Source organism: Bacillus sp. z33, assembly GCF_058313615.1.
In genome coordinates this window covers 346,029-403,699 of record NZ_JBZFQN010000001.1, presented here as the reverse complement: position 1 = coordinate 403,699, position 57,671 = coordinate 346,029, and the positions used below count along the sequence as shown (strand labels likewise).

Annotated in this window: 43 protein-coding genes and 1 pseudogene (2 of these 44 cut by a window edge); 40 read left to right on the top strand and 4 right to left on the bottom strand. The window is 33.6% G+C overall.

What is annotated here, in order from left to right:
- The 6 genes from chvE (AC4G3L_RS01855) to AC4G3L_RS01830 all read left to right on the top strand — a co-directional run.
- A protein-coding gene (chvE, locus tag AC4G3L_RS01855) for a multiple monosaccharide ABC transporter substrate-binding protein (RefSeq protein WP_491075274.1) crosses the window boundary here: on the top strand, positions 1-1,067 show its 3' portion. The gene continues 13 nt to the left of window position 1, outside the view; the window shows 1,067 of its 1,080 coding nt (coding positions 14-1,080); its start codon lies beyond the left edge, outside the window; the stop codon is at positions 1,065-1,067.
- Between the two features lie 106 nt (positions 1,068-1,173).
- Entirely contained in the window at positions 1,174-2,253 is a 1,080-nt protein-coding gene (gene chvE / locus AC4G3L_RS01850; RefSeq protein WP_491075273.1) for a multiple monosaccharide ABC transporter substrate-binding protein, read from the top strand.
- A gap of 80 nt (positions 2,254-2,333) precedes the next feature.
- Positions 2,334-3,869 (top strand): multiple monosaccharide ABC transporter ATP-binding protein, encoded by a 1,536-nt coding sequence (gene mmsA / locus AC4G3L_RS01845; protein ID WP_491075272.1) that lies wholly within the window; start codon positions 2,334-2,336, stop codon positions 3,867-3,869.
- Positions 3,866-5,029: a multiple monosaccharide ABC transporter permease gene (mmsB, locus tag AC4G3L_RS01840; RefSeq protein WP_491075271.1), complete on the top strand. Its 1,164-nt coding sequence runs from the start codon at positions 3,866-3,868 to the stop codon at positions 5,027-5,029. The genes mmsA and mmsB overlap by 4 nt, the downstream gene beginning before the upstream one ends.
- Positions 5,030-5,058: 29 nt before the next feature.
- Positions 5,059-6,042: an aldo/keto reductase gene (locus AC4G3L_RS01835; protein WP_491075270.1), complete on the top strand. Its 984-nt coding sequence runs from the start codon at positions 5,059-5,061 to the stop codon at positions 6,040-6,042.
- Between the two features lie 373 nt (positions 6,043-6,415).
- A complete protein-coding gene (locus tag AC4G3L_RS01830) occupies positions 6,416-7,456 on the top strand; it encodes an aldose epimerase family protein (RefSeq protein ID WP_491075269.1) in 1,041 nt (346 codons plus the stop codon).
- Between the two features lie 405 nt (positions 7,457-7,861).
- On the opposite strand, the gene AC4G3L_RS01825 is transcribed toward AC4G3L_RS01830, so the two are convergent.
- Positions 7,862-8,785: an NAD(P)/FAD-dependent oxidoreductase gene (locus tag AC4G3L_RS01825; RefSeq protein ID WP_491075268.1), complete on the bottom strand. Its 924-nt coding sequence runs from the start codon at positions 8,783-8,785 to the stop codon at positions 7,862-7,864.
- A gap of 150 nt (positions 8,786-8,935) precedes the next feature.
- Between AC4G3L_RS01825 and AC4G3L_RS01820 the strand changes: the two genes are divergently transcribed.
- Positions 8,936-9,724, top strand: a complete 789-nt coding sequence (locus AC4G3L_RS01820) for an SDR family oxidoreductase (protein WP_491075267.1) — start codon at positions 8,936-8,938, stop codon at positions 9,722-9,724.
- A gap of 100 nt (positions 9,725-9,824) precedes the next feature.
- Here AC4G3L_RS01820 and AC4G3L_RS01815 read toward each other — a convergent pair whose 3' ends face one another.
- The gene (locus tag AC4G3L_RS01815; protein WP_491075266.1) at positions 9,825-10,694 is read right to left on the bottom strand and encodes a phosphatase PAP2 family protein; all 870 of its coding nucleotides are present in this window, start codon (positions 10,692-10,694) and stop codon (positions 9,825-9,827) included.
- 259 nt (positions 10,695-10,953) lie between these two features.
- On the opposite strand from AC4G3L_RS01815, the gene AC4G3L_RS01810 reads away from it, so the two are divergent.
- The 17 genes from AC4G3L_RS01810 (at position 10,954) to AC4G3L_RS01730 (ending at position 32,440) form a co-directional block, all read left to right on the top strand.
- The gene (locus AC4G3L_RS01810) at positions 10,954-11,397 is read left to right on the top strand and encodes a hypothetical protein (RefSeq protein WP_491075265.1); all 444 of its coding nucleotides are present in this window, start codon (positions 10,954-10,956) and stop codon (positions 11,395-11,397) included.
- Positions 11,385-11,675 (top strand): YxcD family protein, encoded by a 291-nt coding sequence (locus AC4G3L_RS01805; RefSeq protein ID WP_491075264.1) that lies wholly within the window; start codon positions 11,385-11,387, stop codon positions 11,673-11,675. Before AC4G3L_RS01810 ends, AC4G3L_RS01805 begins: the two co-directional genes overlap by 13 nt.
- Positions 11,676-11,901: 226 nt before the next feature.
- A complete protein-coding gene (locus AC4G3L_RS01800; RefSeq protein ID WP_491075263.1) occupies positions 11,902-13,044 on the top strand; it encodes an acyl-CoA dehydrogenase family protein in 1,143 nt (380 codons plus the stop codon).
- 87 nt (positions 13,045-13,131) lie between these two features.
- A complete protein-coding gene (locus AC4G3L_RS01795) occupies positions 13,132-14,748 on the top strand; it encodes a long-chain fatty acid--CoA ligase (RefSeq protein ID WP_491075262.1) in 1,617 nt (538 codons plus the stop codon).
- Positions 14,749-14,909: 161 nt separating this feature from the next.
- A complete protein-coding gene (locus AC4G3L_RS01790; RefSeq protein WP_491075261.1) occupies positions 14,910-15,164 on the top strand; it encodes a sigma-G-dependent sporulation-specific acid-soluble spore protein CsgA in 255 nt (84 codons plus the stop codon).
- 460 nt (positions 15,165-15,624) lie between these two features.
- Positions 15,625-16,380 (top strand): hypothetical protein, encoded by a 756-nt coding sequence (locus AC4G3L_RS01785; RefSeq protein WP_491075260.1) that lies wholly within the window; start codon positions 15,625-15,627, stop codon positions 16,378-16,380.
- 622 nt (positions 16,381-17,002) lie between these two features.
- Positions 17,003-18,931, top strand: a complete 1,929-nt coding sequence (gene fbp, locus AC4G3L_RS01780; protein WP_491075259.1) for a fructose-1,6-bisphosphatase — start codon at positions 17,003-17,005, stop codon at positions 18,929-18,931.
- Positions 18,932-19,343: 412 nt separating this feature from the next.
- Positions 19,344-20,732 carry a transporter permease gene (locus AC4G3L_RS01775; protein WP_491075258.1) on the top strand — a complete coding sequence of 463 codons (1,389 nt, stop codon included), beginning with the start codon at positions 19,344-19,346 and terminating at the stop codon, positions 20,730-20,732.
- Positions 20,733-21,057: 325 nt separating this feature from the next.
- Positions 21,058-22,344, top strand: a complete 1,287-nt coding sequence (locus tag AC4G3L_RS01770) for an extracellular solute-binding protein (RefSeq protein WP_491075257.1) — start codon at positions 21,058-21,060, stop codon at positions 22,342-22,344.
- 67 nt (positions 22,345-22,411) lie between these two features.
- A complete protein-coding gene (locus AC4G3L_RS01765; RefSeq protein ID WP_491075256.1) occupies positions 22,412-23,287 on the top strand; it encodes a carbohydrate ABC transporter permease in 876 nt (291 codons plus the stop codon).
- Positions 23,288-23,299: 12 nt separating this feature from the next.
- Positions 23,300-24,148, top strand: a complete 849-nt coding sequence (locus tag AC4G3L_RS01760; protein WP_491075255.1) for a carbohydrate ABC transporter permease — start codon at positions 23,300-23,302, stop codon at positions 24,146-24,148.
- A 6-nt stretch (positions 24,149-24,154) separates the two neighbouring features.
- Positions 24,155-25,879 (top strand): cache domain-containing sensor histidine kinase, encoded by a 1,725-nt coding sequence (locus tag AC4G3L_RS01755; RefSeq protein WP_491075254.1) that lies wholly within the window; start codon positions 24,155-24,157, stop codon positions 25,877-25,879.
- Positions 25,876-27,462, top strand: coding sequence for a response regulator (locus AC4G3L_RS01750; RefSeq protein WP_491075253.1), 1,587 nt, complete (start codon positions 25,876-25,878; stop codon positions 27,460-27,462). Before AC4G3L_RS01755 ends, AC4G3L_RS01750 begins: the two co-directional genes overlap by 4 nt.
- Positions 27,455-28,894: a glycoside hydrolase family 1 protein gene (locus AC4G3L_RS01745; protein ID WP_491075252.1), complete on the top strand. Its 1,440-nt coding sequence runs from the start codon at positions 27,455-27,457 to the stop codon at positions 28,892-28,894. The genes AC4G3L_RS01750 and AC4G3L_RS01745 overlap by 8 nt, the downstream gene beginning before the upstream one ends.
- Positions 28,895-28,992: 98 nt before the next feature.
- Positions 28,993-29,895 carry an ROK family protein gene (locus tag AC4G3L_RS01740; RefSeq protein ID WP_491075251.1) on the top strand — a complete coding sequence of 301 codons (903 nt, stop codon included), beginning with the start codon at positions 28,993-28,995 and terminating at the stop codon, positions 29,893-29,895.
- A gap of 818 nt (positions 29,896-30,713) precedes the next feature.
- Positions 30,714-31,787, top strand: coding sequence for a hypothetical protein (locus tag AC4G3L_RS01735; RefSeq protein ID WP_491075250.1), 1,074 nt, complete (start codon positions 30,714-30,716; stop codon positions 31,785-31,787).
- A 35-nt stretch (positions 31,788-31,822) separates the two neighbouring features.
- Entirely contained in the window at positions 31,823-32,440 is a 618-nt protein-coding gene (locus AC4G3L_RS01730) for a hypothetical protein (RefSeq protein WP_491075249.1), read from the top strand.
- A gap of 241 nt (positions 32,441-32,681) precedes the next feature.
- On the opposite strand, the pseudogene AC4G3L_RS01725 reads toward AC4G3L_RS01730, so the two are convergent.
- Positions 32,682-33,016 (bottom strand): annotated as a pseudogene (locus AC4G3L_RS01725) (transposase); the annotation flags it as partial.
- 537 nt (positions 33,017-33,553) lie between these two features.
- Between AC4G3L_RS01725 and AC4G3L_RS01720 the strand changes: the two are divergent.
- The 15 genes from AC4G3L_RS01720 to AC4G3L_RS01650 all read left to right on the top strand — a co-directional run bounded on the left by AC4G3L_RS01720 (position 33,554) and on the right by AC4G3L_RS01650 (position 55,678).
- Positions 33,554-34,885, top strand: a complete 1,332-nt coding sequence (locus tag AC4G3L_RS01720; protein WP_491075248.1) for an AAA family ATPase — start codon at positions 33,554-33,556, stop codon at positions 34,883-34,885.
- Between the two features lie 7 nt (positions 34,886-34,892).
- Positions 34,893-35,942, top strand: a complete 1,050-nt coding sequence (locus AC4G3L_RS01715) for an HNH endonuclease family protein (RefSeq protein ID WP_491075247.1) — start codon at positions 34,893-34,895, stop codon at positions 35,940-35,942.
- A 270-nt stretch (positions 35,943-36,212) separates the two neighbouring features.
- The gene (locus AC4G3L_RS01710; RefSeq protein ID WP_491075246.1) at positions 36,213-37,832 is read left to right on the top strand and encodes a hypothetical protein; all 1,620 of its coding nucleotides are present in this window, start codon (positions 36,213-36,215) and stop codon (positions 37,830-37,832) included.
- On the top strand, positions 37,816-38,346 hold the full coding sequence (locus AC4G3L_RS01705; RefSeq protein WP_491075245.1) for a hypothetical protein: 531 nt from the start codon (positions 37,816-37,818) through the stop codon (positions 38,344-38,346). Before AC4G3L_RS01710 ends, AC4G3L_RS01705 begins: the two co-directional genes overlap by 17 nt.
- The gene (locus tag AC4G3L_RS01700) at positions 38,347-40,794 is read left to right on the top strand and encodes an AAA family ATPase (RefSeq protein WP_491075244.1); all 2,448 of its coding nucleotides are present in this window, start codon (positions 38,347-38,349) and stop codon (positions 40,792-40,794) included.
- A gap of 761 nt (positions 40,795-41,555) precedes the next feature.
- Positions 41,556-42,851, top strand: coding sequence for a putative phage abortive infection protein (locus AC4G3L_RS01695; protein ID WP_491075243.1), 1,296 nt, complete (start codon positions 41,556-41,558; stop codon positions 42,849-42,851).
- A 247-nt stretch (positions 42,852-43,098) separates the two neighbouring features.
- Positions 43,099-43,356: a tyrosine-type recombinase/integrase gene (locus tag AC4G3L_RS01690; RefSeq protein ID WP_491076218.1), complete on the top strand. Its 258-nt coding sequence runs from the start codon at positions 43,099-43,101 to the stop codon at positions 43,354-43,356.
- A gap of 357 nt (positions 43,357-43,713) precedes the next feature.
- A complete protein-coding gene (locus AC4G3L_RS01685; RefSeq protein ID WP_491075242.1) occupies positions 43,714-47,073 on the top strand; it encodes a hypothetical protein in 3,360 nt (1,119 codons plus the stop codon).
- Between the two features lie 713 nt (positions 47,074-47,786).
- Positions 47,787-47,975, top strand: coding sequence for a hypothetical protein (locus tag AC4G3L_RS01680; RefSeq protein ID WP_491075241.1), 189 nt, complete (start codon positions 47,787-47,789; stop codon positions 47,973-47,975).
- Between the two features lie 757 nt (positions 47,976-48,732).
- Entirely contained in the window at positions 48,733-48,897 is a 165-nt protein-coding gene (locus tag AC4G3L_RS01675; RefSeq protein ID WP_491075240.1) for a hypothetical protein, read from the top strand.
- 389 nt (positions 48,898-49,286) lie between these two features.
- Positions 49,287-49,874 (top strand): hypothetical protein, encoded by a 588-nt coding sequence (locus AC4G3L_RS01670; RefSeq protein ID WP_491075239.1) that lies wholly within the window; start codon positions 49,287-49,289, stop codon positions 49,872-49,874.
- 784 nt (positions 49,875-50,658) lie between these two features.
- Positions 50,659-52,512 carry a CHC2 zinc finger domain-containing protein gene (locus tag AC4G3L_RS01665; protein WP_491075238.1) on the top strand — a complete coding sequence of 618 codons (1,854 nt, stop codon included), beginning with the start codon at positions 50,659-50,661 and terminating at the stop codon, positions 52,510-52,512.
- A 292-nt stretch (positions 52,513-52,804) separates the two neighbouring features.
- The gene (locus tag AC4G3L_RS01660; RefSeq protein WP_491075237.1) at positions 52,805-53,227 is read left to right on the top strand and encodes a hypothetical protein; all 423 of its coding nucleotides are present in this window, start codon (positions 52,805-52,807) and stop codon (positions 53,225-53,227) included.
- A gap of 163 nt (positions 53,228-53,390) precedes the next feature.
- Positions 53,391-53,621, top strand: coding sequence for a hypothetical protein (locus AC4G3L_RS01655; protein ID WP_491075236.1), 231 nt, complete (start codon positions 53,391-53,393; stop codon positions 53,619-53,621).
- Between the two features lie 617 nt (positions 53,622-54,238).
- The gene (locus AC4G3L_RS01650; protein ID WP_491075235.1) at positions 54,239-55,678 is read left to right on the top strand and encodes a hypothetical protein; all 1,440 of its coding nucleotides are present in this window, start codon (positions 54,239-54,241) and stop codon (positions 55,676-55,678) included.
- Positions 55,679-55,902: 224 nt separating this feature from the next.
- Here the strand turns inward: AC4G3L_RS01650 and AC4G3L_RS01645 are convergent, their stop codons facing one another.
- Positions 55,903-57,078, bottom strand: a complete 1,176-nt coding sequence (locus AC4G3L_RS01645) for a hypothetical protein (protein ID WP_491075234.1) — start codon at positions 57,076-57,078, stop codon at positions 55,903-55,905.
- A gap of 145 nt (positions 57,079-57,223) precedes the next feature.
- On the opposite strand from AC4G3L_RS01645, the gene AC4G3L_RS01640 reads away from it, so the two are divergent.
- Positions 57,224-57,671: the 5' portion of an HNH endonuclease gene (locus AC4G3L_RS01640; protein WP_491075233.1), read on the top strand. It continues 191 nt past the right edge of the window; only the first 448 of its 639 coding nucleotides appear in the window; it begins with the start codon at positions 57,224-57,226; the stop codon falls past the right edge of the window.

Below are 57,671 nucleotides of genomic sequence, written 5' to 3'. Positions count from 1 at the left end.
TTGCTGCATTAATGATGTTTGCGTTGATATTTACATTAGCGGCTTGTGGTGGCGATGAAAAATCAAGCGGTGATGAAAAGGGTTACGTTGGAATAGCTATGCCAACAAAGTCATCGGAGCGTTGGGTATTTGATGGAGAAAATATGGTTAAAGAGTTTGAAAAGTTAGGATATAAAACGGATCTTCAATATGGCGAAGACGTCATTGAAAATCAAATCGCCCAAATTGAAAATATGATTACTAAAGGAGTAGATATTTTAGTAATCGCCTCCATCGATGGTGAATCATTGACAGAAGTACTACAAAAAGCGGCAGACCAGGATATTAAAGTTATATCTTATGACCGCTTAATTAAAGGGACAGATAATGTGAGCTATTACGCCACATTTGACAACTTTAAAGTTGGTGTTTTACAAGCCTCATACATTGAAGACAAACTTGGCCTTAAAGATGGAAAAGGACCATTTAATATTGAATTGTTTGGCGGATCACCAGACGATAACAACGCATACTTTTTCTATGATGGGGCAATGTCAGTCTTAAAACCATACATAGATTCAGGTAAATTAGTTGTTAAAAGTAACCAAACAGATATGAAGCAAATTGCTACTTTACGCTGGGATGGGGCAACAGCACAATCCCGTATGGACAACTTACTTAGTTCAAAATATTCATCAGATCGTGTAGATGCGGTTCTATCACCGTTTGATGGAATCAGTATAGGTATTATATCTTCCTTAAAAGGGGTTGGTTATGGAACAGAAAGTAAACCATTACCAATTATTACTGGTCAGGATGCGGAGTTGGCATCAGTGAAGTCGATTATTGCAGGTGAACAAACATCAACCATATTTAAAGATACGAGAGCATTAGCTAAAAAAGCAGTTGAAATGGCCGATGCAGTCCTAAAAGGTAAGGAAGCGGAAGTAAATGATACTGAAACCTATGATAATGGAAAAAAGGTTGTTCCATCTTATCTATTGGAGCCAGTTTCAGTTGATAAAGAGAATTATAAAGAGATTTTAATAGATAGTGGATATTATACAGAAGAAGAATTAAGCAAATAAAAAAATAATAGTCTATGCATTTTTTGAAAGGTTTCTATATTCAACTCATTATGGGGCTAAATTGAATTAGGAACCTTATTTTTTAAAAAAGGGAGAGGATAATAAAATGAGAAAGTTTATTACTGCCATAATGATGTTTGTGTTGGTATTTACCTTGGCGGCATGTGGAGGCGAAGAAAAATCCAGCAGTGATGAAAAAGGCTTTGTTGGAATAGCCATGCCAACAAAGTCATCGGAGCGTTGGGTATTTGATGGAGAGAATATGGTCAAAGAATTTGAAAAATTAGGGTACAAAACAGATCTTCAATACGGCGAAGATGTCATTGAAAATCAAATTGCCCAAATTGAAAATATGATTACTAAAGGAGTAGATATTTTAGTAATCGCCTCCATCGATGGTGAATCTTTAACAGAGGTTTTACAAAAAGCAGCAGACCAGGATATTAAAGTTATATCTTATGACCGCTTAATTAAAGGGACGGATAATGTGAGCTATTACGCCACATTTGACAACTTCAAAGTGGGTGTTTTACAAGGCTCCTATATTGAAGAAAAACTTGGTCTTAAAGATGGAAAAGGACCATTTAATATTGAATTATTTGGCGGGTCTCCAGACGATAACAACGCATACTTTTTCTATGATGGGGCAATGTCAGTCTTAAAACCATACATAGATTCAGGGAAATTGATTGTTAGAAGTAAACAAACAGATATGAAGAAAATCGCTACTTTACGCTGGGATGGGGCAACAGCGCAAACTCGTATGGATAACTTGCTAAGCTCACAATATTCATCTGAGCGTGTAGATGCGGTTTTATCCCCGAATGATGCACTCGCTATCGGTATCATATCTTCTTTAAAAGGGGTTGGTTATGGAACAGAAAGTAAACCATTACCAATTATTACTGGACAGGATGCTGATTTAGCATCAGTAAAATCGATCATTGCCGGTGAACAAACATCTTCCATATTTAAAGATACGAGAGCATTAGCTAAAAAAGCAGTTGAAATGACAGATGCAGTCCTAAAAGGCAAGGAAGCAGAAGTAAACGACACTAAAACATACGACAATGGAAGCAAAGTCGTACCATCTTATCTTTTAGAACCAGTTATAGTAGATAAAGAAAATTATAAAGAAATATTAGTAGATAGTGGATATTACACAGAAGAAGAATTAAGTAAGTAACAAAATGATAGGTGGATGCTGTTTGATTGTAATGTAATTAATCAAACGGCATCCCAATTTATACAATTGAGGTGAATGGCGTGTCATCAATTTTATTGGAAATGAAAAATATCACGAAGACATTCCCTGGGGTAAAAGCTCTTGATCAAGTGAATTTGAAAATCAAAGAAGGAGAAATTCATGCCCTTTGCGGAGAAAATGGAGCAGGAAAATCCACATTAATGAAAGTATTAAGTGGAGTATACCCACATGGCACTTATTCAGGAGATATCTTATTTAATGGAGAAGTATGTGAATTTAAAAATATTAAGCAAAGTGAAAATTTGGGGATTGTTATCATCCATCAAGAGTTAGCTTTAATTCCATATCTATCAATCTCTGAAAATATATTTATTGGGAATGAGCAAACAAAAAACGGAATCATTAATTTTAATGAAACAATCGTGAAAACGCTAGACTTACTGAAAATTGTTGGGTTAAATGAATCGCCAGATACACCTGTTAATCAGTTAGGTGTGGGGAAACAACAATTGGTTGAAATTGCAAAAGCTTTATCCAAAAAGGTGAAATTACTAATTTTAGATGAACCAACTGCTGCTTTAAATGAGGATGATAGTGAAAATCTTTTGGAATTAATGCTTGAATTCAAGAGACAAGGAATGACTTCCATCATTATCTCACATAAATTAAATGAGATCGCTAAAGTGGCAGATTCCATAACCATCCTGCGTGATGGCAAGACAATTGAAACCCTCGATATGAAAAAAGGGGTTACAGAGGATCGAATTATTAAAGGCATGGTCGGGCGCGACCTGACGAACCGGTATCCAGATCACACATCAAATATTGGAGAAACTATTTTGGAAGTGAAAAATTGGACGGTTCAAGATGAAAATAATCCGGACAGAAACATTGTTGATGATGTCAGTTTTCACATAAATAGAGGTGAGATCATAGGGATAGCCGGCTTAATGGGGGCTGGGAGAACTGAGCTGGCGATGAGTATTTTTGGTAAAGCATACGGCAAAAAAGTTTCTGGTCAACTTTTTAAAAATGGAAAAGAATTGAAGTTAAAAAATATTACGCAAGCCATTAAAAATGGAATTGCTTACGTAACTGAGGACCGTAAATCATTTGGCCTTGTTTTAGAAGAAGATATTAAAACAAATATAACATTAGCAAATCTAAATAAAATATCGAAGAATACAGTCGTGAACGAAAACCAGGAAATTATAGAAGCAGAAAAATATCGTAAAAAAATGAATATCAAAAGTCCGAGCATCCTGCAAAAAGCGATGAATTTGAGCGGCGGAAATCAGCAAAAAGTTGTGTTAAGTAAATGGATTTTTACTGAACCGGAAATCTTTATATTAGATGAACCTACGCGCGGGATTGACGTGGGTGCTAAGTATGAAATCTATTCTATTATAAATGAATTGGCAGACAAAGGAATAGGAGTCTTGGTTATATCATCAGAACTGCCTGAGATATTAGGAATATGTGACAGAATTTATGTCATGCGTGAGGGTACATTTACGGCAGAGTTTAACCGCCATGATGCTTCACAAGAAAAAATTATGAAATACATGACCAGGACAGGAGTGGAACAGCTGTGAAAACACTTACTAGCTTAGTAAAAAATAATATAAGACAGTATGGAATGATACTGGCTCTGATTTTTATTATGGTATTGTTTCAAGTATTAACAGATGGAATCTTACTAAAACCTCTTAATATTACAAATCTAATTATGCAAAATAGCTATATTCTTGTTTTGGCTATTGGTATGCTTTTGGTCATTATTTTGGGGCATATCGACCTTTCTGTTGGATCGATTGTAGCGTTTGTTGGCGCTATGTCAGCCATATTTATGATTGAAATGAATTTGCCGATTTGGTTATCTGTAGTGCTTTGTCTTATCATTGGAGCATTAATAGGAGCTTGGCATGGGTTCTGGGTAGCATTCCTTAGGGTTCCTGCCTTTATTGTTACACTCGCGGGGATGCTGATTTTCCGGGGACTTACAATGCTTGTTCTTAACGGGCAATCTATTGCACCATTTCCTGATTCTTTCCGAAAAATCAGCACAGGGTTCATACCGGGATTGAATAAAACGGGAGAATTAGATTTATTGACTATGATTGTCGGAGTTTTAATCTCTCTCCTGCTAATATGGGGTGAATTAAGTAAACGTAAAAAACAACAGTCTTACAATTTTGAAGTACTTCCTATGTGGCTATTTACTTTAAAGCTGGTATTTATAGTAGCAGTTATGAATATATTTGCTTATTTCCTAGCTTCATATGAAGGTATCCCTAATATTTTGGTTATTTTAGTCGTATTAATTGTCGCTTACTCATTCTTTACGAATAAAACAGTTCCTGGCCGACATTTATATGCACTGGGAGGCAATGAAAAAGCAGCGAAATTATCGGGTATTAAAACCAAATGGCTAACCTTCTGGGTATTTGTGAATATGGGTGTATTATCTGCTTTATCAGGGTTATTATTTGCAGCTCGGTTAAATGCGGCGACTCCAAAAGCGGGGAACTCTTTTGAGTTGGATGCGATTGCTGCGGTCTTTATTGGCGGAGCTTCCGCATATGGCGGTATAGGTACAGTTATTGGAGCAGTAGTGGGCGGATTGGTAATGGGTGTCTTAAACAATGGGATGTCTTTAATCGGTTTAGGTGTAGATTATCAACAAACAATTAAAGGCTTAGTGCTGTTGTTGGCTGTAGGTTTTGATGTTTATAACAAAAATAAATCTTCATAATCAATTTTACTTAAAGGAGTAACCTAAAAATGAAATATCGTAAACTTGGAAATACAGATTTATCTGTCAGTGAAATTAGTTTTGGTACATGGGGTATTGGCGGTGATTGGGGAGAGTCTGATACCCAGGATGCTCTTCTTGGTTTAAATCGTGCTATGGAGAATGGAGTTAATTTCTTTGATACTGCGGATGTATATGGGAGTGGCAGAAGTGAAGAGTTGCTGAGGCAAGCAACGAAAGGAAAAGAGGATACCATCTATATTGCATCTAAATTTTGTCGAGCCGGTGATATCCACGATCCAAATACGTATTCAGAAGAGACCATACGAGCATATTGCGAGGCCAGTTTAAAGCGACTTGGCCGTGAAAGAATAGATTTATATCAGATTCATTGTCCTCCCTTGCATATATTACAGAATACGGATGTATTTACTGTATTGGATAAACTTCAGCAGGAGGGCAAAATACGCCATTTTGGCGTGAGTGTAGAGACTGTTGAAGAAGGACTGTACTGCCTGACTATACCTGGTGTCAGGGCGTTGCAGGTTATTTTCAATTTATTTCGTCAAAAGCCACTTGAAGAGCTTTTCCCTGCTGCTAAAAAACAAGGGGTTGGTATATTGGCCCGTGTGCCACTAGCAAGTGGATTATTAACAGGGAAGTTCAATTCACAAACAAAATTTGATGAGAATGATCACCGCCGCTTCAATGCAAACGGAGAGAAGTTTAATGTAGGGGAAACATTCGCTGGTCTTGAGTTCTCAAAAGGAGTGGAATTGGCTGATAAGCTTTCCTGGATTGCGGAAGGCAGAGAATCCTTAGCAAATTCGGCCTTACGATGGATACTTGATCATGACGAAATCACTTGTGCAATACCTGGATTTAAAAATGTGGCACAGGTTAATCAAAATCTGAAAGCGATTCATACAAATTCCTTTACAGAAGAGGAGTTAGAAAAACTTCATACCTTTTATGTAAAGGAAGTACGTGATTATATTCGCGGACCGTATTAATGTCCTTGAGACACAGAAATTGAATATCAATCAATATCTTAGGGCAATTAGATTAGTTTGAAGACATGCCTACTGCAGTAAAAATAATAAATGGGCAGGCATTAGAGACTTATATTTTCTCTAATTCCTGTTTATTTTTTATGATTAAAAGGTAGATATATAGTTGAATACTAAATATCTCAAGAAATCATTAAAACACTCTTTCATAACAAATGAATCAAATAAAAAAAGGTTATGGAAATATCATGCGCTGCCATATAAATAACCAACTAATGGAATGATTAACAATCATCTCGAATATTTGATGGAACTTAGTATTTCTAAAAATAGTTATTGAGAACAGTACTACTAATAGGATAAGGAGAAATAGTACATGAAAATCGAACAAAAGGTATTTGGAAAGATTGAGGATCAAGAAGTTATACAGTTTTCCATTACAAATAAATCAGGATTTACAGTTCGCTTTATTAATTATGGTTGTGTGATCACTGATATTATAGCACCAGACGGCGAGGGGAATTTGGAGAATATCGTATTGGGTTTTGATCGTATAGAAGATTATATGGATTATTCCCCGTACTTTGGAGCAATCGTTGGCAGAATAGCTGGTAGAATCGCGAATGGACAGTTTACCCTTAACGGAAAGTCCTATCAGTTAATTCAAAATGAGGGTGATAACCATTTACATGGAGGCGTTAAGGGATTCAGCCATGTCCTATGGGATTATAAAGTAATAGAGGAAAACGATGCTGTTCGGGTTGAATTCAGCTATACAAGTAAAGCGGGAGAAGAAGGCTTTCCTGGTCAGGTAGACATTACAACAACGTACGCAGTGAATGAAAATAATCAATTAGATATTTACTATAAAGCAACCACTGATGAAGATACTATCATTAATCTAACAAACCATACATATTTTAATTTGAGTGGAGACTTGAACAAAACAATTGATAATCATGAATTACAAATGAAGAGCAGTCGATTTATAGAACTTCGGGATGATTCTATTCCGACTGGTCAATTGATTCCAGTTGAAGGAACACCATTTGATTTCCTGGATAGCAAGCCGATTTCGCAAGGTGTTGATAGCGGCTATAAACAAAACGAATTGGTAGGAAATGGCTTTGACCATCCTTTCGCATTGGACTCCAATTTTAATAGAGAGATACAATTATATGATCCTGAAAGCGGTCGTACATTATTGGTAGAAACAGATCAACCTGCTGTCGTTGTTTATACATGTAATCAATATGAAGGTGATTATGCAATCAGAGGAGTCCGTCCGCATCATCATATGGCTGTATGCCTGGAAACGCAAGGTTTCCCCGATGCCATTAACCAACCGGACTTCCCTCCGGTAACGTTGAAAAAAGAGGATGTATACCAAGCGCACACCAGATATATACTTAAATAAACAGAAAAAAGAGGATGGGACATAAGTATTTCAGTCAATGATAAATCCGAACTATTAGGTGATATTTTTATAAATATTTCGCCTAATAATTCGGATTTTTATTTATTTTCAATAGATTGGTTACTACTGTATACCATTATTAAACTTAGTGGAATGGAGCGGAAGCCACCGACTCCTGCGGGAAGTAGAGGAAAGGCTGAGACCCCGCAGGCGTAGCCGAGGAGGCTCAGCTTCCTCCCCGCGGAAAGCGAGTGGCTGCAGCGCAATGGAACGAACTTTTCTTCCAACTTAACTCTTGAATAAGTAACAAAGCCGATAAATTAGATATCGTTCGTCTTTTCAGGATCGTTTATAAGTTATGTCCCAGCCTCTTTGTTTATTATTCATTTACTATAGATCATTCGTTTACATTATTCCTTTTCTTTTATATTCCATTAATCGTTTATTGATCCAAATTGCCGCCTGGGTCGCATCACCCATAGCAATGGTGGCCTGTTCAGAGTGTGAAACAATATCTCCAGCTGCCCATACATTTTTAATGTTTGTTTCTTTTGTGCGGGCATCAACTTTAATATGTCTGTTATTTTCGATATGGACACCAATTTGTTTGGCTAATTCTGTATGAACTTTATTCCCTCCAAACCCAATAAACGCTCGATCTGCTTTTAAAAATTGACCGTTTTTTAGGTAGACTCCTGTAAAGAGATCTTCTGATTTCTTTGACACAGATTCAATCTCTTCTTCGAGATACGTAATCTGATGGTCCTTTAGTTTGGAGAGGATATCGGATGTAACAGCTGTTTTTTCATGATTGATATAGGTTATGTCATCTGTCCAATTTAATAAGGATACAGCAAGACTTGCACCGCTATCGCCTGCACCCATCACAATAATTTTTTTATCAAGTGCTTCATAACCATCACAATCTGTACATATATAAATGGTACTGCCCAGGCACTCTCTTAGATTGGGAATGTCAGGTATACGGTCCGTAATTCCGGTAGCCAATAAAAGGGTCTTGGTTCGATGAGTTCCACTTTCGGTTGTCACCAAAAAGTCATCATCCTTTTTTGTTATCTGCTTCACATGAGTTTTCATAAAAGTAACTCCTGTTTCAGAAGCTTGTTGTTTCCCTTTTTCACGTAAAGCCTCCCCACTGATACCTTCAGGCCATCCGATGATATTCCGGTAATCTTTGCATAAATTAGAGCGTCCTGCTACTTTTGAATCCAATACTAAACAGTTAATCTGGCTTCTCCCCATCTGTATGGCAGCCTGAGTACCGGCAATTCCTCCACCTATTACAATACATTCCCATAAATTATTCATAACTATTTCATTGCCTCCTGCAAAACTTCATCCTTAGTTTCTGGATGAAAGAAGATATTATACCCTTCTATACCCATTCAAATTGTTTTTTGACAAACAAATTCTCTAAATGTGAAAATAAGATATGGAAATAGAATGGAGGTTAGAAAGGTGGATCTTAATTTAGCAGGAAAAAATGCACTGGTGGTTGCATCCAGTCAGGGGTTGGGAAAAGCAATTGCGCAAAAGTTAGTGGAAGAAGGCGCAAATGTGATGATTACAGGCAGAAGCGCAAGTAAGCTCAAAAGAGTGGCAGAGGAACTTATTCGGTTAAACAAAGAAGGTAAGGTTTCTTACTGTGAAGCAGACATCACGAAACCAGATCAAATCAAACATTTGGTTAGCAAGACTGTCCAAGAGTTTGGAACAATTGATATACTACTCAATAATGCTGGAGGGCCACCCGCCGGGACCTTTATGGAGTTATCTGATGAAGACTGGCAAAATGCATTTGAGTTGAATTTGTTAAGCTATATAAGAATTATTCGCGAAGTATATCCCCATATGAAAGAGAAGGGCGGAAGAATCTTAAATATGGCTTCTTCATCGGTAAAGGAGCCGATTCAGGGATTGCTGTTATCTAACACGTTCCGCCTAGGCATTACCGGATTAACGAAGACTCTAGCCTCCGAATTCGCAAGGAACCAAATATTAATTAATACGATTGCACCAGGTGTCATATCTACAGACAGAATAACTTATTTGGATGAAAAAACGGCCGAGCGCCAGGGAATTTCCTCTCATGAAGTAAGAACAAATACACAAAACCAAATCCCGCTTGGCAGATATGGGGAGCCTGAAGAATTTGCCAACTATGCAGTCTTTCTATTATCCATGATCAATACGTATGTAACCGGACAAGTGTTACTCGTCGATGGTGGGAAAGTAAAAGGGATTTAATTATAGTAAAACAATAGACGCCAGAACCCGCGGGGTATTATAAGTATCCGTACGGGTTTTGGCGTCATTTTAAATTTATGTTTTAAGTTGAAGATGCTCATTAATTGGCTTGCTTTTCGGAATTTGAGGATACAGTGTCTTTTTTCATAAATACCAGGTTGGGAGCGAATCTGCTTTTCACTATAGCTGGCTTCGCAACGATCAGAGATACCAGATTAGCCATCGTAAAGGCAGTAAAGGCAAGGGCAACACCTGCAGCCATATCAGTCAGCCAATGGATTCCAAGATAAATGGTCGAGAACATAATAATTCCAACGCTGCCGGTCATGAGCCATTTAAAAGGCTTGTTATTCGATTTATAGCTTAAAAATAATAAAGTTAATGAAATAGAATTATGCAAGCTCGGGAAACAATTATTTAATCCTGATACATTCCGATATTGTGTCTCAAAGTCCGGATAAACTTCCGGGATTAAAAAGCTAACCTGATTATGAACATACCAAACCTCATTAACGGGTAAAAAAAGATAAAAGGGTATGGCAATTAAATAATTTAAGCTAATGGCATAAATAAACGTATAAAATAGATGTTTATCATTTTGGATAAGATAAAGGACAAATGATGTAGAGATTAAGGTAACAAATATGATGATGTAGAAAAAAGTGGTTAATTCAGTTAGCCAACTATTATTCAAGAGATTTTGGAAATCTGCCAGCAAAGTGCCTTCATACTGATGGAAAAAATGCGAATAATCCCCGATATGAATAAATTTGCTCTCAATTTTCAACTCCAGTTTATTGAGGAGAAGTATAATTCCCAGTAAGGCAAAATGAATCCACAATTTCTTGTCTTTTCGACTGTCCCATATTATTTTAAACGCAATTAGAGGGTTACGTTTAGCAAGGATGATGACTAAAAAAATGGTCATGATCGTTATGGTCACAGCTATGGTAAACATAGAATGATACATAAAAAGTTAATCCCTTCTGATTGAATATATTCATAGTGTTTATATTATACTTTTTTGTTTCTCAAGAGTAGTAATATAGTATGAATTTTTACATTTTTATTCTTGATAAAGGGTACTCATTAAATAATAATAAATTAACCTAAAAAAGTTGAAGAAAAATAAAAATCTATGAAACTTCTTCAAACTTGATTCGTATATACAAATATGGGAAACTTAGCCTGACACAAAAAAACATACCAGAATTACAGGAGGAATTATTTTGATAAAGAAAATGTTAACTGCTTTTATGTTGATTACCTTTGTATTTGCACCGGTTGCGGAACATACTTTTGTAGGAACTTCACATGAAGTTAGTGCGAAATCATATCGTTCAGGAAAAAAATCTTTTAATTCGAATAACAACCAATCTAATTTCAACCAAAATAAATCAACTGTAAATAAACAAAAATCATCAACTAACAGTAATGCTAAAGCAACTAAAACAAATTCATTTAATAAAGGCGGCTTCATGAAGAGCATGATGCTTGGCGGTATTGCCGGATTATTATTCGGCGGCTTGCTGGCTAATATGGGCGCTATGGGATCCGTGCTTGGATTATTATTAAATGTGCTTGTAATTGTGCTTATTATCGGGTTAATTAAAAAGATCTTCACACGTAACAACCGTCCAAGAAAAGAGGTTGACGGAACGTGGAGAGGATAAAAATATCAGAACAAGAGATTATTAATTCACTTTGTGTTTATATTGCTGCTAAAAAGCAAGTCAATCCTGAACAAGTTGAAGTTGAATTAATGTATGACGATGAATATGGATTCTCCGCAGAAGCACTTGTAAATGGCAGATTTCAAATCCTTATTACGGCAAATATGATTGAAGCATTGCGCTTTTATATTGAGCATGAGCTTCAAATGGATCCTTATGCTGCCGGTATCGAACTTGAATTGGACGATGATGAAGGCATTATTGCCTACGTTAATTAAATATTAAAAAGAGGCTCAGGCCTCTTTTTTTATTTTTAAAGTCATATAATCTTTATTTTTCACTTCTGGCTATTAGCTTAGTGATAGTCTATTCAAGAATTGGTATGTACTATTATATTTTTTTGGAAAATTATTAAAATATTCGTGACTTTCTTAATCATGGTCTCTAATATAAAAAGCATAGGTTATTATTTAAGCGCTTACATACATGAGGAGGAAATATCAGATGCATCCTTATTTAAATGAAGAGCATGACATATTTAGAAAATCCTTTCGTAAGTTCTTAGAAAAGGAGGCCTATCCATACTATAATCAGTGGGAGAAAGAGAAACTGATTCCACGGGAATTTTGGATCAAACTTGGTCAAGAAGGTTATTTGTGTCCGGATATAGCTGAGCAGTATGGGGGCTTGGAAACAGATTGGGGGATATCGGTTGTCATTAATGAAGAACTCGAACGGGTTGGATCGGGTACAATTGGGATTGGTCTTCATAATGATATCGTTGTCCCGTATATAAACACTTTCGGTTCAAAAGAACAGAAGGACAAATGGCTTCCTAAATGTGTAAGTGGAGAGATAATTACTGCCATTGCCATGACTGAACCAGGTGCGGGTTCGGATTTGGCTTCTATATCAACCTCTGCAAAATTAAAAGGAGACCATTATGTTTTAAATGGACAGAAGACTTTTATCACGAACGGTATTCATGCAGACCTTATCATAGTAGCCTGTAAAACGGATCTGCAGGCTGTACCGAAGCATAAAGGAATTAGCTTGCTTGTTGTCGAAAGGAATATGGAAGGCTTCTCAAGAGGGCGTAAGTTAGAAAAGGTTGGCATGCATTGCCAGGATACAGCGGAACTCCTATTCGAGGATTGTATCGTTCCAAAGGAAAATTTATTAGGTGAAGAGGGACAAGGCTTCCTGTATATGATGGACAAGCTCCAGCAAGAACGATTAATCGTAGCTATATCAGCGCAGATTGCCGCTGAGGATATGTTTCAGATGACGCTCGAATATGTGAAATCAAGAAAAGCATTTGGTAAATCAATCAGCGATTTCCAGAATACACAGTTTAAACTGGCCGAGATTGCTTCAGACATTAAAATGGGACGAGTCTTTCTTGATCAGTTAATTGGTGATCACATAGCTGGTAAGAATGTGGTAACAGAAGTCTCGATGGCCAAGTGGAAATTAACTGATATGGCAAAGCGTATCTCAGTCGACTGTATGCAGCTATACGGAGGATATGGGTACATGGAAGAATACAAGATTGCCAGACGATTCCGGGATACTCCGGTAAGCAGTATTTATGCTGGAACAAATGAGATTATGAAGACCATCATTGCTAAAAAGCTGGGACTTTAAAGAATTTAGAGAATATTTCTCGAGGTTTAGGGTCACCAGTACCTCGAGAGTACTTTATTAATTTGATAGTAGGAAGGGGTAATCATAATGATGCATGTACCATTAACTGTCCATTCGTTGCTGGAAAGAGCCGAAAAAGTCTTTCCGAAGAAAGAAGTGGTATCAAGGACGCATGATAAGATACATCGATTAACATACAAGGAAATCGGTGAAAGAACGAGAAAACTGGCGAACGTACTCCGGAATCTGGATGTATCAAAAGGTGACAAAGTCGGCACGTTGGCATGGAATCACCATCGCCATCTCGAAGCATACTTTGCAGTTCCCGGCATTGGCGCTATTGTCCACACCATTAATTTTCGATTGTCTGCTGAACATATCACCTACATTATTAATCACGCAGAAGATAAAGTGCTCCTGATTGATGAAGACATTTTACCTCTCATAGAAAGAATTGCCCCATCATTGACTACTGTTAAAGCCTACATCATCATGACGGATAAAACAGAAATCCCGACGACAAATCTTACTCCTGTGTATTCCTATGAAGAACTCATAGCAGAAGGGAATCCCGAAACTGCCTTTACAAAAGACTTGGATGAAAATGAAATAGCAGGAATGTGCTATACTTCCGCAACTACCGGAAATCCAAAAGGGGTAGAGTACTCTCACCGTGGAATTGTGCTGCATAGTTATGCCCTTGGCCTCGCTGATACAGCAGCTATTTCTGAACGTGATGTGGTCATGCCGGTAGTACCAATGTTTCATGTGAATGCTTGGGGGTTACCATTTGCGGCTACTTGGTTTGGTACGACGCAAATTCTTCCTGGGCCTCAGTTTAATCCAAAGTTACTGGCTGAGTTTATCCAATCAGAAGGTGTAACTAAAACAGCAGGTGTTCCGACCATTTGGTTAGGTCTCTTACAGGAGCTTGAGAAGGGTACGTATGATACAAGTTCACTGGAATTTATTCTATGCGGTGGTTCGGCTGCACCAAAAGGGCTGATCAGGCAATTTGAAATCAAATACAAAATACCGTTTCTGCATGCATACGGCATGACAGAGACAACTCCATTGGCAACTGTATCTCGTTTGAAAAGTTATCAGTTAGACTTACCCGAAGAAGAGCTGCTTGATATTAGAGCGAAACAAGGACTGCTCGTGCCCGGGTTAGAAATGAAGATTGTTGGAGCAGATGGCGAGGTTGAATGGAACGGAAGAGATATGGGTGAATTAATGTTGCGTGGCAACTGGATCGCCGATGAATATTATCGTGATGAACGGACTGCCGATGCATTTAAAGACGGATGGCTGTTGACGGGAGATGTAGCCACTGTAGACGAAGAAGGCACGATTAAACTTGTCGATCGTACGAAGGACTTAATCAAAAGCGGTGGCGAATGGATTTCATCGGTCGATCTCGAAAACGCGCTAATGGCTCATGAAGCGGTATTTGAAGCAAGTGTTGTAGCCATTCCGCATCAAGAGTGGCAGGAGAGACCTGTTGGCTGTGTTGTTCTAAAACCTGAATATAGAGGGAAAGTAACAGAAGCAGAAATTCGCTCCTTCCTTGAACCTCAATTTGTTAAATGGTGGCTGCCCGATGAAATCATCTTTATGGACGAAATTCCAAAAACCTCTGTTGGTAAGTTTTTGAAGGCAAAATTAAGAGAAATGATTCAGGATAGAGTTTCGAATAAGTAAGTATGGAAAAGTCTAAACCATGAAGATAGAGGTTTAGGCTTTTTTTATAAATGTTGATGCTCCTAAAACTTGTATATGGTGCTTGGAGAATGGCTGGTATGATTTATTCTCAACTGTAAAGAATAAGAGAATAAATATGGTTTAATATAGGAGTGTATTTTATGAACCAGTCATTAGCCTATTTACAGGAGATATTATCGGCGCATGCCGAAGACAGTAGTGTTGGAGAGAATATCTATGATCGCATTTCAGATAAAAATTACGCAAGCGGAGAACAGTTTGTCCGAGATTTATCAGAAAGTGAAAGTCAATACCTCAATCGAATTTTAGAAGATGCCATTGCCTATTCGAACCAAGAGCAGGACGAAGAACGAGCCAAGCAATTAAATGAGATTTATGAGCTATTATACATTTGAAAAATCAATGCAACAGAAACGCTGATACAAAACTCCTCAACTTGGATATGTATCAGCGTTAATATTGAGTGATGCTTATAAAAGATAAATAACAATCTTAACTACTATAAAAAAATTTATGGGTTAGGGAAACTTAAGTGAGAATTAATAAAATAAGTATTAAAGCATATATGTGTTTAAGGGTGGAAAGTCTAACTTTCTATAATACTGCATTAGAAGGAATCGTTGGTTAAAATGGAATCTTAGAACATATCCAAAGAGGATGTATAATTGCTGATTAAAAAAGTTAAATTCTATTTATTCAATGATGAGACAGCTAATATGCCAGGAAAAGGGCATCATAAAGTTTTTATGAAACAGAGTGAAATATTTGAAATGTTTTTGTAATAAATGTAACATCAGTATTGATTTCTAATATTTGGATATTTATAATGTAAGTAAGAAGGGGAGTGAATGGATTATGGCAAAAAAATGGTCCGTACTTATTTTTATGGTTTTATTTTTTTCGGCAGTTGGCGCTTTTCATTATGACGGTTCTAAAAGGGTATCAGAAGCAGAAAATAATAATGGATATAGGATCACAGATCCCATAGAAAAAGATATGGTATTAAAAACCAAGGAATACACCTCAGACAAACAAACAAATCAATCCACACCTTTGAACTCATCGCCGGATACCTCATCTTCTAACAATAATAAGCAACCAACAATTACAGAAGTCGATGTACAAGAAAGTAACAAACCAAAAGTAAGTGAAGATGATTCACTCAAAACAATAGAAAATAATAATCAGCCAAATAAAATAGAAGATACGGAGAGCAGTGAAGAAGACGTGTTTATATTGAATGGGCAAACATATAGATTATTTATGGATAAAACCAAGGTAGATCCAAGTTCAAATATGCCCTATTTTATTGATGCTGCAGTGAGTTATGGTGCAAAAATCTATGCATTGGATCAATCAGATGTATTCATCATTATTAAAGATGGAAAACATATAGGAGGGTTTTCTTCCGGTATGTTGAGTATCAAAGTAGAACATGCAAGTCTCGTAAAAGCAATGTACCCGGAAAATCGACAAGGTTATAAAGGTATACAACATAATATAGATTTAGTTTTGGAAACGGGAGCACATGTATCTGTGGAATACGATAGCCAAGTGGAAGGTTATAGTTTATCTGAAAAAAGTGGGTACTTAATTGTCGGAACATTCTAATTATTTTAAAGTAAATCAAGCCTCCTCTGCATTGCGGCAACAATGTGGGATGTCAACGCGATTGGAGAAATAAAAGGAAAATCTCTTTGTAAATCAGGCTGAATTAAGTGAAAAAAATGAATTAGTGTTTTTACAAAAGAATACAGTCGTTCCATGTATACGGATAAATCTGAATAAAACAATCATCTACTCCAAATAAAGGTAACCACTTTGCAAATTTTTGATCGTTCGAAAATCATCTTTATATTACCTCAGCTACATCACTAAGAGTGAAGTAGCTATTTTTTATGGAAATTTAAAAACTAAATTTTCTTCTCTTAAAATTTTCATAAAAGACACCCCAAATTGCAAATAGATTATATTTTTCATCTGTCTGCTTATTAGGGAGCACTTCAATGAAAGTAATTGGATTGAATGCAACTATCATTGTAAATAACTTACAGTTAAATAGGTGAAAAATAAAATATCTATATTCTCCTATTAGTATAAATAAATTATAATTAAATTAATACATTCAGTAATTTGGATGATTTATAATAAGTAGTCATTCGCGTTTTTACGCTTTATTAATTAGATCCATTCGATTAGAGTAATAAAAATGTCGTAAAGGAGATACATAAATTTGAATACAAAATATCTGGACTTACTTGTCCAAAAGTATGATTGTGAAGAAAAAGTAGTAACAGAAATTATTAATCTGGAAGCTATCCTTAATCTGCCAAAGGGAACAGAACATTTTGTCAGTGATTTACATGGAGAGTATCAAGCTTTTCAACATGTGTTGAGAAATGGTTCGGGGAATGTAAAACAAAAAATCAAGGATCTGTTTCAAGATGTTTTATTAGAAAATGAAATAAATGAATTTGCGACATTAGTTTATTACCCAGAAGAAAAATTGAAGTTAATTAAAAATCAATTTAATAATAAACAAGAATTGAATCAGTGGTATATTGTTACCATCGAGCGAATGATCAGGCTTATTTCTTATGCTTCATCCAAATATTCACGTTCGAAATTGCGAAAAGCTTTGCCGAGCCAGTTTGTGTTTATTATTGAAGAACTGCTATACAAAACGAATCAAATGAATAAGGAGAAATATTATAAAGAAATTGTCGAGCAAATCATCTCCTTAGGTCAGGCTGATAAACTCTTAACTGGTCTTGCCTATACAACTCAGAGATTGGTTGTCGATCATCTCCATGTAGTTGGGGATATTTATGATCGTGGACCTGAACCTGATAAAATCATGGATACTCTGATCAATTATCATTCTGTAGATATCCAATGGGGGAACCATGATGTACTATGGCTGGGTGCTTTTTCCGGTTCACTGGTCTGTCTCGCTAATATCATTCGTATCTGTGCAAGATACGACAATCTGGATATTATTGAAGATGTTTATGGAATCAATCTGAGACCTCTTCTAACTCTAGCTGAGAAATACTATGATGACAATCCGGTTTTTAGACCTAAGGTACATTCGGATAAAAATCTATCTGATCATGAAAAATTACAAATAACGAAAATTCATCAAGCAATTGCGATGATTCAGTTTAAACTCGAAATGCCTATTATAAAAAGACGTCCGTATTTTAATATGTCCGAAAGACTTTTGCTTGAAAAAATTGATTATGACAAGAATGAAATAACCATTTATGGGAAGGCTTACTCGCTTGAAAATACTTGCTTTGCTACGGTAAATCCCGAGCAGCCTGATCAGTTATTAGAGGAAGAAAAGCAGGTTATGGAAAGATTATTATTTTCAATTCAGAATTCAGAAAAGCTGGCCAGACATATGAATTTTCTCATGAAGAAAGGGAGTCTTTATTTAAAATATAATGGGAATCTATTGATACATGGATGTATACCTTTGGATGAAGAAGGAAATATGGAGAAGATGACTATCGAAAATAACACCTATTCAGGGCGTGAATTACTTGATGTTTTTGAACATTATTTACGGCATTCTTTTGCGCATCCTGAGCATACTGATGATCTTGCGACGGATATGGTCTGGTATTTATGGACAGGAGAATATTCATCACTCTTTGGTAAAAGAGAAATGACAACTTTTGAGAGGTATTTTATTAAGGACAAGGCAACCCATAAGGAGAAAAAGAATATATATTACCATTTGCGCGAAAATGAAGAAATTTGCCGCAAAATACTTACTGAATTTGATTTAGATCCTGACACGGGTCATATCATAAATGGTCATACACCTGTTAAAGAAATTGATGGAGAAAATCCCATTAAGGCTAATGGTAAGATGATTGTAATTGATGGAGGTTTCTCCAAAGCATACCAATCAACGACAGGTATAGCAGGATATACATTGCTTTATAATTCCTACGGTATGCAGCTGGTTGCCCATAAGCATTTTAATTCAAAAGAAGATGTCTTACTTAACGGGACAGATGTTTTGTCCATAAAAAGATTGGTCGATAAAGAATTAACCAGGAAAAAGGTTAGAGAAACCAATATTGGTGAGAAAATCATACAGGAAATTTCTATTTTAAATAGTTTGAGAGAATATCGCTATATGAATTAACAACAAAAAGAAATTCTTATTATATAGTTCAGCCAGAACTTTCTGGTTGAACTTTTTTCTTTTTTATATAGGGTGTAGAGTAATAAAAAACATTTTATATAACGCTCTTTTATTTTAAAATTTGAATGAACGAGCACAAATAAACGGGCACCATAGAGCGGCACATATGATGAGTGGTGTAAACGTGAACCAGGTGAAGCTCTTACCTGCCCGCTTTGAACGAATGAAGACTGCTAAGGACAGTCTTTTTTTTGTTGTAGGTTAGAGCAATTTGATTTCCAAGCTATATAGAAGGGATTTAGTTTGTTTTAACGGTAGACTCCTAACAAGGAAATGAACCAAAATGGGCTTTTTTCATATGGTAGTAGTAAGCATTTGGTTAAATGCCTATTTTGACAGAGGGGGCATTTGGATGGAGATAGAATTGGCCCAGATCCATTGGATCTACTTGTTGTTTATTGGTGGAATTATCATTTTGATGGCAATGCGCAGGGATACGTCTCTTTTTTGTATAATCGGGATATTTGTGATTGCGATTCTATCCACAGAGAGTATAACTACTTCAGTGAGTGGCGTGTTTAATAGTTTTATTTATGCGTTTGGAGAGCTCTTGCCGACGATCTTAATTATCTGCATTATTGTGTCTCTTGGCAGGGTTCTGACTGATACAGGTATTAATGATGTGATGATTTACCCTTTTACAAAATTAATGAAGACACCTTCTTTATCGTTTTGGACAATTGGGATTGTGATGATGATCTGCTCATGGTTTTTTTGGCCTTCACCAGGGGTGGCACTACTTGGGGCTGTCCTTCTGCCGGCTGCTTTACGGGTTGGGTTACCAGGCTTAGGTGTGGCAATGGCGATGAATTTATTTGGTCATGGAATTGCTTTATCTGGAGATTATGTGATCCAGGCTGCGCCAAAATTAACGGCAGATGCAGCGGGTATTCCGGTCAGCGAGGTAATGGAGGCAAGTATTCCTCTAGTTATCACAATGGGGATTGTTACTACTGTAACTGCCTTTTTCTTGTTAAGAAGAGATATGAAGAAAGGTATGCTTATTGCTGAGGGTCTTGATGTGCAGCATGATGAAAGTAAAAAGGAAAAATTACTATCATCGACACAACAAAAATCGTTTGCTGTGCTTATCCCGCTTTTGTTTATTCTAGATGTGGTGGCGATGTCTATCTTTAATCTTCAGGGTGGGGAGGCTACATCGCTCATTGGTGGAACAGCCATTATGATATTAATCCTGCTTACTCTCTTTGCTCATAAATCAAAAGGGTTGGAGGAAACCACTGCGTATTTGATAAAGGGATTCCAGTTTGGATTCAAGGTATTTGGACCTGTCATTCCGATTGCTGCCTTTTTTTATTTAGGCGATGCCGGATTCAAGGCTGTATTTGGTGACCGGCTTCCGAATGGGTCTGAGGGAATCATTAATGATATTGGGACTGCTCTAGCCGGTGCGATTCCGATTACAAAGGAGATAGCAGCTGTCACTGTGACAGCCGTTGGAGCCATTACCGGACTTGATGGTTCAGGATTTTCAGGGATCTCATTGGTCGGATCGGTGGCTCAGTTGTTTGAGCATTCTCTCCATACAGGGGCTGCTACCCTAACTGCACTGGGACAAATTGCTGCTATTTGGGTTGGTGGAGGAACATTAGTACCATGGGCGCTTATACCTGTTGCTGCTATTTGTAATGTCAGTCCTTTTGAGTTGGCGCGACGAAATTTAATACCGGTGGTTGTTGGGTTAATAGTTACGACAATTGTAGCAATGTTTCTTATTTAAAAAGAGCCATGGGTATTTACTGCACCCCAAAAGTTAGAGGGTAGAATCTAATCTTTTGGGGAGCGGTGGAGGAGAATATGACTCTTTCTAAAGCCACCTCATGATAAATTCCCTAACAACTTTAGTTCCAAGGGTTTCATTTCCTTCAATTAACATCACATCTAACCCTATTGACGAGAAAACTGTCCATATACTCCACCACAAAATACTAAACCCCTTTCCTGAGATTTTTAGATGTTTTTATAGTTTTTTGGGATACTTCATTAAAGTTATAAGCGTTATAATAATATTTGTAAGCGCTTTATATTTGAAGGAAGGGGAAACGATGATGAAGAAACTAAGTTTATTTCTAATGGGGGTACTGACGGTACTAGGTTTGGCTGCGTGTAGCGATGATGATGAAAAAGCAGGTCAATCCACGAAGGATGGGGCAATTGAGCTTACACTTTGGACTGACTGGACCGAGGATCGGCCGGAAAACACGCTTTACAAAGAAATTATTTCTAAATTCAATAAAGAACACGATGATATTCAGGTTAAAGTAGAGGCCATACCACATGACCAATATGAAACTAAATTAAGAACGCAAGCAGCTGGAAATCAATTGCCTGACATGATGCGTGTATGGCCTGGAACGAGAACAGAGCCTCTTGCTGAAGGCGGAGCTATTCTTCCATTAAACCCAATCATCGAGAACTGGGATGGAGTCATTCCTGATTCAATTCTACAAGACTATGCATTCGAAGATAATTATTATGCAATCCCTTCAAACATAAGTGTTACAGGTTTAATTTACTATAATAAAGACATACTTCAAGCTGTAGGTTATGATGAGTTTCCTAAAACATATGCAGAATTTAAAGAACTTGTAAAAGCACTTAAAGATAAAGGAACGACTCCAATAGCTTTAGGAAACAAGTCAATCTGGCCATTACAATCCGTGTACATCTCTACAATGGCTGACCGCTTTACTGGTAGTGATTTCTTAAAGAATACATTAAACGGAGATGGCAGTTTTGAAGATCCGCAATTTGTCAGTGCATTATCTGTTATCGACGAATTAACAAAATTAAACGCCTTTAATGAGGATATGAATACTCTTGATGAAGCTCAAGCACGAAATGAATTCATTAAAGGAACTGCAGCGCTTCACTTTGCTGGTTCATGGGCAATTGGTCCAATCTTAGACAGTGTAGAAAATATTGATAACATTGGTGTAGCGCCATTCCCTACATTTGAAGGTGGAAAAGGAGATCCTACAAAGATTGCCGGTGCTGCTGGCGGTGGGATTGCAGTTAATAGCAAGTTGAGTAAAGAAGAGCAAGAGGCTGCTTTCACATTCTTAAAATACTACTATGGTGATGATTTATACCAAGGATTAATCAAAGCGAATATTATTGTTCCTGCTGATGTTAAGATGGATGACAGTATTCCACAAATATTCCAAGATGCTAATAGCTTTGCTAAAGGTGGAGTAGTGCCTGTATATGATGCCACACTGACTCCAGAACTGACAGATATCATTAACAATGGCTTGCAATCTATTACTTTAGGTGACAAAACACCTGAACAATTAGCGGGTGAGATGCAGAAAGAAAACAAAAGTAAATAATCGTTTATCAATTCTCTCACAGGTTACTTGCATCTAAGTAACCTGTGAATGTTTAGGGGGGAAGAAAATGAAATTGACTAAGAAGAATAAAGGGGCGTTTATACTTGGTATACTACCTGCTTTCATTCTGTATGTTGTTTTTGCCATTTATCCGATCCTCCAATCCTTCTATTATTCTTTCATGGATTGGAACGGATTCAATGAAATGACCTTTGTTGGATTAGATAATTTTAAAAAGTTATTTGCGGATTCCCTATTTTGGAACTCTGTCAAAAATAATATATACGTAGTATTAGTATCTGTACTAGGTCAGGTACCACTAGCTTTGTTTTTTGCCCTTTTATTGAACCGTAAACTTAAGGGAGCTAAACTATTTAGAACAATTGGGTTTTTACCAGTTGTTTTATCAACTGTCGTGATCTCCTTAACGTGGAGTTTGATTTACAATTCCCGTGACGGATTAATCAATGAATTCTTGCGGTCCATTGGGCTAGAGTCACTCGCGCAAAATTGGTTAGGAGATACAAAGTGGGCAATGATTTCTGTCTTAGTCGTTGTCGTTTGGCAGTTTGTTGGTCTATACTTAATTATTTTTCTTGCAGCATTACAAAATGTACCTACTGAAGTCTTAGAAGCCGCTAAAATGGATGGTGCCTCGGAGTGGGCAACAACCTGGAAGATTACGATTCCGATGATTTGGGAAACCATTCTAGTTGCCATCACCCTTTGTATTGCAGGTAGTTTGAAAACCTTTGATTTAATCTATGTCATGACACATGGTGGTCCGGCCCATTCAACAGATGTCATGGCGCTCTATATGTTTAATGAAACATTTACAAAATTACAGTATGGATATGGTAGTGCTGTGTCAGTATTTATATTCTTCTTTAGTCTTATCTTAATCGCGATTGTAAACAAAGTACTTGGAAAGAAAATGATCTAGGAGGTGGGGACAGTGGTGAAGACAAACAAAATACCTAAGAAAAGAAGCTTCAAAAGATTAAGCATCTATCTCGCATTAATTATATTTGCAATCATTAATGTATATCCAATTATTTGGATGGCAATCAACTCCTTTAAATCCGAAAAGGAGTTTGCAACAAACCAATTTGGGTTTCCTGAGAATTTTTTACTGGATAACTATACTGCTGCTTGGGAAATTGCCAATCTGGGTGTCCTTTTTAAAAATAGTATTTTTATAACAGTAACGGCAACTGTAATAACCGTTTTTATCGGGGCCTTAGCAGCTTATTTCTTATCTCGATTTGATTTCAAAATGAGTAAGTGGTTATATGGATTTTTCATTTTTGGATTATTAATTCCAATCCACGCCACACTAGTACCCATGTTTATATTAATGAAAAATTTAGGATTATTGAATACACCGATCACCTTACTCTTTCCCTATATCGCTTTTCATTTACCCATTACGATTTTTATTCTAACTAGCTTTATGAAAGGCTTTCCCAAGGATATTGAAGAATCTGCGATCATGGATGGATGCGGGATTTTTAGGATATTTTGGTCCATCATCCTGCCAATGTCACGTCCGGCAATCGCTACAACTGTGATTCTTAATTTCATTTACAACTGGAATGAATTTTCATTTGCGTTAGTGTTAATTAATGACCCAGAGCTTCAAACATTGCCGCTTGGTTTAGCAAATTTTGCAGGTCAATTTACAACCAACTATGGTGCACAAATGGCTGGATTAACGATGTCTTTGATACCAATAGTCATTTTCTACATGATCTTTGAAAAGAATATTGTTAAAGGTATGACAGCTGGTGCGGTAAAAGGGTAGATGAAAATGATTCGAAATTGGGGTTTAAAAAGGAAGTTTATTATCATATTTCTTGTTTTCATTACATTTCCAACTGTTTGCTTCGGAGTAATCATTTATTACCAAACAACGGAAGTGCTTAAAGGTCAGCTGGAAGAAGATATCATAGAAATGCTAGATAAAGATGAACAAAGCCTTTTGTCCATCATTCGAGATGTGGAAAGTATGTCTTCCTATATGATTTATAGTGAGGACTTCCAAACATTTTTTAAAACAACAGATGAAATCTCCCGTGCGGATAAAAGTAGTATGGACGGGATAAAAGGCTATTTTACTTTTCAGTTGATGTCAAATGAGTATATATCATCCATCTTGTTAAGAGGAAGCAATGGTGAAGAGCTGGCATTTGGTGAACCCGTTTTTGGAGACGAGGATAAATTGGATCAGGCTGCTATAGAAGGAAATGGTTCTCCGGTTTGGAGTGATACCTATGGGGTTACAAGTGGATGGGACGGGAAAAAATATGTAATCAGCCTCTCAAGAGTTATTAACGACTTAAATAAAATTAATCACCCGATTGGCAGCGTAAGAATCCGTCTCGATCAGGAAAAAATCAAGAGAAATTTAGAAGTCAAACAAGGAACTTACCTGGTCATGTCAAAGTCAGGTGAAATTATTCTTCATTCCAATCAAGAGTTACTAGGAAAAAAATACAATGATCCTGCTTTTGTTGATTGGGCAAATCATGGTGATAACTTAGCTTACGACTTCAAAATTAAGAACCATGACTACAAAGCTGTTAAAAAAAAGGTGAGTGGGACCAATTGGACATCTATTGTGATGGTAAATGAGGAGGATTTAGTCAAAGAATTAATTACCGTTCGAAATTCGATCCGTAATATGATTTTTCTTCTTCTATTATGTGGAATCATCGCTTTTTATGGATTCTATCGCTCTAATATAAAAAGAGTGATTGAATTAACCGACCAAACAAAACAGCTTGAGACAGGAAATTTCTCTGCGAATGTGGATGTTTCTACAAATGATGAAATCGGTCAATTGGGTAGGCAATTTAATAAAATGGTCAAAACGATCCAAAGACATATTGATACAGAATACAAGCTGACTATTAGACAAAAGGAATCTGAATTAAAGGCGCTTCAAAATCAAATTGATCCACACTTTCTTTACAATACGTTAGACATGATTCGATGGACCGCACGCCTTGAGAATGCAATGGAAACAGGTCAACAAATTGAACAACTTGCAAAAGTATTTCGTATGAATCTAAATAATGGTAAAACATGGGTTACAATAGAAGAGGAATTGGTCTATATTGAATCTTATTTAGAATTACAGAAAAGCCGTTTAGGAGAACGGCTGGCTTTCTTCATTTTTATCGACGAACAGATCAAACGCTCTTATATCATGAAACAATTTATACAGCCACTGGTTGAAAATAGCATCCAGCACGGTTTCAAAGAATTCCCGAGACAAGGAATCATTACTATTCGCTGTTATCAAGTGGAAGGTCAGTTATGGATTGATGTTAAGGATAACGGTTGGGGCTTTGAAAAAGGTAAGCAAGACTCTGGTTATGCAATGAAAAACCTAAAAGAACGTTTAGCAATTGTGTTAGGAGAACCGTTTGGATTACAGGTGTTAGAACCTGAATCTGGGGCATTGGTGAGGCTTATCCTTCCGCTGCTATGGGACCCAAAAAACATGGAGAATTTAGGTGAACAATCGTGACTTTTAAAATGTTAATAGTAGATGATGAGCCTATTATTTCGCGTGGGTTACGATTTACAATCCCATGGGCATCGATCGATGTAGAGGTGGTAGATACAGCATACGATGGAGAGGATGCCATACAGAAGGTCAAACAATATGGGAACATTGATATTGTGATTACAGATGTAAGGATGCCAAAGACCGATGGATTGCAGCTGGCAAGTTTTTTGTATGCTAACTATCCTCATATTCGGACAATTATTCTTAGTGGATTTAATGAGTTTGAATATGCCCAGCAAGCCATCAAATTAGGAGTGGAGAATTATTTACTTAAACCTGTCAATATTGATGAGCTTTTGGAAAATGTTAAAAACATAACAATTAAAATTAAGCGAGATCAGCAGCAAAAAAAAGACCAGAAAGAAACAGGATTGCGAAATGCGATTCTCCAACAAATTTTTGATTTACAAAAGTCTTACCATGCTAAATCAGATCCATACAATGGCACCCTGATTTATACGTTTATTAGTATGCATCAAAATTATAGGCGAAAAATAAACAATCTATCGTCTGCGGAATATGAAGAGTTTTTAAGGCTATGGGAGAAAAGGATTGAATGGGGACTACAAGAATATGGTCTTACCTCCTATTCATTTTTTACTGAAGAAAATATTTTAGTCACTTGTGTTATTAGTGAAGATGGACGGAAAGTGCCGCCAAATAGGCTGCAAAATCTTAAATGGAATGATCGATCTACACTTCAATTTGTTTGGAACGACGAGTGGATTCCTATTGGTAAACTCAAGACCGTACTTACGAATCTATTAGATAAAGGAAGGTTTTTACCTTTTAAACAAAGCTCCAGCCTTGTCATTTCAAATCAATTGAGTCGGACTACGAACCAATCCTATCCAGTTAGTCTTGAAAAGTCATTAATAGATACAGTCATCCAAATGAAGGATGCGGACCTGCATTTTGTAATATCTGAATTATTCAAATGCTTTTTGTCTAATGAATTTTTCTTAGAAGAAGTTGTTGATACTTGCAGGGGGCTGCTAATTAAAATTTTAAATCACTATGAGTCTTTAGATCGGAGAAAGTTGGAATGGGATTTCAATTACAACAAGAGTGTAAATGTTCGTGTCTACAACTCGTATGAATTATTGGAAGAACTTTTCTATCAGGACCTTTCCACCATCCGTAGAGAACAATCTGAGTTAAAAAATGTAGACAAACAAGATTTGTTAATCGATCATGCGAAGGAATATATACATGAATATTACAGAACGAACATTAAAGTTCATGAAGTAGCGGAGGTCATTAATATAACGCCAAATTACTTTAGTTCCCTATTCAAGCAGAAAACAAGCGTTAATTTTAATGAATACGTTAACCAATTAAGAATTAATGAAGCAAAGATATTGCTTGCGGAGACACCCTTTAAAGTAAATGAAATATCAGAACAAGTAGGATTTCATGAATATAAGTATTTTGTTGGAGTCTTTAAAAAACTTACAGGAATGACGGCAACGGATTATCGGAAATATAGAAACTTACAAACATATAAGACTAGAAAAACGGGAGAGATGAAAAATGGATAAAATAACAATGAATATACCAGAGGATTTTATTCTGGGAGCATCATCTTCAGCATGGCAAACGGAAGGTTGGACAGATAAAAAAGAGTCTCAAGATTCATACTTAGACTTATGGTATAAAAAGAATAAAAATGTTTGGCATAACGGGTATGGACCTGCTGTTGCAACAGATTTTTACAACCGCTATAAAACCGATATCAGTTATATGAAGGAAATTGGTCTAACCCATTTTAGAACATCTATCAATTGGTCACGTTTTTTAGTGGACTATGAGAATGCAATTGTTGATGAAGAATACGCCAGCTATGTCGGAAACGTTATTGATGAATTAATAAAAAATAAAATTGAGCCGATGATCTGTCTAGAACACTATGAATTGCCTGCTTATTTATTTGAAAAATACGGTGGTTGGGGATCAAAGAATGTGGTGGAATTGTTTGTAAAATATGCGGAAAAAGTATTTGAACGGTATGGGAATCTTGTGAAACACTGGTTTGTATTTAATGAGCCTGTTGTTGTGCAGACACGCATCTACTTAGATGCCATTCGCTGGCCATATGAACAGAACACCAAAAAATGGATGCAATGGAACTACAACAAAGGGCTCGCTACTGCTAAAGTAGTGAAATTATTTAAGGAAATGGGATTAAAAGATAAGACAGGCGCTAAAATTGGGACAATTCTAAACCCAGAAGTTACCTATGCCCGTTCATCTTCTGAACATGACCAAAAAGCAGCTAAAATGTATGACCTTTTCTTCAATCGAGTATTCTTAGATCCAGCGATTAAGGGTGAGTATCCACAGGAATTATTTGAGTTAATGGAAAAACACGATATTACTTTTAAATATACAACTGAAGAACTTCAACTTATTAAAGAAAATACAATCGAATATGTGGGGATTAATCTATATTTTCCGCATCGCGTCAAAGCACGTACAACTGTATGGAATGAAGAAACACCCTTCCATCCTGAATATTATTATGAAAAACACGAGCTAGTAGGTAAGAAAATGAACCCATATAGAGGATGGGAAATCTACCCGCAAATTATGTTTGATATGGCCATCCGATTGAAAGAAGAGTACGGGAACATTGAATGGTTTATTGCTGAAAATGGAATGGGTGTAGAGAACGAAGGCCGATTTAAGAATGAAGAACAAATCATTCAAGATGATTACCGTATTGAGTTTATAAGTGAGCACTTGAAATGGCTCTTAAAAGCAATCGGTGAAGGAGCCAATTGTAAAGGCTATATGTTATGGGCATTCACTGATAACGTTTCACCAATGAATGCATTCAAAAACCGTTATGGCTTGGTTGAAATCAATTTAGAGGATAATCGAAATCGAGCGCTTAAGAAATCTGCTTACTGGTACAAGCAATTAATTGAAACAAAAGAATTTGAAGCAGAGAACGATGAATTGTATAAATAAGTTGGTTTGACTTTCCAGATGCTTCAACCTCCAAGCCCATGTAATCAACTAGTTACAAAAGGTTTGGTCATAGTTATAAAACAAATGGGAGGATTAATATGCAAAAATACATCGCCTATGATATTGGTGGAACATTTGTCAAATGTGCCATTATAAATGAGAGCGCAAACATCCTCGAATCTAAAAAAATAAAAACTCCAAAGACACTTGATGGGTTATTAAATCTTATCGATACATATCGTCAATCTTGTCCAGATGCTAAAGGCGTTGCAATTAGTGGTCCAGGTGCTGTTTCTGAAGAAGGCATCATATACGGCTCGAGTGCCATTCCCTATATACATGGACCCAATATAAAGGAGCTGGTATCAGAACGAACGAAACTTCCCGTTTATATTGAAAATGATGCAAATTGTGCAGGCTACGCAGAAATATGGAATGAAGCTGCCAAAGGAAAAAACGATGTCATGGTCATAGTGCTTGGAACTGGAATTGGTGGATCAATCTTTAAAAATGGATTTTTGCATAGAGGTGCAAACCTACATGGCGGTGAATTTGGTTACATGCTTTTAAACACAAACGTTACGGATAGCAATGATATTTGGAGTAGAATCGCCTCTACGAAAGCGCTTGTGCGGAAAGTAGCGAAAGCGAAGCAAATGGATCCAGACAACCTATCAGGAGAAGAAATTTTTTCAATGGCCGAAGCAGGCGATGACATATGCAGGATGGCCATTGATGAATTTTATCATTTATTGGCCATTGGAATTTATAATTTGCAATATATCTATGACCCGGAGCTGATCTTAATCGGTGGCGGCATCAGCGCACGTGAAGATCTAATAAGCAATATTAATAAAAAACTAGATAGAATTCTATCAACCGTTAATTTAGCAAAAATTAAACCTACCATTGCGTCCTGCAAATTCCGACAAGACGCAAATTTATTAGGAGCTGTATTTGGATTTATGAATGAAGGACAGATTGACAAGGAGTATCGCTGAAATAGAAACAATAGAGCCGGAGCTGGAGACATCAAGTTTTGTAGAGGTCTTTAAAGCGATTCTAAATTTTATTCTTTTAGCGACAATGGGTGTAAGCATTGTCGCTAGTGTTTTATATCGTTAGGTTAGTTAAGCGTTATTCTAGTAAACGATAGAATAGCCGAACTAAGGTGATAAAGTGAGGGAGAGCTCTGCGATTTTTGTGCAGTCTACGTAAGTGTATCAGGGTTTGCGGCAAATGTTAGCCAGCAATTTTACACAAAGAAAAAGCCTTGATTAATCAAGGCTTTTAGTACGTCCCAGAGAGGATTCGAACCTCCGACCTACAGTTTAGGAAACTGTTGCATATGTCAGAACGCTTCAAACCCTTGAAAAGAATGGTTTTCTATATCAAAATGTCTCTTAGTTTATCTTTTTCAATGTCCGATAGTTATCCACAGTAATTTTTCCCTGTGTTGAGCTATTTTTACTATATCTTTAGTAATAAGGGGAGTCAAGTTATTTAATTGTGATACATGAAAGTTAGTAAATCATTATGTAACTTGGAAGATGTATAGGAAAAGTAACCAGCTTACCTTTTAACCTGGATATCTTAGTGAGTTAATTACCTACTAGTAGTTATTTGGGGAGTAATTTTAGAGTGAATGATACAACCAAAAACACAGATACGGTTTATGTTCAATGCGTGACCCGGGATTTCCAGACAGGCAAAACGTATATTGAAACGATTGAAATGGATACATAGTAATTTTTATAATATAATTTTATGTGAAACAATTCGCAATATAAAAACTATTACGAAAGGAAGTTGGACAGTCATGAAAGAATTCAACTTATTCTTAGTTGGTCTTTTGTTGGTTGGTGTTGTGGCAGGTTGCGGAAACAGTGACACAGAAATTAAAGCGAATACCGAAGAGGGCGTTAAGACGAAACAGAAAGCGGAACAGAAGGAAGAAAGTAATGAACCGAAAGTAGTTGGAGAGTTTTCCGTAAAGGATTTAGAAGCGATGACAGATGAAGAATACGACAAACTAGACCCCGAAACTAAGTTTGACATAATAATGTATTATTTCGAGAATGGTGAATGGTATTCAGAAGAAGAACTTGAAAGCATAAAGGACATTCGGGTAAAAAACCATGAAGTTGCCGAAAAGGACAAAATAAAAACGGTTTCCTATGATATTTTTGTTGATTCAGACTTATATGGTATGGATTGTTCCATGAAATTAAATGTAAATGAAAAGGATGAAATAGTTTCTTTAGAAGTATTCGGAAATGAGATTGCATTCACTTTTATGTTAGGTATAGGGGAAGAATTGGGAATGTCTGATACTTTACTAGATGATGTTTCTAACAATTTTGCAGAAGAAGGAGTTTATTCAGGCAATGATGACGCAATTGTAGAAATGGAAGAAACGGGGGAAGACTTTTTACATGGTGTGGTGAAACCGAACAATGGAGAAACACAAAAAGAAGCAAAACTAGACTCACAGGGCATGATAGATTTAGCGATTGACCATTTTGAGCATGAAGGTTATGTAATTGATGTGATACCGCCATATGATATGGATGACTATATAATGCACGATATAGCACTTCAATATGAAGACGGAGATGGAGAATTAACAGTAAATTTTGCAATTAGTGTGTATGAAGTGGATGGAAAAAACACAGAAGCATATTTCATGACAGTTGACCCGAATATGGACTATCAAGCTGGAAATTATATGGCGTTTATTGAATTTACTTCCTATGCATTAGGAGGAGATGCAAAACTGGTGAACAACTATAAGGATGCGTTAAGCAAACAACAGGGCAAGAATTGGAGCGGAAATGAGGAGATAACTATACAAGTAGATGAATTTGGCAGTCTAAAAGCTATTTTGAACTGAATGAGCGGGAACCTATTAAAAGGAGTGTAAACGCTATGAGAAAGCTAATAAACGTGTTAGGAGTGGCTTTATTGATAGGGGGATTGGTTGCAGGATGTTCTAATGTGTCGAATGACGTTTCAGAGGAAGAAATAAGTCAGGCAGAACTTGAGCAGCAAAAAGCAAAGGTTGAACAAGAACGTCTAGAACAAGAACGGATAGAAATGAATAAACGGTTACAGGATGACTTGAGTCCACAGGAATTAATAGACGGGGTTGTAAATGACCTTAAAGCGAATGGCATAGAGTTACAGGAAAACGGGATGAATGATGAAGACTACACGAAAGAATACATGTACTTGATTCCATATGATATGTCAGAGTTCGGAGAGCCAGAGGACTTTTATTTAAACATTACGATTGGACAAAACGGCGAGGGAATTGTTTATGCTGAATTGGATATTCCAGTTTCAAGTAAGGAGAATACAGAAATCGCTAAAATTGTAAGCGAAGTTTTCTTAAATTATATAGGAACAGAACGAATGCAAAACGAATTTAAAGAAGAATTTGACCCAATTAATGGAAATAACATTGATTTAGAGATGGAAAATAATTTAAGTCTTGACTTACAAGTGTTTCAGGGTGGAGGAATAGGAAGTGTAAATATTTGGTGATTCAAAGTCTCTATCCATCGAGGGTGAGGGGAATAATATAATGGAGTGTCCACCAGAGAAACACAATTGGGTATATCATATTTTGGAAGATATGACATACCATCCGATTATCTACTAAGATGCGAAAATAAAATATCTCAGGTGAAATAGTTATATTACTAGCATAGCGCACGACAAAAAGAGAGAAGGGGGGAGGAACATGATTACCTTTAAAGAACATTTACAGAGACATATCTTTATTAAACATACATTCAACAAAAGTAATCCCTTCATTCCCTTTTTGAGTACGGTAAAGAATTGTATTTGTAGTATCCATAAATGTTTTACGACAAGCCTTGCAGCGATATCGTTGACGACCTTTAACTTTACCGAAGCGATTAATATTTATGTTTTGAAGCGCAATGAGGGCATTCAAAGCCATCTTTAAAACGCACTTCTCTCATTTCATCGATTTAGCGACCATCAACAGTTGAAGAAGGTTCAACATAGCGTTTTACCCATTTCAAACATGCGGTCTTTATCTGTAGGTGATAATTTACCGATATGTTTTAATAAATTGCTAAACGCTTTACTCATAGTTGAATCCTCAAATAAGAATGCTTGTTTTATTATAACCATTTATTTGAGCGGTCTCAATTTTATATCAACCTTTAACAGAGCCTAATATAAAGAAGTTGAAGAAGAGAACACTTATTAATTGCTGGAATGAATTAGAAACTAAATAATTTAATGAGCTCCCTAAAAGGGGCTCTTTTTTTATATATTCACTTATTCATAGTTGGATAAGCTCTATGCTCACTATCTAATCTAGGCGGAATAAATTTTCATATGTACAGTATTTAACAAGGTGCTGCTTTCCTTTTATCTATGTGGTATAATTTTCCTCTAAATAATTTTAAGGGATAGCAAGTGTGAAGAATTTATTGAGTAAGTTGCTTAAAACTAAAAGCTAATTACCTTTGTAATGCAAGAGAAATTATAGTAAGTTAACTTCAATCTACAAAATCTGTAAATCGGTTAAGCAGTGCAAATGGTATGTATTTTCTGCGAAGTCTAGACTCATAAAATCTGATATTTAATATGTCCTATAATCTCTAAAGTGGAGGTAAGCAAGTGAAACTTAACCATGTACATATAAAAGAAGCGTGGGGATTGAAAGATTTAAAAATCAAATTTGATGAACCATCAGAAAATTATTTTAAGAAATCTAACATCTCAATTTTAGTAGGGGAGAACGGTACAGGTAAAACATCAATTCTAAGATTATTATCCTATGCTTTTTTTCCATCAATGAGGGAAAAGCAAGAATTATACCCCTATTTTCATATTAACTATGAAATTAATAGTATGGACTTTGAAATAGGTGCTTTTGGAACTGAGTCTAGCAATATAATCAGGCCAGTTAGAGTAATAGTGTCTTCATTTGCGGTTTTTGAAGCTTTTAAAGTAGATTCTAGAAATAGTATTAAAGAAAATAACTTTGTAGCTGAATATGCTGGAACTGAGTATTACTACTGTGGACCAACTGTAAGAAGAGGGGTTTCTAGTTTAAAGGAAGCAATTCCAACAATAGTGAAATCATTTTATAGTACAAAACATAATAATAGACTTAATGAATCAATCAGTCATTTAATGCAAGTGATTGGTTACAATGGTTACCCAGCTATTGAAATTACTATGCCTAGATTGAATCAGAGAAGAATTATGGACCTAGATAAAAAAGAAATCTTATTGCTGCAAGAAAAAACAAATATAATAAAAACGAAAATAAAGCAAAGTAGATTGCTTAAATTAGGCATGGGGAAGTATCAGATTACTCCCGAAAATGCAGATGGAAATCTATTAGAGATGTTATTAGAATTGGAAAACTCTATATTTTTTAATAAAGTATTCACTGATTTGTTTTTTTATAAGGAAGGAGACGAAGTACGCTTTTCAAACATGAGTTCTGGAGAATTAACAATGTTTTTTAGGTTCTTTCCTTTAATTGATAAAATCTGTGATAATTGTGTTGTATTAATAGATGAACCAGAAACACATTTGCATCCAAGATGGATTAAAAATTACATTAATTTAATAGTAAAATTATTCGGAGAATATAAAGTACATATTATCATTGCAACTCATTCTCCACTCATTGCTTCTGATGTGCCAAAAGAATGTATTGTTGGTTTGAAGCGAAATAAGAATAATATTATAGAACAATATCATATAAGCGAAAAAACTTTAGGAGGAGAAACAAGCGATATCTTAGAGGATGTATTTAATGTAGAAGATTATAGTGGTGAGTTTACTAAATCTAAAAAAGAATTGATAAAACAGCTTTTAGGGGAATCAAAAGTTAGAGAAGCATTAGAAATCTATGATGATTTAAGTTCAAATTCGGAAAAGTACAGATTTTTTACTGAAATAGAAAATCTTTTTCCGGATTTTAGGAAGGAATAAAGCGATTATGTGGAAAGTTGAGATAAAAAAGATACATAAATTATATGAGTTTACAGATGTTTTCTTAAAAGATTTGTTTAAATGGGTATTAGATAATCAGGGGATTTCTCTTATTGATGTCCAAGCTTCTATAGAGGAAGAAAGGTTAAATTGCTTAGCGAAAGAATGTCCGAGTTTAAGAAAACATATGTATGAATTAGCTAGTTGTAGTGATATAGAAGAAGTTTTCAAAATGTATTTAGAGTTTACTGACAATTATGAGGATGTTTTAAAAGGTAATTTCCAATCAGCTATAACATTAAAGAATGAAACATTCGTAACTGTTAAAAAGGCATTTGAATATTTTTATAAAGAGACACTGGATTTAAAATCGTTTTGGGCCAACTATAAAAGTGGAGAGTATAAAAGTAAAAAAGATTTTAGGACCGAGATAGGTACTATAAGACACAGATGTCCTTATTGTGATATACATAGAACTACTGTTTCTGATTTTAGTAACACTGACCATTTTTTGCCGATATCTAATTATCCTTTTTTGGGAATACTATGGAAAAACCTTATTGTCTCATGTATCCCATGTAATACTGTAATAAAAAATATGGAAATTAGGTTGCCGATTCTACATCCTTTTTTTGATAGAATTCAAGATGAATTATACTTTTCATTTGATATGAAAACCAAGAAAATCTCAATTAATACTGTAAATAACGGTTTCAGTACAGAGGCTGCCGAAAATTTTTATAAACTTTTTCATCTAGAAAAGAATTACCCAAAATTATGGGATTTAATTGAAAGGGAAGAAAAGGATATTATACGTGAGGCTAGTAGATATATAAAGAAAAATTTAATTACAGAATTGGAACAAGGGCTACAGGAAATAAATGAAATTATTAATGAAAGAGAAAATAGTATTTATTCTCAAAGAACTATAGGTGAATGTACTAAGTTAAAACTCGATTTTTATAAGTTTTACCGTGGGTATAGTAAATCAAGCATAAAGAAGTTCATGCTACTAGAACGAAAAGGAATAGACTTATTTGAAGAACAAGAAGTTTAATAGGTTTTACTTCTAAAAAAATAAACGTTCCACAATAGGCAGAGATGATAGTCATCTCTCTTTTTTTCTGTTTCCTTGTTTTTGGACGCTTATATATATTTGAGAAGTATGCTGTGAATCGATTAGAAAAACAATGGATTTATTTATGAACTATAATAAGAAAACTTTATAAATATGGTATAATATTCCTACTAAATAAAATTTAATTTATAAAGTTAATTTCTTGCAGGAATAAGAAATTAATCCTTTTTACAAACAAAGGAGAATAAAATGGTTAATTATTTTAATAATATATCCCTCGAAGACATTGAACTTATAAAAGAAATGGACATAGAAGAAAGAAAAGCGAATAGTTCAATCAAAGGATATTTTTTTCAAATCAACTTAACATTAAATCGTGTTTTATCATCTAATCGAAATGATAACAGATTCTATATAGAAAAAGTAGAAGATATACTGGAATTAGATTTAGTTAAAGAAGATGGAAAAATAAATATTGTTCAAATAAAACACCATGAAACTAAAACAGCGGATTCGAAATACACAGAACCTATACTTTATTTTTATAAAAATTTTCTGATTGCTAAAAGAGCAAATAAGTCGGATTTATTTAGATTTACATTAATAAAATATGACTTATCAAATGATAAAGAGGTAGAAATAATCTTAAATAAGGGATTGGCTTCTGAAGCGAAAAAGAATATACGGTTACAAAGGGATATAGCAAACCTTATAAAAGAAATAGGAATAGATAGCATTCTTTTAGAAAAGGAATTTATTTCACATTGTATGATTACTTCCGCCCTAGAATACAGTGAAACGGTAGAAGAGAATATAGACTTAATAAGTAGAATCTTTCTAGATGATAAATCAAAATCTAAAATGGCTAAAAATTATTATTCTTGGGCATGGACATATATTCTTGATAACTTTTCACAAAAAGACTTTTATATAACAAAAGCTATACTGCTTAATTTATTTGAAGAAAAAACAATTGAAATTCAAAACTTTATAACAGACAAACGGTGGAACGAAATGGATGGAGTATTTCAAAAGTTTGATGAAAAGTTAGATACCATTGGTTCTGATGTTAAAACAATAAAAAATAAGATGACAGAATTAGAAGTAGCTAAAAAAGAGAAAGAAGATAACGAAATAAATTATTTTCTCAGTAGTTTAATTGACAATTTAAAAATAGAAATAAATAGTGATTATTCTGATGACAAATCACTTTCAGGAGAATACTTAGCAGACGAGTTATTAGATGTTTTAGATGAGATAAAAGACTTTGTTATACGGGAATTTAATTTAAGTGATGAAAAAAAATATTATTTTTTATTAAGCTTATCTCCTAAATCTATTAATAAAGAAGCATTTTTAAAAGATAAGTTAAGAGTTATTATTCAAAATAAAGATATTTTTGAAACATTTTTTAGAAGACTACTAAAAATTTATTATTATAAAAAGTTTATAGAAAAAACGGTTGTGAGGATAGAGGAGTTATTTGCCATCGTTGGCAACGGACTTTGGATGTTGAGGAATGACTTTAATAATATGACTTATCATTTAAACTTATTGGGAGGAGAAGATAGAACAGTACGAGTTTCAGGATTAAATGCTCTAATGAAGAAATATATTTATAGTTATGATTACAATTTTCCGGATTTAATACTTTATAAAGGGAATAAAAAAGGGGAAATTTCTAAGATAGATATCAGTAAAGGTGAATCAAATGATATTAACACTGTAAAGAGAAGAATTGATAAAGCTAATAAAGAGTTACATATAAAATGTATGAATTGTTTAAAAGAAGAAGATTATAGTGAATACTCAGATAGTAAAAATATATTTACATTTGGATGTGTGATTGATTATGGAAATCTTAAGTAAGATTTATAAAGAGTTTGAAAATTATTCTTTTGTTGAAGCAAAATTATTAGAAACTAGTACATTTAACGCAAATTATTCAAATAATTACGAAATATATTTCATTAAATATATTGATGAATTAAACAACCCTGAAGATATCTGGGACATAGAAAATGAGATTTTTGATTACCAAAATAAAATCATACAGAACAGTAAGGCTTTAGCATATAATTTAAACTTTGTTATTGTCTCGAATAAAGTAGATTTAAAGACCAGAAGAATCTTAGAACAAGACAAATATACCTCTAAAAAAATCATTATTCAAATTGATACCTATGTTGATGATATTGAACTGCTTCCTTTTAAAGGAAAGTCCTTCTCGAAATCAGATATAAGTACAGACTTAGAGGAGTTAATTAAAGATAAACTAAAAAATATTAGTAGAACCGATAACATCATTACATTATTAAATAAGGATGAAATTTTAGAAGAAGACATAACTAGTCTGCTTTTATTATTAGGGGATGAAAAGTAAATGAGTAATAAGGGTTTTAGAATACTAAATGTAGAAGTAGAAAATTTCCGGGGATATAAAAATAAACTAGCTTATAAATTACCTATTGATAATAAGGTGTTTCTTTTCTCTGGGCCAAATGGTTATGGTAAAACTACTTTTTTTGACTCTGTTGAATGGGTTTTAACAGGAGAAATAAGCAGAGTCATAGATAATATTAATATAAAAAAAGATAAAAAAAATCCTACTGAACAATCATTAATTAATAATATATCTAATAAGGATAATGAAGAGTTTGCTAGTGTGACGCTTATTTTTATTCTGGATAATAATTTTTATGAAATAAAAAGAGTAAGCACTGCATATAAGCAGGATTATTTAAAAAGTAATACTAAATTATTTCTGAAAATTAAGAATGTATTTAAAGAAATTAGTGAAGAATGGATAGATGAATTACTCAAGGGAAATAATCCGAATTCTTATAAACTTAGTGAAAAATTTTCTAGCTATCACTTATGCTCACACGAAAAAAATTTAAAAATTCTTCAAAAAAATAGAGAAAATATACATAGTATGTTATCTATACTCTTTGGAGAAAACAAATTTTCTTTATACAGAGAAAACAGTAAAGAACTACTTGATAGCGTTACTAGATTAGTTAAGGAAAAAGAGGATGAATATACTCTCCTGTATAATTCAGGCAGAGAGTTACTACATCTGAATGAGGTTGATTCATTCGACCAATGTTTAGATAGTTATAATAAGTGGCTACTACCTAATGAGATAAAAATTAGTTATGAAAATTTAATGGAGGCTAATATTAGTCAAAAAAAGGGTATATTGACGGATATAATAGATATTATTAAAGATAAGGATAAGTTTGATAATTATAATAAATACTTCGATTATAAAACTAAAGAAAAAAAATACAATTATTTTGTAAGTGGAATAGAAAACAAATTTGAAAGAATTAGGGACATTGTGGAAGATAAAACTTTCAGTTTTATAAAAGTCGAGGAGGAAAGAATTAAACTTCTTCAATTTAAGGGTAGGTTTCAAAAGCTGTTTAAAACAATTAATTCACTAAAAATTAATAATATTAACGATGATTTTTTAAAGGTAATAACAGAATTTAATGATAACTATGAGTATCAATTTACTGGAATGAGTTTTGTTAATATATTGGAATTATCTTATCAAAAGAAAAAGCTTACCGATATAAAAAAACAAATTATAAGTGCGGAAGAGCAGAAGGAACAATTTGAACAACAAAATTCTGACTATATTAACTTTTTAACATATGTAAAAAAACATATTGATAATTCACATATTGTTAATGAATGCCCTCTATGTAATCAGGAAATATCAATAGAAATTTTAAGAAGTATAATTGAACAAAAACAAAAATCTTTTACTAAGTTGGAAATTCACCTAGCTAAATTAAAAGATGAGTATAAATATTTGGAATACGAAACTTTAATCTTGATGGAAAGTCTTATTAAAGAGTTGGAGCTTATTTTAGATTTTATAGATAATAAATTAAAGATTTATTTAGAAATACTCCAGAAAAAACCTGATATTCAACAGTTTGAAAAAAAACTAAGTAGTTATGGAGTGGAAATTAATGAATTCAATGAACAAACTTTAAATGAAGTTAGAGAGAGACTTTATAAAGAGTTAATTGATTCTTCATCTTCAATAAAACAGGAAGATTTTTTTGAAACAAGCTTAATAGAAGTGGGAAATTATATCTCTAATTACAAAGAAAAACAGGAGAAATACCGGGATTTAACTGAGAATGTAAGTTTTGAAATAGTTGAAAATAAATTAAAAAGCTTAAAGAAAATTATAGAGAATAGTAATTATTTAACATATAAAAAGAAAATAGAGAAGGTTAAAAATGAATTAGATATATTAAAAGAGAAGCAGAAAATGGTAAAGAATATTAAAAATATTGTCTTTTCTGCTGTTAATGAATTAGAAAAAAAATATAAGGATGACTTAGAAGAACCAATAAATTATGTATATAAAAAAATAAATAGACATAGTAATTTCACGAAAATTAATTTGTCCTTACCAAGTGGAAAAACCAATAAAAAAGTAGATGCTACTGTAGGTGAGAAAGGTAATATTATAAATCTATCAAATATATTAAGTTCGGGACAAATAACAACAGTTGCCTTAAGTTTCTTTTTAGGTATAGCGATAAAAAAGAGGTTCTCAAAATTTAATTCTTATTTCTTCGATGACCCAATCCAACATATGGATGACTTAAATATTTTATCGTTCATTGATTTATTAAGAGTGCATTTAGTGGATGAAAATTTTGCTAATCAGATTTTTATTTCAACATGTAATGAAGATATGGATAATTTAATGGTATCTAAAATGAAACATTTCAACATTGGGCTGACTAAATATACTTTTATAAATTATGCTGAGTATGAAGAGATTTCTTATAGAAGTTAATAACCACTGGGATTTTTATGAATGTATTAACAAACTTTGAGGTTTTAATAATAGTATTTATAACGCTATATAAATTATTAAAAGTTATCAGAAACCTTGATATATACATGCATCGTACCTCTTAAAAATTCAAATAAAGACGAGAATGTCCCAAGTGTGTAGGTCAGATTAATAAAGACACCAAGTATTTTAAAGAAGGAACTGCAAGAATTAATCTTTGCAGGTCCTTTTTTGTGTGGTTGTGATTTGAAAAATATCAATCCATATATTAAAGAGAGGATTTGCTAAATCATTCCTTGAAAAGGGACAAATGTGGCAATAATCTAAAAGGGCTTGGTCACAGTGATATTTCAATGACAACGAAAGTCTAGATTAGAGAGTAGTGACAATTAAGTGAGTTGTTGCTTTTCTTTTCGATTATTATCTAAGAACCTCTATTGCTAAATCCTAATCATTTATTTCTATATTTGGTTTATTTTAGAGTATGGGTTAGATAAAATGCTAAAAAACAAACACCTCAACATCCTAAGCAACTAGTTGAAGTTTGGTATTAAAAAGTTGCTAAACTATAATTTTATTCCTTTTCATCAGTTTAAAATATCTTCATCTCAATCAATCAAATCCAGTATCTTCTATTGGTCCAAAATAAATTTCACAAAGATAACTTACAATTTATAACAGTAAATGTAGATTTATGAATATTTTTAAAATAAAATTAATATGAAGACTTATACTTGAAGGGATATGGGGAGTGAACAAAATTGATTAGATTTTTAGTTATATTAAGTATTTTGGTTATTTTATTTATAGTTTCAATAATAATATTAAAGGTATTTTTAAATATTAGTATAATGGACAAGTTATCCAATTTTGGTATCTGGGGTTTTACTATTCTTGGAGTTATCCTGTTTATTACCGCTGGAATTATGCCTTTCGCAGTAAAGAATTATTATGTTTCTCGAATTGACACATACGAAAATTTGGTTGATATAGGAGCGGTAGGAGATTTCATTGGAGGTACAACAGTAGCATTTTTAACAGCTGCAAGTGTTGTCCTGTTATTAGCAACAATTATCATGCAAAGAAGAGAAATAAAAATCAGTCAGGAAAGTATTAGTCAGTTGGTTAAGCAAACCGAAGCAACTGTAAAACAAGCAGAGGAAGCTAGGAAAGAAACTCAAATTACTAACGATACAATGAAAAAACAACAATTCGAAACAACCTTTTTTAATATGATAAATTTACATCATAATATCTTAAAGGAAATTAAAATTGAAGAAAGTACAGGTAGAGCAGCAATTGAAAAAATGTATGCTTATTTAAAGCGTACATACCTAAAAAAAATATATAAATCTTACTCTACAAAATTAAAAAAAGAAGCACTTACAGGTGATATACAAATTTTAGATGATTTAATTAAACAATGGTATCTGGACTATCATTTAAATGAATATCTACATGAATCTCAAGAAAATTTAACACCTTATGATTATGAATTCTTTGAGTTTCAGGAAGCACTTGATGAAGGTCGAGATAATATATGGAATAGAAAAAAAGACGAACTTTTAAAGAATTATTCGCAAAGCATATTTGGGAATAGAGATAAATATGAGGAAATAATTGAGAGAATAGAATTTAAGTATTCAGTTAATAACATTACGAATATTTACATTGATAAGTTCGAGGAAAATTTTAGAATCAATCCTCTAAAAGAATTGAAAATACGGTCTTATGAGGAAGTATATAAAAGATACGAGAATGCGGTTGGACACTATTACAGAAATTTGTATAGATTAGTAAAGTTAATCCAAAATGAGACTTTCGCCTCTGATGAAAAAGTTAACGAGATAGAGAGACGGAAGTATAGGGGGATTATTAGAGCGCAATTATCATCTTTGGAATTACTAATGATATTTTACAATGTTGTTTATTCAAAGAAGGGTGGAAAATTTAAAGAGATACTTTTAGGTACCAACTTTTTTGATGACCATTTAAATATTGATGATTTTATTTGGAAAAATGATATGGAGGAGTTGTCTAACTTAGATATACTATAAAAAGTAATATATAAGGCAATAAAATATATAGGAGCATACAAAAATGCTTATTGCTGTTTATATCGGTAAGGTCTAAGAAATGGAATATATATGCAACTTATAATGTTCATCGGCTATTGATTTAATAATTAGAACTTACTAATCCTCTTGCACTATACGTTGGTTATGTCGCTTATGTTGTGTGAATAATATTATAAGAATCAACAATACAAGTAGTTCTTAAAGGAGACTTATTTAACTAGTATTCATTACTAAGTTTGGTTATAGGATAGCAACATCACCTAACCATAATAATATTGAGAAACGGTTAAATAAATATTCAAGAATGTATGATTTGGATAATATCAATCCACAAGCATTAAGGAGAGACTTAGCGAAATCCTTGCTTGAAAAAGGGCCGAATGTAGCTATAATCTCAAAAGCTCTAGGGCACTGTGATATTTCAGTTACAACAGATGTAAAAGATAGCGAACAATTTACATTCATATATATTATAGTACGATAAGTGACGAAACAAGAAGTTATTCACTCTTACTGAACTAAAATAGAAGACCATTAAGGAATATCCGAAAAAGGATATTCCTCTTTTTTTTAAAAAGGTACTTTAATTGTTTAATCCACTGATTAAAATAAAAATATTTCTACTTCCGAAAACATGATTTTATTTTGTCTATTAAATTTATTGTTATTCAAGCTAGCATACGAATTAGTTTATCCAGAAAAAGTTAGTTAATTGAAAAAATTAATTAAAAAATACCCCTGGGAGTAGAGTGAAAAAATGATTTTTTTCTTTATATATTATGAAAGCATATTTTGAATGGTAAATTCTCTCTAAATTTTCTGAACAGAGGGGTGAAAAATTATGGTAGAAGAGACAATGAAGGTAAACACAATAAAACAGGAAGGAGGTGAATCTAAGGGATATGTTTTCCCAGTTACACTATTAAACATAATAGAGGAGGACGGATGTAATAACAAAAGGATTATTACAAGTGGGAACAAATATTTTGGTGAAATATGGAGAGGAGTACGAGATTACAGCAATCAGTTTTTATTGTCGATAAAAGACATTGTAATGGAGTTCGGTTGCAATTGGGGGCTAGGAATAGCTTCCCAGTCCCTAAGCATGAAAAATGGCTTATATGACAAGTGGGGAAACCCTAACTATGATTATTTTTTGATTAAGTATCCAAAAGAGATTGCTGACCTTGAAGGAGATAAGTACAGAGTAGGTTTACTAATAGTTGTCGATGTAGATGATATGACAATACCAATGGACGAGATTTTAAAACGATTGAGAAAGATTCCTTGTTTCGGAGTTTTCTATACGAAAAGCCATAAAAGAGATGTAAAAAATAGTTTCAGGGTGGTATTTCAGATTAAAGAACCTGCTCAAGATAATAAGGAGTATAGGTTAATATATAGTGCGGTTTGTAAGCTATTAATTGATTATGGGATTGATGCAGACCTTAGATGCCATCCAAACCATCACAACATTGTCAGGGGTTCGGATAATGGATATGAAATCCTAAATGAGGATGCATTCTTATCAAAAAAGATTCTTGAATCGTACATTCAGCAGGTAAAAGAAGAAAGGCGAGTAAATAAAGCGGAAATTAACCATTCAGCCCCTGAATTCATTAAGTTATATGGAGCAAATGAGTTAGGCAAATTGATTATTGAATGTGTTAAACATATTGGATATTTGCCAAGTGACGGATGTGGAATAAACAGATTTACCGACATTGGATGGGAAGATTCAAGCCATTATAGAGTGTGGTTAAGTGCTTTAATCGCCATTGCTTATGCAGAAAAGCATGAATTGATTACAGAGAAACAAGGGCGAGATTGTTTAGCGATTATATGTGGAGAAGAAGGGGTGAGTGGTGAAGTAGAAAGCAGCTACGATAATTTTGTATCTAAGGAAAACATTAACGAAGAAATTACCTATAAAACAATCTTTAGTTTGGCATCACATTTGGGGTTTGTCTTTCCTAAGAAATTCAATCAGATTAAACGCTCATTAAAGGAATTCCAATTAAGCAATGAGGAAGATAAGAAAGTGTACAAAACGGATAAAGACAAGATTAATTTAGATTTATTATCCACTGTATATGATGAGGTGCTACTTGGAAAAAAAGCGATTTTGAAAGCTGGAACGAATACAGGGAAAACTAGCAATGCTTTAATAAATTTTGTTTATCAATTAGAAGGTAATTTTAATTGTCCTTATCCACTCCAACCTGATGAAGTAGAACGGATGAAAGAAGTATTAGACGAGATGAAAGTAAGGAATAATCTTGGGAAAGGAGGACACGACTATTTTGTATTAAGTACTCCAACAATAGCTATCACAAATAACTCAGTTAAAGGCATTGGAGTACCTGCCTATAATTCCGTATCAACTGATGATATGGTTATGTGTGTAGGCATGGGAAGAAAAGTACATTGCGTTACTTATGACAAAACAAGGAAACTGGTGAACTTAATTTTAGACTTTGATGATGAAGCGAGAATACATCTAATGATTGATGAAAGTCACTGTTTAGTGAATCAAAAAACATTTAGGGAAAGTACATTAGCAGACTTAGAGGAATGCTTTAATAAGGTTGTCAGCTTAACGTTTGTATCAGCTACACCAGAAAAACTATTAATGATTGATAATTTTGTTGATGAGAAAGTTCATATTCAAACATCAAAAGACGGGTGTCCTGCTCAAAGATTATTTTACATCCGGTATAAACATAATGACAGCAGAGACAAATATATTGCGAAAATCGTATCCTCTTTAGTGGAATTGAAAAAGCAATATCCGAATATGCGTTTTTTGTTTTTTGTGAAGAATCTTAGTTTGATTAATAGCATTATTACAGGATTAAGGGAAGTGGGAATAAAAGCGATTGGTTTGGATAGTGAAATTGTAAAGAAAAACGAGCAAAAAGAAGCCTACGATTCTATTCAGAATAAAAAATTCCCGGAGGGGTATGAAGTGGTGCTAACAACGAACTTAATAAGTGAAGGAGTTAGCATCTTGAAAGGTGAAGACGATAAACATGAATATTTCACTGGTATATTGGTAAACAATCATAGTAAATGGGACTACTTTGAAGTTCTGCAATCTGCTTCTCGCTTTAGATTTCCATACAAAAGCTTATTTGTGTTTGTGAAAGGAGAGCAAACAAGAGGGGAAGAAACGGTTTTTGGTAATGGATTGTATTGTGATTATATGGGCCTTTATAGAAAAAGACACAAAGGAGCAGAAAGGATTGTTCAGGAATTAAACAATGGTGGCGAGAATTTACTTAGAGAGTACCGTAAAGGAATCTATGAATGTAATTACTGTATTAAATTAAAGAATGGTATGTTCTATATAGATGAACTGGAATTGATGGAACATGTTATCAAAGAGGAAACCAATTATTGTGTAAATAGACCAAAAACATTTTTTAATATCTTGAAGCAAATATTGAACGTGCCACATGTGCATGAATGGGGAATAGATGATTTTATATATAGGATTGAAGACGGTATTTTTGAAGGAATTGAAAAAGTAGTTAAAGCAAAAAAAAACAAAGTTGAAAAGGATGCAAGTGTGATTACAGAAGAGATGTTTTTATTAGTAAAAAGTGACCCTGATAAAGTTAGCACTTTAAAACAGGTACATCCAGACCATCAATACGCACTAAAACGGCTGATTATGATTGATTGGAATGTAATTAAATGCCTATTCGATAATAATATGTTGAATAGTAAAAAAGCGGTATCAGGCTTTTATAAGAGAATAGTTCATCTAAATTTTATCACTCACTATTTCAATGAAAATGGAAGCTTCAAAGTAGACACGCAAGGCAATGCAACAACAGATGTAATTAGGTATCTGCAAAGTTACTTAAAAAAGGCGGATTTTAGCAAGGGAGGAAATAATGATATAAAGGTATTGACCCAAAAAGAGAAAGAAGAAATGTTTAGAGATATTGCGTTTGTTATAGGTGGAGATTCGCCAAAAAATATTGAAGAAGTGTTTAAGAACTATTTTGTTACTAAACAAAAATCAGTAAGGTTAGATGGTAATGTAGTCAAATGTACAGTAGTGTTAGGCTTGCTTAATGACGATTATTTAAAAGAAAATTACAAGCTGTCGAGCGATGATTTACAATCTGTTAAAGAAGCAATTGGAAACTTTGACGGGGTGAAAGATACTCTATATAAGCAAAATTATTAACAATAAAAGGTTTTGTAACCATTATTGCAACTTAAAATTTTAAAGATATTAAATTGTGATTTTGGTTACAAGCCACTTTTTTGCTAGTTTTCATGTTTTTAATTAACAGTGAATCATTTGTACAATAATTATAAGTAGTTTTAATGAATAAAAGAATGTGTTGTAAAGTAATAAAACTCCTAAGATACTGCATATTATATCAAAGCCCCACTCATTTTCCTTAAGTAAGAGGAGCTATTTAGCTAAAGGATGTTACACTTACCTCAGTACACGCTTAATCCTTTCATATTATATATTAAATTGAAGTTTTTAAATTTTAAACTTAAATTTAAAAAAATATATAAAGATTTCAATAACTTAACTCTATATTAGCTGGAAGCCTTAATATATTAGGGTTTCTAATAAATTATATTTAAAAGTTTAAATTTAAAACAAAAAATAATTAAGTTGAAATCAGTTGGTAAAACCTTATTATAATAGGGTTTTAATGAAATTTTTAAAATTTAAAAAATGGAAAGTTAGCTTTTTAAACTTTAAATTTAAAATACTATGTAGTTTAAGTTAAAGTGATATTATCCGGTCTTTAGAACCTTGAGGTTATATCTAGGAAAAGAAATGTGTGAATACTTTTAGTCAATAAGACATAGTTCGAAGTTTTAAGTAAGTGTTGAAAATGGGTATAATATAGGTGTATATGAGAGGGGATGGCAACTATGAGTGTACACAAAAAGAAAAAACATAAAAAGAATAACATGAAAAAGAGACATGACAAAAACAAAGGTTTGAAAAAGAAACGTCATAAAAATAAAGCACCAAATAGAAATAGATATGCAAATGTAGGAAGTAGTATGGAAGAATGGGAAGATTGGGACAGAGAAAACTTAGATATTGGAGACGAGTAACAAAAACTTCTTTGACGTAATAAGTTAGTATTAAGAAATTTACTAATGTTTTAGTCTAAATATTTCTCATAATGTTTCTATTTTATATTTTTAAATTATTGTCAATACAAAGTAAATGATATTTATATAAAAATGAAAATTGTAAATAAAGACCTATTTCAAACGAAATAGGTCTTTTAATTTCGTGCAAGTTTTAGCTTGATTAAGTACCGGTGTTCTTGTGAGATAAAGAACACTTAAAGATGGTTAAGCAGCATGACAAATTATAAAGAGGACTTACTATAGTTATCTTCAATTTCATTAATATCTTTTTCGCTTAAAAGTATAATCCTAGGGTTTGGAGAAGGCCATTTAGGTAATATTATCGCTGGGTTTAATGGTTCTCTCGCCTCATAAATAGCAAAAAAATTGTTATCTTCATTGGTAAAATGTGTGACTTTGCCCTTCTCAACGATTTCTCCTGTTGGAATTAGGTATTAATAATAGTTAACCGCTTCACTTTCTATCAATCATGCACCAACATTTATATGAAATTTCCATGAATATTACGGGATTAAATTACCATTAATCAACTAAAGAAAGCGTTTTAACTTTTTAAAAACAAGGAATAAATCTTATATAATAATTTTCTGAAATAACATTTAAAAATAGTATTGAATGACTTCAATTACCAATTCAATAGGGAATGATAAATAATCATGTGAAAGGAAGCGAACAATCATGAAAGCAAAAATATATTAATAGTAGTCTTAATGTAATGGTATTGGTGATAGTGGTACAAGGTTGTGAAGTGGCTAAAAATGCTGCTCAGAATGAACCGCAAGCAACAGAGAATAGGAACGAGCAAGGTATAGAACGGCAGGAGGAAGCCACAGAGTCACAGGTTGAAGGGGTTCAGGTAGATGAAGAACTAGGAAAGTAGATTATACTTTCGATATTGAATTTGTTGAACAATCTATAGAGGAAGATTTAATAGAATATGGATATGACCAACTAGTTAAAATGGAAACTGAATACATTGAAGCAAATGGTTGTACACTACAATGTTACTCAATAGTAACAACACAAGATGCAGAAGACTTTTTACTTAATTTGTTTTAGAAACATATGGACAATTTCTTTCATTAAACGTAACGTCACCAGATTATGATAAACCATTAGGAGTGCAATAAGTTAGAAGCGATAAGAACAAACAGTGCTTATCCTAATTGACAAAGTGGAAGCAGTTGAGATGGGACTTATATAGTAGAGAGGAAATCGAGATTATCGCAGCGCAGGGCATACAATCCATTATCAAAGGAGATGGACAGCATGGAAAATAAAAAATATGTTGTTCAAGAGTCTACAGGTTTTATGGATGATATGAAACACTTTTTAAGTTGGGCGAAACCAAAAGTGGTAGATATTTGGAAAAATCAATTGACATTAGCGGGTAAGATTGGGATAGGGGTTTTAGTTGGTGTAATAGCCGTATTAATAGTTGGTACCGTATTCAATGGAGAAGAAAAATCATTTGATGAAAAACTTGAGGATAAGCTAGGTGCAGAAGTGACTTTAGTTGATTCAAATTCTTATGAAGAGTATTTAGGACATACATCAGGAGATTTTGACAGAGTAACAGACCATAGAAACGTAGCAGAATACGAAGTAGAAATGGAAAATGGAAGTATTGTGACAATCACTGAAATACACACTTATACTAAAATTGCAAAGAATGAGGGAGCGGAATACCAAGATGAAGACACTTTTTATAATATCGAGTCAGTAAATAAAGATATGGTTTATGATGTATATGTAGGAATGTTAGAAGAAGGAGAATTTAACGAAGACACAAATTTACACTATAGCGAAATTGATTATGATTCATACAATGGAGTTTATATGATTGTTGCAGATTGACCCGCTCTCAGCGGGTTTTTTCTTTTCTCTAATTGAAGAACGGAAAGGTAACTATTTCCCCCTTATTTTTAGATTTTTTTGACATAGATAAGTGGGCATAAATCCAATGTAATTAGAGAGAAAAGGCTGTCAGTGATTGTAAATTTACTTGAAAAGGTGTATCTTATTTTCGCTTAGTAGAAAGCAATCTTTAGGAGTGGAAATATCGTGTATATTAACTCGACTTAACACGTATTCATTCATTCGTCTGTATAAAAAATATTTTGAACGGTCAAAACTAGATTTCATGTGGGTTTATAAAGGTTATTCATTGTTTTCGGATAGGGTTTCTTGGTGGAGTAATTATAAAAAAGGGAGCTTTAATCTTATGAAAGCACTTTTACAAGATACTAGGAGCGCACTAGATAGTCTTTTGCAGTAAGAACTCTTCAATAAACAAGGGGGGAATATATAAGCTTGCGTTTTTTAGATTTTTTTTTAGATGATTGAATAATTTAGTTAAACAGAGTTTTATGTTCAAGTGATTAGTATTAATAGATTAGAAATTCATGTGAGTGTTTTTTTAATTGATTGTTTAAGCATACTATTTCTATTGTTCAGTAATTAAATATATTGCTCTATTTTACTCTTATTTTATTGCTATTAAGTACTTTATTTAATTAACAAATAATACACAAGAACTCTGTATGAAAAAACAGAACAGAAGAATCAAAAGAGAGAATTTTAAAGAAAAGAAGTAAAGGGATGTAGAAAGGAAATAAAACAGAGCAAAGGGGATGAGGAAATGAGTAGTTTAATTGATTTAGATTCTAAAATGTTAGTGACAGTGTATGTAGATAATGAAGCATTTACACGGAAACCAATTGGAAATGAAGCAGAAGCAATTTCAAAGAGAATAGCACAGGTGGAACAGAAGAAGACCATTTCTATTAAACAATTAGCGGAATATTGTGGAGAAGGTAGAACAATCTTATTAGGATTATTCGATAAAGAGCAAAGGAAGAAACAGTATTTTGTTAGCTGTCAAGTTTTAGCATTAGACTTTGATAAGTTATCATCTGAGAAAGAAAAAGCAGAAATCCTAAACCATCCTTTCATACAGGATAACGCAGTCTTTTGTTACGAAACATTTAGCAGTACACCAACTAATCCACGCTTTAGAGTAGTTTTTGTGTTAAATACTGCTCTTTCATCAAATGACGCAGTAACAATTGTTTATGAGAAATTATTAACCTTGTTTCCGCAAGCTGATAAATTAAAAGATAGTACAAGAATGTTTTATGGTGGAAGAAATCCAATGGAGATTAACTATTATAATGTACTGGATGCCAACTTTTTAACTTATGTGGAAGGTGGAAAGACGCAAGGTAAACAAATCAAAGAGAAGAAACAAGATTCTAAACCAAAAGAAGAAGACTTTAGAATTTTAGAAGTGGAAGAGAATTATTTACCTAGAGTTAATTATGAAACACCTACATGGAAGTATATAATGTTAGGGGATAAGGAATGGGTAGTAAAAGAACGCTTAAAACGGTTTAATGCTATAGTCAGAACAATGAAAGATGCAGAACGCTATTTGAAAACTATAGACATGAGGATTATTTTAGATTTACCATCTGGCAATTTTAAAGACCTATTTCATAAAGAAAAACATCCTAGCAGTCAAATATTCAAGACTTATAAAGGTGATTTTTTATATCATTGTTTTAGCGATAATCATAAAAGAAAATGTAATTTGATTAAACTGGTAGCAGACTTAAAGGAAATCACTTATACAGAGAGTTTAGTATATCTAATGGATATGTTAGGTGTGACTGTATCCAATGAAGAGACAAGCCATATCATTAAATCTGTCAATTATTTTTGTAATATTTTGAATAGTGATGGTTTGAATAAAATATATCCAAATATCTATAAGATTCTTGGAAAGTATACAAAGGAAGTATGTGTGATTCTCGAGTTATTTAGTAAATCTGTTTATGAGTCAAAGGATGTACAAGTAAGAATATTAACCCAATATAGTACGAATATTCTAGCTAAATTATTATACAAGGATGAGAATAAACACGGATTTGTAAATAAACTTCTAAACTTGATGGTTTATGCTCACATAATTACAAAATTAAAAGATAGCGAAATTCCCAGCTCAATATATGTAGTTTTAAAGAAGATTCAGAGTGCAAACAAACAACTTATGAGAACAGATGTTTTTGAACTAACAGAACTAGGAGCGGATTTCTTAGACCAATTAGAAGTTAAATGTAAACGTATGAGGGAGTATGGAATTAACGTGAATACAATTAATAGAAATGTCATTGGACGATTAGAAGGAAAAGAGATAGCTGACGCTATTTATTGTCAAATGGAAGGAGTATTAATCAATGAGGAAAGTGAAATGATAACTAACATTGCTACAAACATTCTACCAATAATACAGGAACAGGGCTTCATCTTAGAAGGCGATGTATTCGCATTATTGAAAGAAAGGAACATATCTAAAAGTAAATACAAACAATTGATGCCTAGTATTCTAGCTGGATACAGTCTTAAACGTATTAGAGCAACTAAAGACGTGCAAGCGGAATATGGTTTATCCTCCTTAGAGAAATCATACCCAATGATAATTATCTTAGATTAATAATAAATCATATACAGAGATATTTAGAAACGCTTCATTGAATTTTCAGATGTACCACATAAAGCCTGCTTTTTCTTTTGTCTTTTAATAGGCTTAGAAATGAATAGAAAGCCATTTAAGCTATTTTAGAAGAACTTGAGAGTTAGTTAGTAGTTAGTGGTATTAGAGTCTATAGAAGTGAAAATAAAGCGCTAAAAATTGAATGATTGGAATAAATTACACGTTATTATTTTGTATTAAGTGGGGTAGTTGAAAATATATAAACCCAATTCTTGTGAAAGGATGAGCAAAAATGAATAGTAAATTTAGAATTCATTGGACTAAAGAAAAGTGTAATGAATGGTTAGCTATACATGGAGAAGGAACTAAATTACTTAGAGAATACACAAATAATCAGGATGAATTAACATTTCAATGTAGTTGTGGAGAAACTTTTCAAAGAACATGGAATGAGGTAAAAGACCAAAAACAATTTAAATGTAAAAAATGTGCTATAAAAAGTAGAGTAGAAAAAACTAAAAAATGGACTAAAGAAAAGTGTAATGAATGGTTAGCTATACATGGAGAAGGAACTAAATTACTTAGTGAATACACAAATGGTAAATTAACATTTCAATGCAGTTGTGGAGAAACTTTTTCGAGAACATGGAATAGTATAAATTCCAATAAACAAATGAATTGCTCTATATGTTCAGAGCGTGACAGACGAATATAAGGATATTAAAGATGTTATTTTGAATAGGGATGTTCAGGAAGTAAGTTTCTCAGTTGTATGTTCAGATGATTTCTTTTGTCATGTTTTTACTTCTTTTTTTTATAAGATTTAACATGATTTATTCTCCTTTGAAAGAGCTTCAAAGATAAAGAGGTGGGTAAAGATGGAAATTCTAGAACTAGAAGACCTAAAGAAACTGGATGACATTGAATTAATGGACGTACTAGAGGCATATAACGGGACAAGTGCAAGGGAAAACTATACTAAAGTTTTAAATGTACTAGTCAATGCAGGATACCATAAGCGTAAAGGTATGTATATATGGGAGAACCCAGAAAGAGCGGTAAAATTCATTTTCCGTATAAAGTTAGATGGTACTATTAATATTTCTTGACCCTTCCAGAGACTGGACGGGTTTTTTATTTAGATGCTACATGGATAAATATTAATATCAATCTTGCATACTATGCAGGTGAGAAAGTGTTTTTTCTATACGTTAAAGTGTGTACTTAACTTCAGCTCACTCATTTTTGAAATTGTTTCCTTTTTAGTCTTTACTAGTTTTAATGTGTCCACTATTTTTTACCAAGGTAGGGGATTTCAATTAACAAAAGGTGTCAATCCTTTTTATTCCTGGTTCTCTTAACCGATTATGCTGATATTTGAATAATACGAACATTTGTTCTATAATGGTTATATAAATTAGGACAAAAGTAAGTGGTTTTAAATGGCGTTAGTGAACATCATTAAGGAGATTCAACAATCTAATACAGCAGACCAACTTCGTTTGAGTGCGAATGGTAAAGAGGAAAAAGAAACTTAAAAGCTACTAAAAGTCTACACGTTTAATTGAAGTAAGGTTCGTTTTATATAAACAAATACTGAAATAGAGAAGCTAATGTTCCAATGAAAAGGACAAAAGGATTTATTTTTATTTCTTTCTTTTAGGATAAGTGGGGTTACATAACTTTAAGGTAGATAAATAAATCATCTAGAAGGGAGCAGGCTTAAATGAAAAAGCTAACAGTAGAAGAAATCAGAGGAAAATTAAACAGTGTGGGCGTTGAGTGGATTGGAGATGAATCAGAATATAAAAATACTCACAGTGTTTTAACCTGTTTATGCTCACAATGTAACAAAGAACCTTTCGAGCGGAAATATCGGGATATTATTTATGATAATGCGCATAAATGTGATAAATGTAGAACAAGAAGAAGAAGGACGGTTGAAGACGTATATAAAGAATTAAATCATTTAGGGGTTCAGTGGATAGGAGATGAATCAGAGTTTGAAAATTGTTCAAGTGATTTAACGTGCTTATGCGCTAACTGTAAGAAGAATGAAATCAAAAGAAGTTTTGAGCGTATAGTTATACGAAATCAGGTTTTATGCAGAGATTGTGCAGGAAACAAGAAGAAAACGCCACAGGAAGTAAAACGGATATTAAATAATTTAGGTGTTCAATGGGTTGGGGATGAATCAGAATATAAGGGCAATAAAACCGAGTTAACCTGTTTATGCGCCAAATGTAAGAAGAATGAAATCAAAAGAAGTTTTCATTGTCTGACTAGAAAAGGACATGAACAAATTTATTGCTATGATTGTAGTAAAGTATTGAAATTTGAAAAGCTGAGGACACCTCTAGATGTTGTTAAACAAAAATTAAATGAACGGGGAGTTGAGTGGATTGGAGGAGAATATCAAAACATACGAAGTAGATTAACTTGTTTATGCGCTTTTTGTCATGTTACCCCATTTACTAGACCATATGATGATATTGTTAGGTTAAAACAGATTTATTGTAACGATTGTTCACTAAGATTGAACGCCGAAAAAAGGTCCTTAGCACCATCCGAAGTTCGGGAAAAGCTTAAAATTTTAGGAGTGAACTGGATAGGAGCAGATGAAGAATATCAAAATTCTCATAGTTTATTGACTTGTTTATGTACACAATGTAATAAGGAAACTTTCCCACGCGTTTATGCTAGTTTTTTAGGTAGAGCAAATACGGGGAATGTAGGGACGAGATGCAGGAAATGTACTAAGAAAATAAGTACAGGTGAATATAATATGAGGTTATGGCTTATAGAACATGGATTAGAAGAAGGCGTTGATTTTGTTTATGATAGAAACATATATCCGGAATTGAAATATAACGGAAAAAAATTAAGAAGTGATTTTGTGTTATTCTCCAATGGGATACCTGTAAAAAGTTATGAATTAGACGGAGACCAACATTATGAATTTAAAGAACTCTTTCATGGCACACTTGAAGGTTTTGATAAAACGAAAAAGAGGGATAAAATCAAAAAAGAGTATTTTGAGAAACAGGGTATACCATTTGTACAGATACCTCAAAAATATTTTGGGATGAATAAAATAGATAAAATATTGTCAAATGATAAAGTGATTCAAATAATAATAGCAAAGAAAAAAGAGAAATATGATTAATCACTTAAAATCGCATGAGCGGTTATATTATTTATCGTTAAAATGATGCATTCGTTCCTATACCATATATAATTGTAACAACAATTTGTAAGAAACTAATATTGTCTATATGACAACAGCCTATAATGCAAAGTTTTTATTATTCTATTGAAATATTACAAAGAATCCCCTCCATGGAAGGGGATTCTTTTTGATATATAGAAAGGCCTCATTACCATAATAAATCATGATGTTATATGTGCTTCTATAGAGCTCTCATTATTTCTTATCCAATCACCAATTGTTCCTGTTTCCTCAATCTTGTTAAGTAATTTTTTATCGGGAAATTGATTATTTAGACTACAATTACAGCTTGAACAACTTAGATAAAGATTATCTGGATGATGTTTTATCTCGTTATAAAACCCATATGTCCTACACCAATCTTGAAATATGATATGACCAAAATTAATCTTATTATTCGGAAAAACACTAAATGGTGTATCGCAGTCTGGGCATCTTTTACCCATATTTTTAGCCCAATTTTTTAAAGCTATGCTTTTAGGCCCGGATTTCACTTGGTTATAAGACCATTTATTTACTTTCGTACTGTCTAACGGAACTCTTATGGGATACTCATTATCTACTACGTCTAAATTCATGAGTTGTTCAATTGCCTTATACGCTTCTTCCCTAGTAATCAATTGAAGCCTCAATGGGTTAGTTAGTCTTTTGTTACTAACGATTTTATCGTTTTTAGGTAGTTCTATTACTTTTGCTGGGCAGATAAAGTATACATGTTTCAATTCATCATTTATTTGGTGTTCGAACCAAACGATTGCTAAAACAATCAAACTAATTCCTAGGTTTTTACTTAAGAACTCAGTCCAACGATGACGAACCAAACCTCTCACATCACGAGGAGGGAAATATGTAAACCTACCCATATCGTCAATATTGTCATTATAGTTTCCTATTGAATGTCTTATCCCTAAAATTAATCTTTGATTTGGCCCTAATAAAACACCTTGTTGTTCATGTTTTAGTAATCTACCTATTTTATTGTTTGAAGGAATTAATTGCCCTCCGTTATTAGAAATATTACTAAGTTCGTAGAAGTTTGCATTTGCTGATTTTAAATCCCAAGCAATTTTGAATGATTTAGGGCTAGATGCTAACGTTAGATATGTCCTTACTTCATTATAGTGTTTTAGAAGGTCACTCTTAATTAGGTCACTCTTTTTTTGGTTAGCTACTATTTTTACAGACTCATCAATATTATTCCTAGTTAAAGATACATCTTTGGGATTTTTACTATTCTGTATTGTTATTGTATGTAATGTTATTTTTTTTGAAAATTCATTAGTAAAGTCATTAATGCTCTTTTCTAATAGAATATCAAGTTGGCTCATTCTGTTCATTGTTTTCCCCCTTGAAATAATAATGACTAGCTCCCGCTATTTATATATATTAATATTATAAGATATATTCACACTCAGTGGGCATTTTGAACCAATTCTTAAAAATAATAACCAGAGAAAAAAGTTAAAGAGATGAGGGAAAATAATGGCTCAACCTAGGCCATGGCTTGATGAAGTGATTGATGCTCTCAAGGAGCTTGGTGGGCATGGTACACTTCAGGATATTACGGAAAAGATTATTGAACGGAATATAATGGACTATAATGCTAATCTTTTATTTAGAGAGCGTATAAGGGGAACGATATACAATCATACTAGTGACGGTACTTATTATAAAGGGGAAGTTGGAGGAGAAAAGGATATTTTTTATTCAGTTTCTGGACTTGGCAAAGGTCATTGGGGATTAAGAAACTATGAGCCAACCGAGGAGACAGTTGATATTACTGAGGACGATATGGGTTTTGAAGAAGGAAAAAGGAAACTGAAACAACATATAGTTCGAGAGAGAAATCCTCAAGTTATTAAACTGGCAAAGGAACGTTTTAAAGCCAAGCATGGAAAACTTTTTTGCGAGGTTTGTAGCTTTGATTTTT

What these genes read in the sequence shown, in the direction of transcription:
- AC4G3L_RS01735 (WP_491075250.1), top strand. Translation starts at nt 30,714, where the DNA reads ATGAAAGAATTCAACTTATTCTTAGTTGGTCTTTTGTTGGTTGGTGTT.
- AC4G3L_RS01675 (WP_491075240.1), top strand. Translation starts at nt 48,733, where the DNA reads ATGGTATTGGTGATAGTGGTACAAGGTTGTGAAGTGGCTAAAAATGCT.
- AC4G3L_RS01755 (WP_491075254.1), top strand. Translation starts at nt 24,155, where the DNA reads ATGATTCGAAATTGGGGTTTAAAAAGGAAGTTTATTATCATATTTCTT.
- AC4G3L_RS01655 (WP_491075236.1), top strand. Translation starts at nt 53,391, where the DNA reads ATGGAAATTCTAGAACTAGAAGACCTAAAGAAACTGGATGACATTGAA.
- AC4G3L_RS01775 (WP_491075258.1), top strand. Translation starts at nt 19,344, where the DNA reads ATGGAGATAGAATTGGCCCAGATCCATTGGATCTACTTGTTGTTTATT.
- AC4G3L_RS01765 (WP_491075256.1), top strand. Translation starts at nt 22,412, where the DNA reads ATGAAATTGACTAAGAAGAATAAAGGGGCGTTTATACTTGGTATACTA.
- AC4G3L_RS01785 (WP_491075260.1), top strand. Translation starts at nt 15,625, where the DNA reads ATGGCAAAAAAATGGTCCGTACTTATTTTTATGGTTTTATTTTTTTCG.
- AC4G3L_RS01800 (WP_491075263.1), top strand. Translation starts at nt 11,902, where the DNA reads ATGCATCCTTATTTAAATGAAGAGCATGACATATTTAGAAAATCCTTT.
- AC4G3L_RS01835 (WP_491075270.1), top strand. Translation starts at nt 5,059, where the DNA reads ATGAAATATCGTAAACTTGGAAATACAGATTTATCTGTCAGTGAAATT.
- AC4G3L_RS01825 (WP_491075268.1), bottom strand. Translation starts at nt 8,785, where the DNA reads ATGAATAATTTATGGGAATGTATTGTAATAGGTGGAGGAATTGCCGGT.
- AC4G3L_RS01745 (WP_491075252.1), top strand. Translation starts at nt 27,455, where the DNA reads ATGGATAAAATAACAATGAATATACCAGAGGATTTTATTCTGGGAGCA.
- AC4G3L_RS01650 (WP_491075235.1), top strand. Translation starts at nt 54,239, where the DNA reads ATGAAAAAGCTAACAGTAGAAGAAATCAGAGGAAAATTAAACAGTGTG.
- AC4G3L_RS01665 (WP_491075238.1), top strand. Translation starts at nt 50,659, where the DNA reads ATGAGTAGTTTAATTGATTTAGATTCTAAAATGTTAGTGACAGTGTAT.
- AC4G3L_RS01790 (WP_491075261.1), top strand. Translation starts at nt 14,910, where the DNA reads ATGAACCAGTCATTAGCCTATTTACAGGAGATATTATCGGCGCATGCC.
- AC4G3L_RS01680 (WP_491075241.1), top strand. Translation starts at nt 47,787, where the DNA reads ATGAGTGTACACAAAAAGAAAAAACATAAAAAGAATAACATGAAAAAG.
- AC4G3L_RS01670 (WP_491075239.1), top strand. Translation starts at nt 49,287, where the DNA reads ATGGAAAATAAAAAATATGTTGTTCAAGAGTCTACAGGTTTTATGGAT.
- AC4G3L_RS01830 (WP_491075269.1), top strand. Translation starts at nt 6,416, where the DNA reads ATGAAAATCGAACAAAAGGTATTTGGAAAGATTGAGGATCAAGAAGTT.
- AC4G3L_RS01700 (WP_491075244.1), top strand. Translation starts at nt 38,347, where the DNA reads ATGAGTAATAAGGGTTTTAGAATACTAAATGTAGAAGTAGAAAATTTC.
- AC4G3L_RS01645 (WP_491075234.1), bottom strand. Translation starts at nt 57,078, where the DNA reads ATGAACAGAATGAGCCAACTTGATATTCTATTAGAAAAGAGCATTAAT.
- AC4G3L_RS01815 (WP_491075266.1), bottom strand. Translation starts at nt 10,694, where the DNA reads ATGTATCATTCTATGTTTACCATAGCTGTGACCATAACGATCATGACC.
- AC4G3L_RS01705 (WP_491075245.1), top strand. Translation starts at nt 37,816, where the DNA reads ATGGAAATCTTAAGTAAGATTTATAAAGAGTTTGAAAATTATTCTTTT.
- AC4G3L_RS01795 (WP_491075262.1), top strand. Translation starts at nt 13,132, where the DNA reads ATGATGCATGTACCATTAACTGTCCATTCGTTGCTGGAAAGAGCCGAA.
- AC4G3L_RS01740 (WP_491075251.1), top strand. Translation starts at nt 28,993, where the DNA reads ATGCAAAAATACATCGCCTATGATATTGGTGGAACATTTGTCAAATGT.
- AC4G3L_RS01715 (WP_491075247.1), top strand. Translation starts at nt 34,893, where the DNA reads ATGTGGAAAGTTGAGATAAAAAAGATACATAAATTATATGAGTTTACA.
- AC4G3L_RS01710 (WP_491075246.1), top strand. Translation starts at nt 36,213, where the DNA reads ATGGTTAATTATTTTAATAATATATCCCTCGAAGACATTGAACTTATA.
- AC4G3L_RS01730 (WP_491075249.1), top strand. Translation starts at nt 31,823, where the DNA reads ATGAGAAAGCTAATAAACGTGTTAGGAGTGGCTTTATTGATAGGGGGA.
- AC4G3L_RS01770 (WP_491075257.1), top strand. Translation starts at nt 21,058, where the DNA reads ATGATGAAGAAACTAAGTTTATTTCTAATGGGGGTACTGACGGTACTA.
- chvE (WP_491075273.1), top strand. Translation starts at nt 1,174, where the DNA reads ATGAGAAAGTTTATTACTGCCATAATGATGTTTGTGTTGGTATTTACC.
- AC4G3L_RS01685 (WP_491075242.1), top strand. Translation starts at nt 43,714, where the DNA reads ATGGTAGAAGAGACAATGAAGGTAAACACAATAAAACAGGAAGGAGGT.
- AC4G3L_RS01660 (WP_491075237.1), top strand. Translation starts at nt 52,805, where the DNA reads ATGAATAGTAAATTTAGAATTCATTGGACTAAAGAAAAGTGTAATGAA.